General features: G+C 69.7%; 50 protein-coding genes. 46 read left to right on the top strand and 4 right to left on the bottom strand.

From position 1 onward, the window contains the following. The 7 genes from FVA95_RS17660 to rplL all read left to right on the top strand — a co-directional run. On the top strand, window positions 1-392 hold a 392-nt coding region (locus FVA95_RS17660; RefSeq protein WP_193564307.1), incomplete at its 5' end, for a transposase. 88 nt (window positions 393-480) lie between these two features. Further along, a complete protein-coding gene (locus FVA95_RS17655) occupies window positions 481-1,800 on the top strand; it encodes an MCE family protein (RefSeq protein WP_149665177.1) in 1,320 nt (439 codons plus the stop codon). Further along, a complete protein-coding gene (locus FVA95_RS17650) occupies window positions 1,797-3,092 on the top strand; it encodes an MCE family protein (RefSeq protein WP_149665176.1) in 1,296 nt (431 codons plus the stop codon). The genes FVA95_RS17655 and FVA95_RS17650 overlap by 4 nt, the downstream gene beginning before the upstream one ends. A gap of 190 nt (window positions 3,093-3,282) precedes the next feature. Further along, window positions 3,283-3,906 carry a hypothetical protein gene (locus FVA95_RS17645; RefSeq protein WP_149665175.1) on the top strand — a complete coding sequence of 208 codons (624 nt, stop codon included), beginning with the start codon at window positions 3,283-3,285 and terminating at the stop codon, window positions 3,904-3,906. 79 nt (window positions 3,907-3,985) lie between these two features. Further along, window positions 3,986-4,798 (top strand): nuclear transport factor 2 family protein, encoded by an 813-nt coding sequence (locus FVA95_RS17640; RefSeq protein WP_149665174.1) that lies wholly within the window; start codon window positions 3,986-3,988, stop codon window positions 4,796-4,798. Between the two features lie 321 nt (window positions 4,799-5,119). Then, window positions 5,120-5,686, top strand: coding sequence for a 50S ribosomal protein L10 (gene rplJ / locus FVA95_RS17635; RefSeq protein ID WP_020622230.1), 567 nt, complete (start codon window positions 5,120-5,122; stop codon window positions 5,684-5,686). Window positions 5,687-5,726: 40 nt separating this feature from the next. Beyond that, window positions 5,727-6,116, top strand: coding sequence for a 50S ribosomal protein L7/L12 (rplL, locus tag FVA95_RS17630; RefSeq protein WP_020622231.1), 390 nt, complete (start codon window positions 5,727-5,729; stop codon window positions 6,114-6,116). Between the two features lie 66 nt (window positions 6,117-6,182). Here the strand turns inward: rplL and FVA95_RS17625 are convergent, their stop codons facing one another. Both FVA95_RS17625 and FVA95_RS17620 read right to left on the bottom strand, forming a co-directional pair. Further along, window positions 6,183-7,850, bottom strand: coding sequence for an AMP-binding protein (locus FVA95_RS17625; RefSeq protein ID WP_149665173.1), 1,668 nt, complete (start codon window positions 7,848-7,850; stop codon window positions 6,183-6,185). Next, on the bottom strand, window positions 7,850-8,800 hold the full coding sequence (locus FVA95_RS17620; protein WP_240051557.1) for a cyclase family protein: 951 nt from the start codon (window positions 8,798-8,800) through the stop codon (window positions 7,850-7,852). Before FVA95_RS17620 ends, FVA95_RS17625 begins: the two co-directional genes overlap by 1 nt. 536 nt (window positions 8,801-9,336) lie before the next feature. Between FVA95_RS17620 and FVA95_RS17615 the strand changes: the two genes are divergently transcribed. Beyond that, complete coding sequence (locus FVA95_RS17615) at window positions 9,337-12,846, top strand: DNA-directed RNA polymerase subunit beta (protein ID WP_149665171.1); 3,510 nt, start codon at window positions 9,337-9,339, stop codon at window positions 12,844-12,846. 47 nt (window positions 12,847-12,893) lie between these two features. After that, window positions 12,894-16,805: a DNA-directed RNA polymerase subunit beta' gene (locus tag FVA95_RS17610; protein WP_075333892.1), complete on the top strand. Its 3,912-nt coding sequence runs from the start codon at window positions 12,894-12,896 to the stop codon at window positions 16,803-16,805. 137 nt (window positions 16,806-16,942) lie between these two features. Here the strand turns inward: FVA95_RS17610 and FVA95_RS30875 are convergent, their stop codons facing one another. Next, the gene (locus tag FVA95_RS30875; protein WP_161992340.1) at window positions 16,943-17,674 is read right to left on the bottom strand and encodes an alpha/beta hydrolase; all 732 of its coding nucleotides are present in this window, start codon (window positions 17,672-17,674) and stop codon (window positions 16,943-16,945) included. Window positions 17,675-18,481: 807 nt separating this feature from the next. Between FVA95_RS30875 and rpsL the strand changes: the two genes are divergently transcribed. From rpsL to truA, 36 genes are all read left to right on the top strand, one after another. Next, on the top strand, window positions 18,482-18,856 hold the full coding sequence (rpsL, locus tag FVA95_RS17600; RefSeq protein WP_020622943.1) for a 30S ribosomal protein S12: 375 nt from the start codon (window positions 18,482-18,484) through the stop codon (window positions 18,854-18,856). Then, on the top strand, window positions 18,856-19,326 hold the full coding sequence (rpsG, locus tag FVA95_RS17595) for a 30S ribosomal protein S7 (RefSeq protein ID WP_020622942.1): 471 nt from the start codon (window positions 18,856-18,858) through the stop codon (window positions 19,324-19,326). The genes rpsL and rpsG overlap by 1 nt, the downstream gene beginning before the upstream one ends. A 48-nt stretch (window positions 19,327-19,374) precedes the next feature. Next, entirely contained in the window at window positions 19,375-21,477 is a 2,103-nt protein-coding gene (fusA, locus tag FVA95_RS17590) for an elongation factor G (protein WP_043277197.1), read from the top strand. Window positions 21,478-21,623: 146 nt separating this feature from the next. Then, the gene (tuf, locus tag FVA95_RS17585) at window positions 21,624-22,817 is read left to right on the top strand and encodes an elongation factor Tu (RefSeq protein ID WP_020622940.1); all 1,194 of its coding nucleotides are present in this window, start codon (window positions 21,624-21,626) and stop codon (window positions 22,815-22,817) included. 489 nt (window positions 22,818-23,306) lie between these two features. Further along, window positions 23,307-23,612, top strand: coding sequence for a 30S ribosomal protein S10 (rpsJ, locus tag FVA95_RS17580; RefSeq protein WP_003938093.1), 306 nt, complete (start codon window positions 23,307-23,309; stop codon window positions 23,610-23,612). Between the two features lie 16 nt (window positions 23,613-23,628). Continuing rightward, window positions 23,629-24,315 carry a 50S ribosomal protein L3 gene (rplC, locus tag FVA95_RS17575; RefSeq protein WP_051050086.1) on the top strand — a complete coding sequence of 229 codons (687 nt, stop codon included), beginning with the start codon at window positions 23,629-23,631 and terminating at the stop codon, window positions 24,313-24,315. After that, window positions 24,312-24,986 carry a 50S ribosomal protein L4 gene (gene rplD / locus FVA95_RS17570; protein WP_149665169.1) on the top strand — a complete coding sequence of 225 codons (675 nt, stop codon included), beginning with the start codon at window positions 24,312-24,314 and terminating at the stop codon, window positions 24,984-24,986. The genes rplC and rplD overlap by 4 nt, the downstream gene beginning before the upstream one ends. Then, entirely contained in the window at window positions 24,983-25,282 is a 300-nt protein-coding gene (rplW, locus tag FVA95_RS17565; protein ID WP_149665168.1) for a 50S ribosomal protein L23, read from the top strand. The genes rplD and rplW overlap by 4 nt, the downstream gene beginning before the upstream one ends. 16 nt (window positions 25,283-25,298) lie before the next feature. Beyond that, window positions 25,299-26,132, top strand: coding sequence for a 50S ribosomal protein L2 (gene rplB / locus FVA95_RS17560; protein WP_043277193.1), 834 nt, complete (start codon window positions 25,299-25,301; stop codon window positions 26,130-26,132). A 15-nt stretch (window positions 26,133-26,147) separates the two neighbouring features. Continuing rightward, a complete protein-coding gene (rpsS, locus tag FVA95_RS17555) occupies window positions 26,148-26,429 on the top strand; it encodes a 30S ribosomal protein S19 (protein ID WP_020622935.1) in 282 nt (93 codons plus the stop codon). Window positions 26,430-26,466: 37 nt separating this feature from the next. Then, a complete protein-coding gene (rplV, locus tag FVA95_RS17550; protein ID WP_043277206.1) occupies window positions 26,467-26,883 on the top strand; it encodes a 50S ribosomal protein L22 in 417 nt (138 codons plus the stop codon). Next, window positions 26,883-27,728 carry a 30S ribosomal protein S3 gene (rpsC, locus tag FVA95_RS17545; protein WP_020622933.1) on the top strand — a complete coding sequence of 282 codons (846 nt, stop codon included), beginning with the start codon at window positions 26,883-26,885 and terminating at the stop codon, window positions 27,726-27,728. Before rplV ends, rpsC begins: the two co-directional genes overlap by 1 nt. Before the next feature lie 3 nt (window positions 27,729-27,731). Next, a complete protein-coding gene (rplP, locus tag FVA95_RS17540; RefSeq protein WP_020622932.1) occupies window positions 27,732-28,151 on the top strand; it encodes a 50S ribosomal protein L16 in 420 nt (139 codons plus the stop codon). After that, window positions 28,151-28,396, top strand: coding sequence for a 50S ribosomal protein L29 (rpmC, locus tag FVA95_RS17535; protein WP_020622931.1), 246 nt, complete (start codon window positions 28,151-28,153; stop codon window positions 28,394-28,396). Before rplP ends, rpmC begins: the two co-directional genes overlap by 1 nt. After that, a complete protein-coding gene (gene rpsQ, locus FVA95_RS17530) occupies window positions 28,393-28,680 on the top strand; it encodes a 30S ribosomal protein S17 (RefSeq protein ID WP_020622930.1) in 288 nt (95 codons plus the stop codon). The genes rpmC and rpsQ overlap by 4 nt, the downstream gene beginning before the upstream one ends. Before the next feature lie 8 nt (window positions 28,681-28,688). Beyond that, window positions 28,689-29,057 (top strand): 50S ribosomal protein L14, encoded by a 369-nt coding sequence (gene rplN, locus FVA95_RS17525; protein ID WP_010228481.1) that lies wholly within the window; start codon window positions 28,689-28,691, stop codon window positions 29,055-29,057. A gap of 13 nt (window positions 29,058-29,070) precedes the next feature. Then, the gene (gene rplX / locus FVA95_RS17520; RefSeq protein ID WP_043277204.1) at window positions 29,071-29,397 is read left to right on the top strand and encodes a 50S ribosomal protein L24; all 327 of its coding nucleotides are present in this window, start codon (window positions 29,071-29,073) and stop codon (window positions 29,395-29,397) included. A 1-nt stretch (window position 29,398) separates the two neighbouring features. Further along, window positions 29,399-29,962, top strand: a complete 564-nt coding sequence (gene rplE, locus FVA95_RS17515; protein WP_020622928.1) for a 50S ribosomal protein L5 — start codon at window positions 29,399-29,401, stop codon at window positions 29,960-29,962. Window positions 29,963-29,966: 4 nt separating this feature from the next. Continuing rightward, entirely contained in the window at window positions 29,967-30,152 is a 186-nt protein-coding gene (locus FVA95_RS17510) for a type Z 30S ribosomal protein S14 (protein WP_020622927.1), read from the top strand. A gap of 121 nt (window positions 30,153-30,273) precedes the next feature. Then, window positions 30,274-30,672, top strand: a complete 399-nt coding sequence (gene rpsH, locus FVA95_RS17505; protein WP_020622926.1) for a 30S ribosomal protein S8 — start codon at window positions 30,274-30,276, stop codon at window positions 30,670-30,672. A 17-nt stretch (window positions 30,673-30,689) separates the two neighbouring features. Beyond that, window positions 30,690-31,229 carry a 50S ribosomal protein L6 gene (gene rplF / locus FVA95_RS17500; protein ID WP_020622925.1) on the top strand — a complete coding sequence of 180 codons (540 nt, stop codon included), beginning with the start codon at window positions 30,690-30,692 and terminating at the stop codon, window positions 31,227-31,229. A gap of 44 nt (window positions 31,230-31,273) precedes the next feature. Next, entirely contained in the window at window positions 31,274-31,642 is a 369-nt protein-coding gene (rplR, locus tag FVA95_RS17495; protein WP_164514875.1) for a 50S ribosomal protein L18, read from the top strand. Window positions 31,643-31,676: 34 nt separating this feature from the next. Next, window positions 31,677-32,312, top strand: a complete 636-nt coding sequence (rpsE, locus tag FVA95_RS17490; RefSeq protein ID WP_020622923.1) for a 30S ribosomal protein S5 — start codon at window positions 31,677-31,679, stop codon at window positions 32,310-32,312. Between the two features lie 5 nt (window positions 32,313-32,317). Then, window positions 32,318-32,503 (top strand): 50S ribosomal protein L30, encoded by a 186-nt coding sequence (gene rpmD / locus FVA95_RS17485; RefSeq protein ID WP_020622922.1) that lies wholly within the window; start codon window positions 32,318-32,320, stop codon window positions 32,501-32,503. Between the two features lie 17 nt (window positions 32,504-32,520). Continuing rightward, window positions 32,521-32,961 carry a 50S ribosomal protein L15 gene (gene rplO / locus FVA95_RS17480; RefSeq protein ID WP_060714324.1) on the top strand — a complete coding sequence of 147 codons (441 nt, stop codon included), beginning with the start codon at window positions 32,521-32,523 and terminating at the stop codon, window positions 32,959-32,961. A 280-nt stretch (window positions 32,962-33,241) separates the two neighbouring features. Then, on the top strand, window positions 33,242-34,552 hold the full coding sequence (secY, locus tag FVA95_RS17475; protein ID WP_020622920.1) for a preprotein translocase subunit SecY: 1,311 nt from the start codon (window positions 33,242-33,244) through the stop codon (window positions 34,550-34,552). Between the two features lie 129 nt (window positions 34,553-34,681). Further along, window positions 34,682-35,239: an adenylate kinase gene (locus tag FVA95_RS17470; protein ID WP_149665167.1), complete on the top strand. Its 558-nt coding sequence runs from the start codon at window positions 34,682-34,684 to the stop codon at window positions 35,237-35,239. 53 nt (window positions 35,240-35,292) lie between these two features. Beyond that, entirely contained in the window at window positions 35,293-36,138 is an 846-nt protein-coding gene (map, locus tag FVA95_RS17465; RefSeq protein ID WP_149665166.1) for a type I methionyl aminopeptidase, read from the top strand. A 286-nt stretch (window positions 36,139-36,424) separates the two neighbouring features. Next, the gene (gene infA, locus FVA95_RS17460) at window positions 36,425-36,646 is read left to right on the top strand and encodes a translation initiation factor IF-1 (protein ID WP_010228514.1); all 222 of its coding nucleotides are present in this window, start codon (window positions 36,425-36,427) and stop codon (window positions 36,644-36,646) included. Between the two features lie 61 nt (window positions 36,647-36,707). Next, entirely contained in the window at window positions 36,708-36,821 is a 114-nt protein-coding gene (gene rpmJ / locus FVA95_RS17455) for a 50S ribosomal protein L36 (protein ID WP_020622917.1), read from the top strand. 175 nt (window positions 36,822-36,996) lie between these two features. Beyond that, on the top strand, window positions 36,997-37,377 hold the full coding sequence (gene rpsM, locus FVA95_RS17450) for a 30S ribosomal protein S13 (RefSeq protein WP_020622916.1): 381 nt from the start codon (window positions 36,997-36,999) through the stop codon (window positions 37,375-37,377). Continuing rightward, the gene (gene rpsK, locus FVA95_RS17445) at window positions 37,377-37,784 is read left to right on the top strand and encodes a 30S ribosomal protein S11 (protein WP_020622915.1); all 408 of its coding nucleotides are present in this window, start codon (window positions 37,377-37,379) and stop codon (window positions 37,782-37,784) included. Before rpsM ends, rpsK begins: the two co-directional genes overlap by 1 nt. A 17-nt stretch (window positions 37,785-37,801) precedes the next feature. After that, entirely contained in the window at window positions 37,802-38,407 is a 606-nt protein-coding gene (gene rpsD, locus FVA95_RS17440) for a 30S ribosomal protein S4 (protein ID WP_043277188.1), read from the top strand. Between the two features lie 90 nt (window positions 38,408-38,497). Further along, entirely contained in the window at window positions 38,498-39,550 is a 1,053-nt protein-coding gene (locus FVA95_RS17435; protein WP_020622913.1) for a DNA-directed RNA polymerase subunit alpha, read from the top strand. Window positions 39,551-39,552: 2 nt separating this feature from the next. After that, the gene (gene rplQ, locus FVA95_RS17430; protein WP_020622912.1) at window positions 39,553-40,275 is read left to right on the top strand and encodes a 50S ribosomal protein L17; all 723 of its coding nucleotides are present in this window, start codon (window positions 39,553-39,555) and stop codon (window positions 40,273-40,275) included. Between the two features lie 98 nt (window positions 40,276-40,373). Then, window positions 40,374-41,180: a tRNA pseudouridine(38-40) synthase TruA gene (gene truA / locus FVA95_RS17425; protein WP_205015889.1), complete on the top strand. Its 807-nt coding sequence runs from the start codon at window positions 40,374-40,376 to the stop codon at window positions 41,178-41,180. Window positions 41,181-41,229: 49 nt separating this feature from the next. On the opposite strand, the gene FVA95_RS17420 is transcribed toward truA, so the two are convergent. Continuing rightward, a complete protein-coding gene (locus tag FVA95_RS17420; RefSeq protein WP_149665165.1) occupies window positions 41,230-41,649 on the bottom strand; it encodes a hypothetical protein in 420 nt (139 codons plus the stop codon). Between the two features lie 82 nt (window positions 41,650-41,731). Between FVA95_RS17420 and FVA95_RS17415 the strand changes: the two genes are divergently transcribed. Next, on the top strand, window positions 41,732-41,948 hold a 217-nt coding region (locus tag FVA95_RS17415), incomplete at its 3' end, for a sigma factor-like helix-turn-helix DNA-binding protein (protein WP_193564260.1).

The raw sequence follows: 41,948 nt of genomic DNA, 5'->3' as shown, positions 1-41,948 counted from the left end.
GAGCTATTTACACCGCGTCCACCGCCGATGCCGCTGCAGCCGCGCTGGATGATCTCGATGACGAGTGGGGGCGAGCCTATCCGGCGATGATACGTTTGTGGCGTAACGCCTGGACCGAGTTCATGCCGTTCCTCGACTACGACATCGAGGTCCGGAGGGTGATCTGTACGACGAACGCGATCGAATCGTTGAACGCCCGCTACCGGCGAGCGGTCCGAGCGCGAGGGCATTTCCCCAGCGAGCAGGCCGCGATGAAATGTCTGTACCTTGTCACCCGCAGCCTCGACCCGACCGGACGAGGCCACACCCGATGGATGATGCGCTGGAAGCCAGTCCTCAACGCCTTCGCCATCACTTTCGGTGACCGCTGGCCGGGCGCCGAGCACTACTGACAACATCGCCGGAACCACCGTTCTCGTTACAGACCCGAGACCAGGAGCGCGGGGGCGGCGGACTGTTCGGCCTGTTCGGAGGTGGATCGTGATCGGCTCCAGCGGTCGCGTCGGCCGGGTGTCGGCGCTGCTGACGGCCGTGGCGCTGTTCGCGGGTGGCTGCGGCGCGGTGGACGGCGGTCTCCGGGGCATCCCGCTGCCCGGTGGCGCGAACCTGGGCGACGACCCGTACTCGGTGCAGATCGAGTTCGCCGACGTCGTCGACCTCGTCCCGCAGTCGATCGTGCGCGTCGGTGACGTGCCGGTCGGGGCGGTCGAGAAGGTCGCCGTCGAGCCGGGGTCGTGGAACGCGCTGGTGACCGTGTCGGTGAACCGCGACGTCAAGCTCCCGGCCAACGCGACCGCGCGGGTCCGCACGACCTCGCTGCTCGGCGAGAAGTTCGTCGAGCTGTCCCCGCCGACCGTTCCCGCCGAGGGCGACCTCGCCCAGAGCGGGAAGATCGGGCTGCAGGCCAGCGGTCGCGCCGCCGAGGTCGAGGAGGTCCTCGGGGCGCTGTCGCTGCTGCTCAACGGCGGCGGCGTGGCCCAGATCCGGACCATCTCCACCGAACTCAACAACGCGCTGTCCGGGCGCGAGCCGCAGATCCGCGGTCTGCTGGACAACCTCGACCGGCTCGTCGGCTCGCTCGACAGCTCCAAGGACGACATCAACCGGGCACTCGACGGGCTCAACCGCCTGTCGGCCACGCTCGCCGAGCGTCGGCCGCAGATCGAGAACGCCCTGCAGAACATCAGCCCCGGCCTGCGCGAACTCGAGGCCCAGCGCACCCAGCTGGTCGGCATGCTGCAGGCGCTCGACCGGCTGTCCGGCGTCGCGACGAACGTCGTCAACCGGTCCCGCGACGACCTGCTCGCCGACCTGGAGGCGCTGCGCCCGGTGCTGCGGAACCTGGCCGACTCCGGCCAGAACCTGCCGGACTCGCTGCAGCTGCTGCTGTCGATCCCGTTCACCGACGCGGCCACCGACGCCGTCGCCGGCGACTACGCCAACCTGTACGCCAAGGTCGACCTGGACCTCGGGTCGATCCTGCGCAACATCCTCAACTCCAACCAGCTCGGGCTCCCGCTCGACCCGACGCAGCTGGCCCAGCTGCCGCCCACCGCGCAGCTGCTGACACCGCTGCTCGGCGCGACACCGCGGCAGCCGGACCCGGCCGTCCCGGGTGCGCCCGCGCTGCCGCTGATCGGGACCGAGCAGCCCACCACCGCGCCGGCGCCGCCCGCATCGGGCACCGCGCCGGCCACCCCGGCGCCGTCGGCGACCCCGACCCCGACGCCGAGCCCGACGCCGGAGCGGGGCTCCGGTGGCGGCGGCCTGCTCGGCGGACTCTTCGGAGGCGGATCGTGATCACCAAGACCGTCCGCTGGCAGCTGATCGCGCTGGTGCTCGTCACCGTCGTGGCGGTCGGCTACGCGGGCTTCCGCTATGCGGGTCTCGACCGCATCTTCGGTGCGACGACCTACCCGGTGACGGTGCAGCTCGCCGACTCCGGCGGGATCTTCACCGGTGCCGACGTCACCTACCGCGGCGTGAGCGTCGGCCGGGTCGGTCAGCTGTCGCTGACCGCCCGCGGCGTCGACGTCCAGCTGGACATCGAGAACTCCGCGCCGTCCATCCCGGCCGACGCCCGGGCCGTCGTCGGGAACCTCTCGCCGATCGGTGAGCAGTACGTCGACCTCCAGCCGGTCGCCGACGGCGGTGAGGCGCTCGCCGCCGGCTCGGTGATCCCGCAGGACCGCACCCGGACCCCGGTCCAGATCAACACCTTCCTGACCGAGCTGGACCAGCTCGTCTCGACGGTGCCGAAGGACTCGTTGCAGACCGTCGTCCGCGAGCTCGGCCAGGGCTTCGAGGGCACCGCGCAGCCGCTGCAGCAGCTGCTCGACACCACCGGGGAGTTCACCCGGGCCGCCACGGACGCGCTGCCGCAGACGGCCGCGCTGATCCGCGACTCCCGCCCGGTGCTCACCACGCAGAACGAGGTGGCGCCGCAGTTCCAGGAGTTCAGCCGGGGCCTGCGCGAGGTCACCGAGCAGCTCAAGCAGTCCGACCCGGACCTGCGTCGGATCATCGACGACGGCCCGCGCCTCGGCGACCAGGTCAGCGGCCTCCTCCGGGAGAGCGGCCCCGGGCTCGGCGAGTCGATCGCGAACCTGAGGACGGTGACCGAGCTGCTGGCCCCGCGCCAGGCGGGCCTGCGTCAGCTGCTCGTGACCTACCCGGGCCTGGTGTCCGTCGCGCCGAAGGTCGTGCCCGGCGACGGGACCGCGCACCTCGGCCTGGTCGTCAACATCGCCGACCCGCCGGTCTGCACCCGGGGCTACGAGGGCACGCCCAACCGCGGTGGCCTCGACGTCTCCGAGCGACCGGTGAACGAGGACGCCCGCTGCGCCGAGCCCCCCGGCAGCCCCACCAGCGTGCGCGGAATGCAGAATGTGCCCAGGCCCCAGCCGCTCGAGGTGCCGGACTACTCCGGCAACTCGGGGTTCGGCGGCCACGGTGACGGTCAGCACGGCGGCGGCGACCCCGTCGACGGGCCGGCCCCGCGGCCGAACGCCGGGTCGCTCGGCGACGACCGTGCCGAGCGGGTCGCGACTCCGGGCCTGGTGACGAGCTTCGCCCAGATCCTGGGCGGTTGAGCACGACGGTCGTGCCCCGTCCGGGGCGCGACCGGCACGACGGCCGGGCCACACCCGGGCCCGGCCGGCACGACGACCGCGGGGGACCGCCGTCCGCCGGACGACGCGGACCCCCACGGCCGGCCCACGGCCGCCCGGTGCGGTCGCCGAGCGGCTGTGCCCCCGCAGCCGGGAGGAGGAACGCTCCCCGATGAACACCGACGTTGCCGGCTCCGACGCCGACACGAAGGCCGACCCGACGGCCGACACCCCCGACGGTGCCGCGCCCGTGGAGCCTGCCACCGGCCGGGACGGTGGCCAGGCCCCGCCCGGACCGCCCGCCAGGGCGCTGCCCGTGGCCGCCGTCGTCGCGGCGGTGCTCGCGGTCGTGCTGGGCTGCCTGTGGCTGTTCGCGCTGAACAGCGACGCCACCCAGGTCGCGCAGGCCCGCGACGCGGCACTCCGTGACGCCCGCCAGGCGGTGATCAACCTGAACACCCTGGACCACAAGCACGCCCAGAAGGGACTGGACCTGTGGATCCAGTCCTCGGCCGGGTCGGTCCGCGACGAGTTCGTGTCCAACCGTGACGCCTACGCCAAGCTGGTCACCGACCAGAAGCGCACCACCACCGCGACCGTCACCGACGCCGCGGTGACCGAGGTCGACCCGCGCGCCGGGACCGCCCGGGTGCTCGCCGGCGTCGACGTGACCGTCACGCCCGAGGGCGGTCAGCCCACCGTGACCCGCCAGCGCATCGAGCTCGGCATGGTCCGTACCGACGACGGCTGGAAGGTCGACGCCCTGGAGCCGCTGGTCACCCCGGGCACGGGCTGACCCTCCGGCCCGACCCCCGGCCCCCGGCGATGCCCCGCACCGCCCCGCACCCAGGTCGACCACCCCAGGAGGTCACCGCATGTCCACCCCCCGCCGCCGCCCCGCGGGCGGCATCCGCAGGCCCCAGGTCGCGGGCCGCCCGCGCACCCGCACCGACGAGCCCGACGAGGAGGAGACCGGCACCGGCGGTGTCGCCCTCGACGAGCGCTCCGGTGACGCGGTCCCGTCCGCCGCCCCGGTCCGCTCCGGCAACGCCGGGCGCACCGACACCCCCGGCACGACCGACGCCTCCGACCCGGCCGACGCCGGCGACGCGGACGATGCCGGTGCGGCCGACGCCGACGGCACCCCGCGCCGCCGGTCGTTGCTGTCCGCCCCGACGACCCGGCGCGCGACCGGGCTGCTGCTCGCCGTCACGGTGCTGCTCGTCGCGGCCGCCGCGTTCTTCGGCGCCGAGTGGTACCGCACGACCTTCACCGGCTCGGCGGCCAACACCGCGCTGAGCGACGTCGGCACCACCACGCAGGTCAGCGAGCAGGTCGGCGAGGCGATCACGAAGGTCTACTCGTTCGACTACGCCCGCCTCCAGCAGGCCGAGGACGACGCCCGCGCCGTCATCACCCCGGGCTTCCAGCCGGAGTTCGACAAGATCTTCGGCAGCGTGAAGGACCTCGCGCCGCAGCAGAAGGCCGTGGTCACCGCCACGATCCCGAAGCTCGCCGTGGCCAGCATCGACGGGGACCGCGCGACCGTCTACGCCTTCGTCAACCAGGTCATCCGGCGCCAGGCCGACGGCGGTGCCCCGCAGGAGGGGGCCGCGGCGGCCCGGCTGCGGGTCGACGCCCAGTTCGTCGACGGCCGCTGGAAGATCTCCGCGATGACGCCGGCCTGACCCGGCCCACGCGCCCGCGACGGTGCCCCGCACCCCCGGTCGACGGGGGTGCGGGGCACCGGCGTATGGTGGTCCACGATCCACCGAAGACCGCAGGTCCGCGCCCGGGTTCCGGGTGCACGAAGGTTCCGGGAACAACCGGACGGCCCGCGCAGGAGGACGAGGCGACACCGGGCGCGAGAGTGCCCCACGAACTTCCGACGCCCCGTGCTGCTGCGCACGGGGCGTTCGTCGTCTCCGGGGTCGGAGTGGGAACTGCGTCGGTGGCACCCCCAAGCACGTTCCACGTGCACGAGACCGACCCCCGAGAGGAGGGCAGCGATGGCAGCACCTGAGAAGGTCGCAGCGGTCGAGGAGATCACCAACCGCTTCCGCGAGTCGGACGCCTCGGTCGTGACCGAGTACCGCGGGCTCAGCGTCGCCAAGCTGACCCAGCTGCGCCGGGACCTGGGTTCGGACGCGAACTTCCGCGTCGCGAAGAACACCCTGGTCAAGCGCGCGGCGGCGGAGGCCGGGGTCCAGGGCCTGGACGACCTGCTCGCCGGCCCGACGGCCATCACCTTCATCAAGGGTGAGCCCGTCGAGGCCGCGAAGGCGATCAAGCAGTTCGCGAAGGACAACCCCGGTCTGACGATCAAGGGCGGGTACATGGACGGGCGCGCCCTGTCCACCGCCGAGGTCGAGCAGCTGGCGGACCTCGAGACCCGTGAGGTCCTGCTGGCCAAGCTGGCCGGCGCGATGAAGGCCAACCTGTCCAAGGCCGCCGGGCTGTTCAACGCCCCGGCCTCGCAGGTCGCCCGCCTCGCGCAGGCGCTGGCCGACAAGAAGGCCGAGTCCGGCGAGTCCGCCGCTCCGGCCGAGGCCGACGGCGACTCCGCCGAGAGCTGACCACCACCCCCATCTGTCTTTCGTAGAAAGGACCGCCACCATGGCGAAGCTGTCCACCGACGAGCTGCTCGACGCCTTCAAGGAGCTCACCCTGCTGGAGCTCTCGGACTTCGTGAAGAAGTTCGAGGACACCTTCGAGGTCACCGCGGCCGCCCCGGTCGCCGTCGCCGCCGCGGGTGCCCCCGCCGCCGGTGCCGCCCCCGCCGAGGAGGAGAAGGACGAGTTCGACGTCGTCCTCGAGGCCGCCGGTGACAAGAAGATCCAGGTCATCAAGGTCGTCCGCGAGGTCGTCTCGGGCCTGGGCCTGAAGGAGGCGAAGGACCTCGTCGAGTCCGCGCCGAAGCCGCTGCTCGAGGGTGTCGCCAAGGAGGCCGCCGAGGCCGCCAAGACGAAGCTCGAGGAGGCCGGCGCCAAGGTCTCGCTCAAGTGACCTGAGCACCGCTCGCACGACGGGGCGCCGACCCACCGGGTCGGCGCCCCGTCGTCGTTCCGGCGGTCAGGTCCGTTCGCGGGCCCGCAGCTCGCGGCGCAGCACCTTGCCCGTGACGGTCTTGGGCACCTCGTCGAGCAGCTCCACCTGCCGCGGGTACTTGTAGGCCGCCATCCGCTCCCTGGTGAAGGAGATCAACTCCTCCGGGGTGACCGAGGCACCCGCCCGCAGGGACACGAAGGCCTTCACCGTCTCGCCCCGGTACTCGTCGGCGACGCCGACCACCGCGGCCTCCCGCACGGCGGGGTGCTCGTAGAGGACGTCCTCCACCTCGCGCGGCCAGACCTTGTAGCCGCCCGCATTGATCTGGTCCTTCTTCCGGTCGACGATGTAGAACCAGCCGTCGGCGTCCATGTAGCCGACGTCCCCGGTGTGCAGCTCCCCGTCGGGGATCGCCCCCGCCGCCTCCTCGGGCTTGTTCCAGTAGCCCGCGACGACCTGCGGCCCGGACGTGCAGATCTCCCCGATCTCGCCGGGCGGGAGCTCCGCGCCGTCGTCGTCGATGATGCGGACGACGGTGCCGTAGATCGGGACTCCGACCGACAGCGCCCCGGAGGCGGAGTCCACCGGCCCCTGGGTGCCGATCGGCGTGGCGTGCGACGGGGAGGTGGTCTCGGTCAGCCCGTAGATGTTGTGGATCCACAGCCCGAACGCTTCGTGGAAAGCGGTGACCGTCGACGGCGGGATCGGCGCCCCGCCCGAGCAGATCGTGCGCAGCGACGCGAGCGCCTCCCGGTCGGCGTTCGGGGCGTTCATCAGCGCGATGAACACCGTGATCGCCCCGACGGTGAAGGTCGGGCGCTGCTCGCGGATCACGTCGACGCCGAGCGAGGGCTCGAACCGGTGGAACAGCACCAGCGGTGCTGCGAGGTACTGGGCCACCGTGACGTGCGCGATCAGCCCGGTGATGTGGAACAGCGGGGCGATGCCGAGGACGACCTCGTCGTCGCCGAGGCCGCACCAGGTGGCGTAGGCCTGGCTGGTGAAGACGACGTTGCCGTGGGTGTTCATCGCGCCCTTGGGCGGCCCGGTGGTCCCCGAGGTGTAGGTGAGGAACGCGGTGTCCCCGGCGCTGAACGACACCGGCGGGGGAGCGGTGCCCCGGTGCGCGCCCAGGAACGCGCCGAGGTCGGTGACGTCGTCGCCGGACAGGTCCGGACGCGCGGCGGCGGGCAGTGCGCGTGGGTCGTCGCGGGTCTGGAACTCGCGCTCGGAGGTGGTGAGCACGGTGCGCACGCCGGACGGCCCGGCCAGCACGGTCCGCGCGACGCCGTCGTAGAGCGACTCCAGGCAGACCAGCACCGACGACCCGGAGTCGCGCAGCAGCAGCTCCAGCTCGCGTTCGCGGTTCATCGGGTTGATCGACACCGCGATCCCGCCCGCCTTCCAGGTGCCGACCAGGCCGAGGACGAACTGAGGCACGTTCTGCAGGTACATCGCCACCCGCTCGCCCGCGGTGAACCCGCCGGCGAGCAGCCCGGCGGCGAAGGCGTCGCTGAGCTCGTCGAGCTCGCGGTAGGTGAGCGCACCGTCGAAGTAGCGGAGCGCGTCGCCGTCGGGGTGGCGCGCCACCGCGGCCCGGAACATCGACAGCGCGTCGGTGTGGTCCGGGGTGATGTCGTACGGCATGCCCTCGGCGTAGCGGGACAGCCAGGGGCGGTCGGCGTAGGACATCAGCGGATCACGATCGGGTTGACCGGTGCCCCCGTGCCGTTGACGACCTTCAGCGGGGCGGCGGCGTAGAGGAAGCTCCACCGGCCGTCGGCGGCGCAGGCGTCGGCGAGGTCGTCGAGCCAGGCGATCTCGGTGAGGGCGACGCCGAGGTTGCGCATCAGCGCGCAGTGCAGCGGGAGCGCGACGCCGGTGTGCGGCTCGCTGGTCACCTCGTTGGCGATGGTGTCGGTGACGAGGTTCGGGATCTCCTTGCGCTGGAACCACTCCACGAGCTCGCGCGAGTAGGTGAGCCCCGGCTCGGTGAAGTCGGTGTAGAAGGTGGCCGGGTCGTTCAGCTCGTACCAGTACTTCATCCATCCGGTGCGGATGACGAGCACGTCGTGCGGTTCGATCGTGACGCCCTGCGCCCGTGCTGCGGCCTCGAGGTCGGTGTGGTCGAAGGTCTCGCCCTTGTCCAGCCACTCCTTGCCGCGGTGCCGGGCCATGTCGATGAGCACCCCCCTCCCGACGACGCCCTTCTCCGCGATGGGCAGCACCGACGCCCGGTCCATCGCCTCGACGGTGGAGCGCGCGTCGTAGCCGTTCCAGAGCTTGCCGTCGTACCAGACGTGGCCGAGCGCGTCGTACTGCGTGGAGCCCTGCAGGAAGATGAGCGCGGTGTCGTCGGCGTAGTGCAGCCCACCGGGGAACTGCGGCGCGTCGGCCGAGTCCCAGGTGGCCTCGTCCATGACGTTCTGCCGCTTGATGCCCTCGCGGCCCGGCCACAGCGGGTCGCCCGGTGACTCGGTGCGTCCCATGTGGATCTGCAGGGTGAACACCTCGCCCGAGCGGACGTGCCGCACGCCGCGGAGGACCTCGCCCGCGTCCAGGTAGTTCAGGCAGCCGAGCTCGTCGTCGGGACCCCACTTGCCCCAGTTGCTGGGGGCGTCGTCGCCGAGGAGCTCGCGCATGGGAGGAGTGCTGTCGGACATCGTCGTCCTTTCGTCGCCGTCGGCCGTCACCGACCTGTGACCGATCGTTGGCGCCCCGACGACACCGTGTCAACCGTCACGCGGATCGACCTGAACGGTCGTCGATGGACCGGTCGTCCCGGCAGGATGACCGCTCGTCGACGAAGTGGGACTTGACTCGGTGCGGCGCGCAGGTCACTCTTGGGCAACGGTGGTTGCCTGCATGCTGGAATCGGCGACCTGTCTCGACAGCTGCGCTCGCAGCGTCTATAGTCATTCTTTGCGCTGTCTGCGTCCAGGCTCACGCGCTCATGACCGGGGAAGACTTCCGGACCGATCCGTCGGCCGCCGGAGAGGGTTCGGCGGACATGGGTACGGGGGTTCGGTCGTCCGTCAGTGCCCGACAACAGACGGCGTGCGACGTGGCCGGCTACCGGCTCGCGATCCGGGGGGCACCCCGATCGGATCGAGGGAGACGGTAGCGCCCGCCACCGGCGCACGCCAGACGAGAAGCGCAGTTCTCGGAAGGACGCATCTTGGCTGTCTCCCGCGCCGCCGCGACCACCTCGACCCTCTCCGCTTCGGCGAACCCGAACTACCCGGGCGCACCCACCCGGGTCACCTTCGCGAAGATCGCCCAGCCGTTGGAGGTCCCCGACCTTCTCGACCTGCAGATCCAGTCCTACGAGTGGCTGGTCGGCAGCGAGGCCTGGTTCCAGCGCCGGATCGAGGCCGGTGACGAGCTTCCGGTGAGCGGTCTGGAGGAGATCCTCACCGAGATCTCGCCGATCGAGGACTTCTCCGGGTCGATGTCGCTGTCCTTCTCCGACCCTCGCTTCGACGAGGTCAAGGCCTCCGTCGAGGAGTGCCGGGACAAGGACATGACCTACGGTGCCCCGCTGTTCGTGACGGCGGAGTTCACCAACAACACCACCGGTGAGATCAAGTCCCAGACGGTCTTCATGGGCGAGTTCCCCGTGATGACCGACAAGGGCACGTTCATCATCAACGGCACCGAGCGCGTCGTCGTGTCGCAGCTCGTCCGTTCGCCGGGTGTCTACTTCGACCACGCGATCGACAAGACGACCGAGAAGGACGTCTACTCGGTCAAGATCATCCCGAGCCGGGGTGCGTGGCTGGAGTTCGACGTCGACAAGCGCGACACCGTCGGTGTCCGCATCGACCGCAAGCGCCGCCAGCCGGTCACCGTGCTGCTGAAGGCCCTGGGCTGGACCGCCGAGCAGATCGGTGAGCGTTTCGGGTTCTCCGAGACGATCATGACGACGCTCGAGAAGGACAACACCGCGGGCCAGGACGAGGCGCTGCTCGACATCTACCGCAAGCTGCGCCCCGGCGAGCCGCCGACGCGCGAGTCGGCCCAGGCGCTCCTGGAGAACCTGTTCTTCAAGGACAAGCGCTACGACATGGCCAAGGTCGGTCGCTACAAGGCCAACAAGAAGCTCGGTCTCGACATCGACAACTCGGTCGGCACGCTGACCGAGGAGGATGTCGCCACCACCATCGAGTACCTCGTCCGGCTGCACGCCGGCGAGACCACGATGACCGTGGGTTCCGGTGACTCCGCGCGGGAGATCCCGGTGGAGACCGACGACATCGACCACTTCGGCAACCGGCGCCTGCGCACCGTCGGCGAGCTGATCCAGAACCAGGTCCGGGTCGGTCTGTCCCGCACCGAGCGGGTCGTCCGCGAGCGGATGACCACCCAGGACGTCGAGGCCATCACGCCGCAGACCCTGATCAACACCCGGCCGATCACGGCCGCGATCCGGGAGTTCTTCGGCACCTCGCAGCTGTCGCAGTTCATGGACCAGCACAACCCGCTGGCCGGACTGACCCACAAGCGTCGTCTGTCGGCGCTCGGCCCGGGTGGTCTGTCCCGTGAGCGCGCCGGCATGGAGGTCCGCGACGTCCACCCGTCGCACTACGGCCGCATGTGCCCGATCGAGACCCCCGAGGGTCCGAACATCGGTCTGATCGGCTCGCTGGCCTCCTTCGCGCGGGTCAACCCGTTCGGCTTCATCGAGACGCCGTACCGCAAGGTCGTCGACGGTGTCGTCACCTCGCAGATCGACTACCTGACCGCCGACGAGGAGGACCGCTTCGTCGTCGCCCAGGCGAACGCCCAGCTCAACGAGGACGGTTCCTTCGCCGACGAGCGCGTGCTGGTCCGCCGCAAGGGCGGCGAGGTCGACCTGATCTCGCCCTCGGGTGTCGAGTACATCGACGTCTCGCCGCGCCAGATGGTGTCGGTCGCGACGGCGATGATCCCGTTCCTCGAGCACGACGACGCGAACCGCGCGCTGATGGGCGCGAACATGCAGCGTCAGTCCGTGCCGCTGCTGCGCTCGGAGTCGCCGCTGGTCGGTACCGGCATGGAGCTGCGTGCCGCCGTCGACGCCGGTGACGTCGTCACCGCCGAGTCCGCCGGTGTCGTCGAGGAGCTGTGCGCCGACTACATCACCGTCATGGACGACGAGGGCCAGCGTCAGACCTACCGTCTGAACAAGTTCCGCCGCTCGAACCAGGGCACCTGCAACAACCAGAAGCCCATCGTCGACGAGGGGCAGCGGGTCGAGGTGGGCCAGGTGCTCGCCGACGGTCCCTGCACCGAGAACGCTGAGATGGCGCTGGGCAAGAACCTGCTCGTGGCGATCATGCCGTGGGAGGGCCACAACTACGAGGACGCGATCATCCTGTCGCAGCGCCTCGTGCAGGACGACGTGCTCACCTCGATCCACATCGAGGAGCACGAGATCGACGCGCGCGACACGAAGCTGGGCGCCGAGGAGATCACCCGGGACATCCCGAACGTCTCCGAGGACGTGCTGGCCGACCTCGACGAGCGCGGCATCATCCGGATCGGCGCCGAGGTCCAGCCCGGCGACATCCTGGTCGGCAAGGTCACGCCCAAGGGCGAGACCGAGCTGACCCCGGAGGAGCGCCTGCTCCGCGCGATCTTCGGTGAGAAGGCGCGCGAGGTCCGCGACACCTCGCTGAAGGTCCCGCACGGCGAGAACGGCAAGGTCATCGGCATCCGGGTCTTCTCCCGCGACGACGACGACGAGCTGGCCCCGGGCGTCAACGAGCTGGTCCGCGTCTACGTGGCCCAGAAGCGCAAGATCTCCGACGGCGACAAGCTCGCCGGCCGGCACGGCAACAAGGGCGTCATCGGCAAGATCCTCCCGCAGGAGGACATGCCGTTCCTCCCGGACGGCACGCCGGTCGACATCATCCTGAACACCCACGGTGTGCCGCGTCGTATGAACATCGGCCAGATCCTGGAGACCCACCTCGGGTGGATCGCCAAGTCCGGCTGGGAGATCGAGGGCAAGCCCGAGTGGGCGGCGCAGATGCCAGAGGAGCTCTACTCGGTGCCCGCCGACACGAACACCGCGACGCCGGTGTTCGACGGTGCGCGCGAGCACGAGATCACGGGTCTGCTCGGCTCGACCCGCCCCAACCGGGACGGCGAGCGGATGGTCGGTCCGGACGGCAAGGCGCAGCTGCTCGACGGCCGCTCCGGTGAGCCGTACCCGTTCCCGGTCGCGGTCGGCTACATGTACATCCTGAAGCTGGCCCACCTGGTGGACGACAAGATCCACGCCCGGTCGACCGGCCCCTACTCGATGATCACCCAGCAGCCGCTGGGCGGTAAGGCGCAGTTCGGTGGTCAGCGCTTCGGTGAGATGGAGTGCTGGGCGATGCAGGCGTACGGCGCGGCCTACACCCTGCAGGAGCTGCTGACGATCAAGTCCGACGACGTCGTGGGCCGCGTGAAGGTCTACGAGGCGATCGTCAAGGGCGAGAACATCCCGGAGCCGGGGATCCCCGAGTCGTTCAAGGTGCTCCTCAAGGAGCTGCAGTCGCTCTGCCTGAACGTCGAGGTGCTCTCCAGCGACGGTGCGGCGATCGAGATGCGGGACGCCGACGACGAAGACCTCGAGCGTGCCGCGGCGAACCTGGGCATCAACCTGTCCAGCCGCCCGGGCTCGGAGTCGATGACCGTCGACGACGTCGTCAACTGACCCCCGTCCGACCAGCCGCCCTTTAAACGAAGAAACAGAGGACATACGTGCTCGACGTCAACTTCTTCGACGAACTGCGCATCGGCCTGGCCACCGCCGAGGGCATCCGCCAGTGGTCGCACGGTGAGGTCAAGAAGCCCGAGACCATCAACTACCGCACCCTGAAGCCGGAGAAGGACGGGCTCTTCTGCGAGAAGATCTTCGGTCCGACCCGGGACTGGGAGTGCTACTGCGGCAAGTACAAGCGCGTCCGGTTCAAGGGCATCATCTGCGAGCGCTGCGGCGTGGAGGTCACGCGCGCCAAGGTGCGTCGTGAGCGGATGGGCCACATCGAGCTGGCCGCCCCGGTCACGCACATCTGGTACTTCAAGGGCGTCCCGAGCCGGCTGGGCTACCTGCTCGACCTGGCTCCCAAGGACCTCGAGAAGATCATCTACTTCGCGGCGTACGTGATCACCTCGGTGAACACCGAGCTGCGGCACAACGACATGTCCACGCTCGAGAACGAGATGAGCGTGGAGCGCCGCCGGGTCGAGCAGACCCGCGACGCCGACCTCGAGGCCCGCGCCCAGAAGCTCGAGCAGGACCTCGCCGAGCTCGAGGCCGAGGGTGCCAAGGGCGACGTCCGCCGCAAGGTCAAGGACGGCGGCGAGCGCGAGATGCGCCAGCTGCGCGACCGCGCCCAGCGCGAGCTGGACCGGCTCGACGAGATCTGGACGACGTTCACGAAGCTCGACGTCCAGCAGCTCATCGCGGACGAGTCCATCTACCGCGAGCTCTACGACCGCTACGGCGACTACTTCACCGGTGCCATGGGTGCCGAGGCGATCCAGAAGCTGCTGGAGAACTTCGACATCCCGGCCGAGGCCGAGAAGCTGCGCGAGATCATCCGGTCCGGCAAGGGCCAGAAGAAGCTGCGTGCGCTCAAGCGTCTCAAGGTCGTCGCGGCGTTCCAGACCACCGGCAACTCGCCGATGGGCATGGTGCTCGACTGCGTCCCGGTCATCCCGCCGGACCTGCGCCCGATGGTGCAGCTCGACGGTGGCCGCTTCGCGACCTCGGACCTGAACGACCTGTACCGCCGGGTCATCAACCGGAACAACCGCCTCAAGCGACTGATCGACCTCGGCGCGCCCGAGATCATCGTCAACAACGAGAAGCGGATGCTCCAGGAGTCCGTCGACGCGCTGTTCGACAACGGCCGTCGCGGCCGGCCGGTGACCGGGCCGGGCAACCGCCCGCTCAAGTCGCTGTCCGACCTGCTGAAGGGCAAGCAGGGCCGGTTCCGCCAGAACCTGCTCGGCAAGCGCGTCGACTACTCGGGCCGTTCGGTCATCGTCGTCGGCCCGCAGCTGAAGCTGCACCAGTGCGGTCTGCCCAAGCAGATGGCGCTGGAGCTGTTCAAGCCGTTCGTGATGAAGCGCCTGGTGGACCTCAACCACGCGCAGAACATCAAGTCGGCCAAGCGGATGGTCGAGCGCGGCCGCTCGCAGGTGTGGGACGTGCTCGAGGAGGTCATCTCCGAGCACCCCGTGCTGCTGAACCGTGCGCCCACGCTGCACCGTCTCGGCATCCAGGCCTTCGAGCCGCAGCTGGTGGAGGGCAAGGCCATCCAGCTGCACCCGCTGGTCTGCGAGGCGTTCAACGCGGACTTCGACGGTGACCAGATGGCGGTGCACCTGCCGCTGTCGGCCGAGGCGCAGTCCGAGGCCCGGGTCCTGATGCTGTCGTCGAACAACATCCTGTCCCCGGCATCGGGTCGCCCGCTGGCGATGCCGCGTCTGGACATGGTCACGGGTCTGTACCACCTGACCCGTCTCCGCGAGGACGCCCACGGCGCCGGGAACCACTACGGCTCCGCGGCCGAGGCGATCATGGCCTACGACCGCAAGGTCCTCCACCTGCAGGCGCCGATCAAGATCCGGCTCCCCAACGTCACGCCGACCCCGGGCGCCGCGGCCGAGACCGTGACCGAGGACGGCGTCTGGACCGCGGAGACCACGCTCGGGCGGGTGCTGTTCAACGAGCTCCTGCCGGCGGACTACCCGTTCGTCAACGAGCCGCTGCCGAAGAAGCGTCAGGCCACGATCGTCAACGAGCTGGCCGAGCGCTACTCGATGACCGAGGTCGCGCAGGTCCTGGACCGGCTGAAGGACGCGGGCTTCTACTGGGCCACGCGCTCCGGCGTCACGATCTCGATCGCCGACGTGCTGGTCCCGCCGGCCAAGGCGGGCATCCTCGAGGAGTACGAGGCGAAGGCCGACCAGATCAACAAGCGCTACCAGCGTGGTGCCCTGTCGCACCAGGAGCGCAACGACGAGATGGTCAAGATCTGGAGCCGGGCGACCGAGGAGGTCGCCAAGGCGATGGAGCAGAACTTCCCCGAGGACAACCCGATCCCGACGATCGTGCAGTCCGGGGCCGCGGGCAACATGACCCAGATCCGCCAGCTGGCGGGTATGAAGGGTCTGGTCGCGAACCCCAAGGGCGAGTTCATCCCGCGTCCGATCAAGGCCTCGTACCGCGAGGGTCTGTCGGTGCTGGAGTACTTCATCTCCACGCACGGCACCCGTAAGGGTCTGGCGGACACCGCGCTGCGGACCGCGGACTCCGGGTACCTGACCCGTCGTCTGGTCGACGTGTCGCAGGACGTCATCGTCCGCGAGGTCGACTGCGGCACCGAGCGCGCCATCCCGATGGCGGTCACCGAGGAGACGAGCGACGGTCGGTTTATCCCGCACCGTTACCTGCGCACCTCGGTGTACGCCCGGACCTCCGGCGAGGAGATCACCGGGCCGGACGGCACGGTGCTGGTCCGCAAGGGCGACGACCTCGGCGACACCGTGCTCGACGCGCTCGTCGCCGCCGGTGTCAAGACGGTCCGGGTCCGGTCCGCGCTGACCTGCGCCTCGGCCACCGGTATCTGCGCGATGTGCTACGGCCGCTCGATGGCCACCGGCAAGCTGGTGGACGTCGGCGAGGCCGTCGGCATCGTCGCCGCGCAGTCCATCGGTGAGCCGGGCACCCAGCTGACGATGCGTACGTTCAAGCAGGGTGGCGTCGCGGGCGACGACATCACGACCGGTCTGCCGCGTGTCACCGAGCTGTTCGAGGCCCGGGTCCCGCGTGGCAAGGCGCCGATCGCCGACGTCGACGGCCGCATCCGTATCGAGGACGGCGACCGGTTCTGGAAGATCACGCTGATCCCGGACGACGGCGGCGAGGAGATCGTCTACGAGAAGCTGTCCAAGCGGCAGTGGCTCGGGATGACCACCGTCGACGGCACCGAGCGTCCGCTCGCGGACGGCGACCACGTGACGGTCGGCCAGCTGCTCCTCGAGGGCATGGCGGACCCGCACGAGGTGCTGCGTGTCATGGGCCCGCGTGAGGTGCAGCTGCACCTCGTGCGTGAGGTGCAGAAGGTGTACCGCACGCAGAGCGTGGACATCCACGACAAGCACATCGAGGTCATCGTCCGGCAGATGCTGCGCCGGGTCACGATCATCGACTCGGGTGCGACCGAGTTCCTGCCCGGCGCACTGGCCGAGCGGGGCGAGTTCGAGTCCGAGAACCGCCGGGTCGTCGCCGAGGGGCTGGAGCCGGCGTCGGGCCGTCCGGTCCTGATGGGGATCACCAAGGCCTCGCTGGCGACGGAGTCGTGGCTGTCCGCGGCGTCGTTCCAGGAGACCACCCGCATCCTCACCGATGCCGCGATCAACGGAAAGCGCGACAAGCTCGTCGGGCTCAAGGAGAACGTGATCATCGGTAAGCTGATCCCGGCCGGTACCGGCATCAACCGGTACCGCAACATCCAGGTCCAGCCGACCGAGGAGGCCCGCGCGGCCGCCTACGCGCTGCCGAGCTACGACGACGGCTACTACAGCCCGGACGTCTTCGGCACGGGCACCGGTGCCGCGGTGCCGCTGGACGACTACGACTTCGGTCGCGACTACCGCTGAGGTAGCCGCTCGGTCCGGACCCGCGACGGTGGGTCCGGACCGTGACCGAGGAGGTCCCGGACGGGGCCGGACATCGCTCTCCCGTGGCGGTGACCGGCCCCGTTCGTGCGTCCGGGGCCTGTGCCCCGGTGCGGGTCTCAGCGCAGGCAGTCCGCGCGCAGGGCCGAGCCCAGCGCGCGCAGCGAGGCGTCGGCCTCGGCGAGCAGCCCGGCCAGGGTCGGGAAGGCGTGCCACATGCCGGGTGCGCGCTCGTAGGTGACCGGGGTCCCGGCCGCGCGGGCACGCTCGACGAGGGTGTCGGCGTCGTCGACGAGGATCTCGTCGGCGCCGGCGACGACGTGCAGCGGCGGCAGCCCCGCCAGGTCGGCGTCCAGCGGCAGGAGCTCGGGGGCCCCGGTGTGCGGGCCCGCGTAGTCGGCGACGGCGTCGGGCAGCCACGACGGGTCCAGCATCGCATCGGAGGCGACGTTGCGGGTGAGCGCGTCGGCGGTGCAGGACAGGTCCAGCCACGGCGAGATCAGCCCGATCGAGCCCGGGAGGTCCTCACCGGCGGCGCGCAGCCGCAGCAGCAGCGACATCGTCAGCCCGCCGCCCGCCGAGTCGCCGGCCACCGCGATGTGCCGGGCCGGGATCCCCGCGGCGCGCAGGGCGGTCCAGACGGCGTACGCGTCGTCGAGGGCGGCCGGGAACGGGTGCTCCGGCGCGAGCCGGTAGTGCGGTGCGAGGACGGCGCTCCCGGTGGCGTGCGCGAGCCCCGCGAGCAGCGGCCGGTGCGAGGCCGACGACCCCACGAGGTATCCGCCGCCGTGCAGGTAGAGCACCCGGTGCGGGGCGACTGGCCCGGGCGGTGCGACGACCGCGGTGGGCACCCCGCCGAGCGTCCCGAGGCTCCGGCGGGTGCCGCGGGGGAGCGGGAGGGACGCCCCGACCAGGTCGAGTCCACGCCGTCGGAGGGCGACGGGTAGTGTGGGACCGAGCAAGGGTGCGATGAGTGCTCGCGTGGCGAGGCGGTTGACGGCCGTCGGCAGGTGCATACCGGACCGTAACCGTCCCTCCGTCGCCGTCGTCCACAGGGTGATCCACACCGTGACCGACACGGCGGGATCCCGCTGGGACACAGTCATCGCCCACCACCGATCCGACCGCGACGAGCGGCCGTCGATCTGCGACGAGCGGGTGAGTCCGCTTGCCAGAGGCGGCGTCGTGCGGCATCGTCGGGTCACCACAGGTCTCCTCCGGAGTGTCATCCCGGGGGATCCGAGGTCCATCGAAGCCCCCGATGGACCCGAAGGCAGGTCCGAGGCGAACGCCCGGAACGGACCCGCTTTGACCGCCTTGAAGAGGGCCGGGTACTCTCGTGTTCTGTGCTCGGCTCCGGTCGGGCAGGTCCGCGTGTCCCGTGGTGTGCACCGATCCGATGGTTCCGACCCTCAGGTCTGTGGTTGCGCCCCGGAGCAGGGCACGCCGGACGTCCCGACAGCCTCCGCGGGGCCCTTCCGGCCCCGAGCGTGCCCGGGACGACACGCCCGACCTCGGGGTCCGGCGCGACGGTGGCGGAGTCCGGTGAGAGCCGGCAGCCACGCCGGCGCCCGGAGTCCGGGACACCGAACCACGATCACCAGTGTCACGGCGAGCAAGACAGTCGAGCCACGTCGACGGGAAGAAGTAGACGGTTCATGCCCACGATCCAGCAGCTGGTCCGCAAGGGCCGCGAGGACAAGGTCTCCAAGACCAAGACCGCCGCGCTGAAGGGAAGCCCCCAGCGCCGCGGGGTCTGCACCCGCGTGTACACCACCACGCCCAAGAAGCCGAACTCGGCCCTGCGCAAGGTCGCCCGTGTGCGCCTGTCCAGCGGCATCGAGGTCACCGCGTACATCCCCGGTGAGGGCCACAACCTGCAGGAGCACAGCATCGTGCTCGTGCGCGGTGGTCGTGTGAAGGACCTCCCCGGCGTGCGCTACAAGGTCATCCGGGGGTCGCTGGACACCCAGGGCGTGAAGAACCGCAAGCAGTCCCGCAGCCGCTACGGCGCGAAGAAGGAGAAGAGCTGATGCCCCGCAAGGGCCCCGCCCCGAAGCGTCCGCTGGTCTCGGACCCGGTCTACGGCTCGCCGCTGGTCACCCAGCTGGTGAACAAGGTCCTCAAGGACGGAAAGCGGTCGCTCGCCGAGCGCATCGTCTACGCCGCCCTCGAGGGCACCCGTGACAAGACCGGCACCGACCCGGTCGTCACGCTGAAGCGCGCTCTCGACAACGTGAAGCCGGCCCTCGAGGTCCGCAGCCGCCGCGTCGGTGGCGCGACCTACCAGGTCCCCGTCGAGGTCCGTGCCGTCCGGCAGACCACCCTGGGGCTGCGTTGGCTGGTCACCTACTCCGGTCAGCGCCGCGAGAAGACCATGGTCGAGCGCCTCATGAACGAGCTGCTCGACGCCAGCAACGGCCTCGGCGCCAGCGTCAAGCGGCGCGAGGACATGCACAAGATGGCGGAGTCGAACCGCGCCTTCGCCCACTACCGCTGGTGACCGGCCGACCGTCGGGCGCCATCTCGCGATCGAGGGAGAGCTGAGCTAGTGGCAGCACAGGACGTGCTGACGGACCTGACCAAGGTCCGCAACATCGGCATCATGGCCCACATCGACGCCGGTAAGACGACCACCACCGAGCGGATCCTGTTCTACACCGGGATCAACTACAAGATCGGTGAGGTCCACGACGGCGGCGCCACGATGGACTGGATGGAGGAGGAGCAGAAGCGCGGCATCACGATCACGTCCGCCGCGACGACCTGCTTCTGGAAGAACCACCAGATCAACATCATCGACACCCCCGGGCACGTCGACTTCACCGTCGAGGTGGAGCGGTCGCTGCGGGTGCTCGACGGTGCGGTCGCGGTCTTCGACGGCAAGGAGGGGGTCGAGCCGCAGTCCGAGCAGGTCTGGCGGCAGGCCACCAAGTACGACGTCCCCCGCATCTGCTTCGTCAACAAGATGGACAAGCTGGGTGCGGACTTCTACTTCACCATCCAGACCATCAAGGACCGGCTGAACGCGACGCCGCTCCCGCTGCAGATCCCGATCGGCTCCGAGAACGACTTCATCGGTGTCGTCGACCTGGTCGAGATGCGTGCCCTCACCTGGCGCGGCGAGGTCGCCAAGGGTGAGGACTACACCGTCGAGGAGATCCCGGCGGAGCTCCAGGCCAAGGCCGAGGAGTACCGCACCCAGCTCATCGAGGCGGTCGCCGAGACCGACGACGAGCTCATGGAGCTCTACCTCGGTGGCGAGGACCTGACCGTCGAGCAGATCAAGAACGGCGTGCGCCGGCTGGTCAACGACCGCGCCGCGTACCCGGTCCTCTGCGGCTCGGCGTTCAAGAACAAGGGTGTCCAGCCGATGCTGGACGCGGTGATCGACTACCTGCCGTCGCCGTACGACGTGCCGCCGGTCGAGGGTTTCCTCACCGACGGTGAGACGCCGGCGAGCCGCAAGCCGTCGAAGGACGAGCCGTTCTCGGCGCTGGCCTTCAAGATCGCCGCGCACCCGTTCTTCGGCAAGCTCACCTACATCCGGGTCTACTCGGGTCAGGTCGCCGCCGGCGCCCAGGTCATCAACTCGACCAAGGACCGGAAGGAGCGCATCGGGAAGCTCTTCCAGATGCACTCCAACAAGGAGAACCCGGTCGACGAGGCCGTGGCCGGCCACATCTACGCGGTCATCGGCCTGAAGGACACGACCACCGGCGACACGCTCTGCGACCCGCAGAACCCGATCGTCCTCGAGTCGATGACCTTCCCGGACCCGGTCATCCAGGTCGCCGTCGAGCCCAAGTCGAAGGCGGACCAGGAGAAGCTCTCCCTGGCGATCCAGAAGCTGGCCGAGGAGGACCCGACGTTCCAGGTCTCCCTGGACGACGAGACCGGTCAGACCATCATCGCCGGCATGGGCGAGCTGCACCTCGAGGTGCTGGTCAACCGGATGAAGTCCGACTACAAGGTCGAGGCCAACATCGGCAAGCCGCAGGTGGCCTACCGGGAGACCATCAAGAAGGCCGTCGAGAAGTTCGAGTACACGCACAAGAAGCAGACCGGTGGTTCGGGCCAGTTCGCCCGCGTCATCATCAAGCTCGAGCCGCTCACCAGCGGCGACGGTGCGCTGTACGAGTTCGAGAACAAGGTCACCGGTGGCCGTGTCCCGCGGGAGTACATCCCGTCGGTCGACGCCGGTGCCCAGGACGCCATGCAGTACGGCATCCAGGCCGGCTACCCCGTGGTCGGTGTGAAGCTCACGCTGCTGGACGGTCAGTACCACGAGGTCGACTCCTCGGAGATGGCCTTTAAGGTCGCCGGTTCCATGGCGTTCAAGGAGGCGGCCCGCAAGGCGAGCCCCGCCATCCTCGAGCCGATGATGGCCGTCGAGGTGATGACGCCCGAGGACTACATGGGCGACGTCATCGGTGACCTGAACTCCCGCCGCGGCCAGATCCAGGCCATGGAGGAGCGGGCCGGTGCCCGTGTCGTCAAGGCGACCGTGCCGCTGTCCGAGATGTTCGGCTACGTCGGCGACCTGCGGTCGCGGACCCAGGGCCGGGCGAACTACACGATGGTCTTCGACTCCTACGCCGAGGTTCCGGCGAACGTGGCGAAGGAGATCATCGCGAAGGCCACGGGCGAGTAAGAGCTCCCCGGGGCGGGCCCCAGTGCCCGACCTGCTCGGAGGGTGCGGTCCGCGGATCGGTAAGGTCCGCGGCCCGCACCACCCGACACCGACAGACCTGCCGTCAGCACGGCGGAGTACAGACACGAGTCCAGGAGGACCCAGCAGTGGCGAAGGCGAAGTTCGAGCGGACCAAGCCGCACGTCAACATCGGCACCATCGGTCACATCGACCACGGCAAGACCACGCTGACGGCGGCCATCACCAAGGTTCTGCACGACAAGTTCCCGACCCTCAACGAGGCGTCGGCGTTCGACATGATCGACAAGGCGCCCGAAGAGCGCCAGCGCGGTATCACGATCTCGATCGCGCACGTCGAGTACCAGACCGAGAAGCGGCACTACGCGCACGTCGACTGCCCCGGGCACGCCGACTACGTGAAGAACATGATCACCGGTGCCGCCCAGATGGACGGCGCGATCCTGGTGGTCGCCGCGACCGACGGCCCGATGCCCCAGACCCGTGAGCACGTGCTGCTCGCGCGTCAGGTCGGCGTGCCGTACATCGTCGTCGCCCTGAACAAGGCGGACATGGTCGACGACGAGGAGATCATGGAGCTCGTCGAGATGGAGGTCCGCGAGCTGCTGTCGGCTCAGGACTACCCGGGCGACGACCTCCCGATCGTGCGCGTCTCGGCGCTGAAGGCGCTCGAGGGCGACGACAAGTGGGCCGAGGCCATCGTCGAGCTCATGGACGCGGTCGACGAGGCCATCCCGGAGCCCGAGCGCGACGTCGAGAAGCCGTTCCTCATGCCCGTCGAGGACGTCTTCACGATCACCGGTCGCGGCACGGTCGTCACCGGCCGTATCGAGCGCGGCATCGTCAAGGTCAACGAGACCGTCGACATCGTCGGGATCCGGCCGAACAAGACCTCGACCACCGTCACCGGTGTCGAGATGTTCCGCAAGATCCTCGACGAGGGTCGCGCCGGCGAGAACGTCGGTCTGCTCCTGCGCGGTATCAAGCGTGAGGACGTGGAGCGCGGCCAGGTCGTCGTGAAGCCGGGTTCGATCACCCCGCACACCGAGTTCGAGGGCCAGGTGTACATCCTGGGCAAGGACGAGGGCGGCCGTCACACCCCGTTCTTCAACAACTACCGTCCGCAGTTCTACTTCCGGACGACCGACGTGACCGGTGTCGTGACCCTCCCGCAGGGCACCGAGATGGTCATGCCGGGTGACAACACCACCATGAGCGTTCAGCTGATCCAGCCGATCGCCATGGAGGAGGGCCTGCAGTTCGCCATCCGTGAGGGTGGTCGCACCGTGGGCGCCGGCCAGGTCACCAAGATCAACGCGTGACGTGACGGGGTCGTCCCACCAGGGGCGGCCCCGTTACCCACCCCCCGGTCGAGGGTGCCGCACAGCGGTGTGTCATCCTTGACGGGTTGCACGATGAGCATGGCGCGTGGGAGCGCCGCCCCTGTTCCCGGTTCCCGGTAGTTCAGAGGTCGCGAACCACGCGCCATGCTCGTTGTCAGCCCCGGTACTGCGGTCCGCCGTGAGGCCGGGGAGATTCCGAGCGACATGCCCGCCCCAGATGGGGGTGGGACGCGGTGACCCGGGCAGAACCATGCGGGTAGGGCGCGACACGCCCGACCTCGTGGACCGGAGAGCCCCGGCAGGACGAGTGCTCCAGGGAACTGGACGCGCGACTCCGGGCCGACAGAGACCTGAACAGAGCACGGGCCGCAGCCGGCCCGCCGGACATCCGGTGGCAGCACGGCGCGAGTTCTTACGGGGCCGAACCGCGACACCCCCGCGGCAGGAAGAAGAGGACGACCGACGACCATGGCGGGACAGAAGATCCGCATCAGGCTCAAGGCCTATGACCACGAGGCAATCGACGCGTCTGCTCGCAAGATCGTGGAGACCGTGACGCGTACCGGTGCCCGGGTCGTCGGCCCCGTGCCGCTGCCTACCGAGAAGAACGTGTACTGCGTCATCCGCTCGCCGCACAAGTACAAGGACTCGCGCGAGCACTTCGAGATGCGCACGCACAAGCGACTCATCGACATCCTCGACCCGACGCCCAAGACGGTCGACGCGCTCATGCGCATCGACCTGCCGGCGAGCGTCGACGTCAACATTCAGTGACGGCGGGGTGGAGACGATGACTGCTGCATTCAAGAAGACGACTGCCACCAAGCAGACGAAGAAGGTCACCGGCCTCCTGGGCACCAAGCTCGGGATGACCCAGTTGTTCGACGAGAACAACCGCATCGTGCCGGTCACCGTGGTCCAGCTCGGACCGAACGTCGTGACGCAGGTGCGCTCGCAGGAGACCGACGGCTACACCGCCGTCCAGCTGGCCTACGGGGCCATCGACCCGCGCAAGGTGAACAAGCCGGAGTCCGGCCACTTCGCCAAGGCCGGCGTCACCCCCCGTCGCCACGTCCTGGAGCTCCGCACCTCCGACGCCGCCGAGTACACCACCGGCCAGGAGGTCACCGTCGAGGCGTTCGCCGAGGTGGCCGAGGTCGACGTGGTGGGCGTGACCAAGGGCAAGGGCTTCGCCGGTGTCATGAAGCGCCACGGGTTCAAGGGCCTGGGCGCCTCGCACGGCACGCAGCGCAAGCACCGTTCGCCGGGCTCCATCGGCGGCTGCGCCACCCCGGGCCGCGTGTTCAAGGGTGTGCGGATGGCCGGCCGGATGGGTTCCGACCGCCAGACCACGCAGAACCTGAAGGTCCACCGGGTGGACGCCGAGCGCGGGCTGCTGCTCGTCAAGGGCGCCGTCCCCGGTCCGCGCGGTGGCCTCGTCGTGGTGAAGACCCCCGCGAAGGGCGATGGCAAGTGAGCACCGTGCAGATCAAGACCCCCGAGGGTTCCGCCTCCGGCAGCGTCGAGCTCCCGGACCACGTCTTCGACGTGACGGCGAACATCGCCCTCATGCACCAGGTGGTGACCGCGCAGCTCAACGCCGCGCGTCAGGGCACGCACGACGTGAAGGGCCGCGGCGAGGTCCGCGGCGGTGGCAAGAAGCCGTACCGGCAGAAGGGCACCGGTCGCGCCCGTCAGGGCTCGATCCGCGCGCCGCAGTTCGCCGGTGGTGGCATCGTCCACGGCCCGACGCCGCGCGACTACTCGCAGCGGACCCCGAAGAAGATGAAGGCCGCCGCCCTGCGTGGCGCCCTCTCCGACCGGGCCCGCGCCGGAGCCGTGCACGTCGTGTCCGCCTTCGCCGAGGGTGACGCGCCGTCGACCAAGGCCGCCCGCAAGGTGATCGAGGCCGTCGTGCCCGACGCCCGCCGGGTGCTCGCGGTCGTCGAGCGTTCCGACGAGAACGCCCTGCTGAGCCTGCGCAACCTGCCGCAGGTCCACCTGATCGCGCCCGACCAGCTGAACACCCACGACGTGCTCGTCAACGACGTCGTGCTGTTCACGCAGGCGGCGCTGGACGAGTTCCTGGCCGGCCCGATCGCGAAGCCGAAGGCTGCCGGCCGCCGCGCTGAGGAGGCCGACAAGTGATCACGGACCCGCGGGACGTGCTGCTCGCGCCGGTCGTCTCGGAGAAGAGCTACGGGCTGCTCGACGAGCGCCAGTACACCTTCGTCGTGGCACCGGCCGCGAACAAGACCCAGATCAAGATCGCCGTGGAGAAGGTGTTCGGGGTCAAGGTGACCAGCGTGAACACGCTGAACCGCCCGGGCAAGCGCAAGCGCTCCCGCACCGGCTACGGCAAGCGCAAGGACACCAAGCGCGCGATCGTCACGCTCTCCGAGGAGAGCAAGGCGATCGACGTCTTCGGTGGCCCGGCGAGCTGAGGGAGCGAGCTGACCCATGGCCATTCGTAAGTACAAGCCGACCACCCCGGGCCGTCGTGGCTCGAGCGTGTCGGACTTCGCCGAGATCACCCGCGACACCCCCGAGAAGTCGCTGCTGCGTCCGCTGCACAACAAGGGCGGCCGCAACGCGCACGGGCGGATCACCACCCGTCACCAGGGTGGCGGGCACAAGCGCGCCTACCGTCTGATCGACTTCCGTCGTCACGACAAGGACGGCGTGCCGGCGAAGGTCGCGCACATCGAGTACGACCCGAACCGCACCTCGCGGATCGCACTGCTGCACTACGCCGACGGCGAGAAGCGCTACATCATCGCGCCGGCGAAGCTCAAGCAGGGCGACAAGATCGAGAACGGTCCCCGGGCCGACATCAAGGTGGGTAACAACCTGCCGCTGCGCAACATCCCGACGGGCACCGTGGTGCACGCGATCGAGCTCCGCCCCGGTGGCGGCGCGAAGATCGCGCGCTCGGCCGGTGTCGGCGTCCAGCTGGTCGCCAAGGACGGGCCCTACGCGCAGCTGCGGATGCCCTCCGGCGAGATCCGCTACGTCGACGTGCGCTGCCGCGCCACCGTCGGCGAGGTGGGCAACTCGGAGCACGCCAACATCAACTGGGGCAAGGCCGGCCGTATGCGGTGGAAGGGCAAGCGCCCGACCGTCCGTGGTGTCGTCATGAACCCGGTGGACCACCCGCACGGTGGTGGTGAGGGCAAGACCTCCGGTGGCCGCCACCCGGTGAACCCGGCGGGCACGCCCGAGGGCCGTACCCGCAAGAACAAGCCGTCCGACAAGTTGATCGTCCGCCGGCGCCGCACCGGCAAGAAGCGCTGAGCAGGGAGGTAAGACATGCCGCGCAGCCTGAAGAAGGGCCCCTTCGTGGACGACCACCTGCTCAAGAAGGTGGACGCCCTCAACGAGTCCGGCAAGAAGACCGTGATCCGCACGTGGTCCCGTCGGTCCACGATCATCCCGGACATGATCGGTCACACCATTGCGGTGCACGACGGCCGCAAGCACGTCCCGGTCTTCGTGTCCGACTCGATGGTCGGGCACAAGCTGGGCGAGTTCGCCCCGACCCGCACGTTCCGGGGTCACATCAAGGACGACCGCAAGGCGCGTCGGCGCTAGAAGCCGGCCCGAGTAGCGACAAGGAGAGGTGGAGAAGATGGCAGACACTGCCGAGACCACCGGCGCTGCGCTCGAGCCGACTCGTGCGCGCGCCGTGGCACGGTTCGTCCGTAGCTCGCCGATGAAGACCCGCCGCGTCGTGGACCTGGTCCGCGGTCTGCCGGTCGACGAGGCGTTGGCGATCCTGCGGTTCTCGCCGCAGGCCGCGGCGGAGCCCGTCGCGAAGGTCGTGGCGAGCGCCGCGGCCAACGCCGAGAACAACCTGGACCTGGACCCGGAGACCCTCGTGGTCGCCGTGGCGATGGTCGACGAGGGCCCGACGCTGAAGCGGATCCGGCCGCGCGCCCAGGGGCGTGCGTACCGCATCCGCAAGCGGACGAGCCACATCACCATCGAGGTCGAGTCGGTTCCGCAGAAGGCCGGCCGTCGTGGTGCGAAGGGGAGGGCCCGCTGATGGGGCAGAAGATCAACCCGCACGGCTTCCGCCTGGGCATCACCACGGACTGGAAGTCGCGCTGGTACGCCGACAAGCAGTACTCCGAGTACGTCAAGGAGGACGTCGAGATCCGCCGCATGCTCTCCAAGGGCATGGAGCGGGCCGGCATCTCCAAGGTCGAGATCGAGCGGACCCGGGACCGCGTGCGGGTGGACATCCACACCGCGCGTCCGGGCATCGTGATCGGCCGCCGTGGCGCGGAGGCCGACCGGATCCGGGGCAACCTCGAGAAGCTGACCAAGAAGCAGGTCCAGCTGAACATCCTCGAGGTCAAGAACTCCGAGTCCGACGCGCAGCTCGTCGCCCAGGGCGTCGCCGAGCAGCTGTCGAACCGGGTCGCCTTCCGGCGTGCGATGCGCAAGGCCATCCAGTCGGCCATGCGCAGCCCGCAGGTCAAGGGCATCCGGGTCCAGTGCTCGGGCCGCCTCGGCGGTGCCGAGATGTCGCGGTCGGAGTTCTACCGCGAGGGTCGGGTCCCGCTGCACACGCTGCGTGCCGACATCGACTACGGCCTGTTCGAGGCCCGGACCTCCTTCGGCCGCATCGGCGTGAAGGTCTGGATCTACAAGGGCGACGTCGTCGGCGGCCGCCGCGAGGGCGTTCCGGCCGCTGCCGAGGCCCCGGGCCGCGGTCCGCGCCGCGAGCGTCCGGCCCGGCGCCGTTCCGGTGCCTCGGGCACCACTGCGACCAGCACCGAGGCCGGGCGTGCCGCGCAGAGCGCGGGCCAGGCCGGCGGCGCCGCGACGGCGACCGCCGAGGCCCCGGCCTCCGGTGAGAACCAGAGCAACGGTGGGGAGAGCTGACCGATGCTGATCCCACGCAAGGTCAAGCACCGCAAGCAGCACCGGCCCAAGCGCAAGGGCATGGCCAGCGGTGGTACCGCGGTCACCTTCGGCGACTGGGGCATCCAGGCGCTGGAGCCGGCCTACGTGTCGAACCGACAGATCGAGTCGGCGCGTATCGCGATCAACCGGCACATCCGTCGTGGCGGGAAGATCTGGATCAACGTCTTCCCGGACATCCCGATGACCAAGAAGCCGGCCGAGGTCCGCATGGGTTCCGGTAAGGGTTCGCCCGAGAAGTGGGTCACGAACGTCAAGCCGGGCCGGGTGCTCTTCGAGATGAGCTTCCCGAACCGCGAGGTGGCGCACGAGGCTCTGACCCGTGCGATCCACAAGCTGCCCATGAAGTGCCGGATCGTGTCCCGTGAGGGTGGTGACATCTGATGGCGAGCAGTGGCAACACCAAGGCCGCCGAGCTGCGCGAGCTCTCCGACGAGGAGCTGGTCGTGCGTGTCCGGGAGGCCAAGGAGGAGCTGTTCAACCTCCGCTTCCAGATGGCCACCGGGCAGCTGGACAACAACCGGCGGCTGCGGGCCGTCCGTCACGACATCGCGCGGTGCTACACCGTCATGCGCGAGCGTGAGCTCGGCCTTTCCGCCGCACCGACCGAGAGTGAGGGCGCGGCGTGAGCAGCGATAACTCGGCTGAGACGAAGAACGAGGAGCGCGGGGAGCGCAAGGTCCGCGAGGGCCTGGTCGTGTCCGACAAGATGGAGAAGACGATCGTCGTCTCCCTCGAGGACCGGGTGAAGCACCCCCTGTACGGCAAGGTCATCCGCCGGACCAGCAAGGTCAAGGCGCACGACGAGGGGAACACCGCCGGTATCGGCGACCGTGTCCGCCTCATGGAGACCCGCCCGCTGTCGGCGACCAAGCGCTGGCGGCTGGTGGAGATCCTCGAGAAGGCCAAGTAGGAGTCGAAGTGATCCAGCAGGAGTCGCGGCTGCGCGTCGCCGACAACACCGGCGCCAAGGAGATCCTGTGCATCCGGGTGCTGGGCGGCTCCGCGCGGCGCTACGCCGGGATCGGCGACGTCATCGTCGCCACGGTCAAGGAGGCCATCCCCGGCGCCGGCGTGAAGCGTGGTGACGTCGTCAAGGCGGTCATCGTGCGCACCAAGAAGGAGAAGCGCCGTCCCGACGGCAGCTACATCCGTTTCGACGAGAACGCCGCCGTCCTGATCAAGGCGGACAACGGACCTCGGGGGACCCGTATCTTCGGCCCGGTCGGGCGCGAGCTGCGCGACCGCAAGTTCATGAGGATCATCTCCCTGGCCCCGGAGGTGCTCTGACATGAAGGCGAAGATGAAGGTCAAGAAGGGCGACACCGTTCTGGTGATCGCCGGCAAGGACAAGGGTGCACGGGGCAAGGTCATCGCGGCCTACCCGGAGCGCCAGCGCGTGCTGGTCGAGGGCGTGAACCGGATCAAGAAGCACACCCGGATCAGCCAGAACCAGCGCGGGGCCGAGAGCGGCGGGATCGTCACCCAGGAGGCCGCCATCCACGTCTCGAACGTGATGGTGTGCGACTCCGACGGCAAGCCGACCCGCATCGGCAAGAAGACCGTCGAGGGCGAGGACGGCACCACCCGCCGCGTCCGGATCTCCAGGCGCAACGGGAAGGAGATCTGAGATGACCACGGCTGAGAAGACCCTGCCGAGGCTCAAGCAGCGTTACCGCGACGAGATCCTCGACAAGCTCCGCGAGGAGTTCGGCTACACCAACGTCATGCAGATCCCCGGCCTGACCAAGGTCGTGGTGAACATGGGTGTCGGTGACGCCGCCCGCGACTCGAAGCTGATCGACGGTGCGCTGCGCGACCTGGCCACCATCACCGGCCAGAAGCCGCAGCTGCGTCGCGCCACCAAGTCCATCGCGCAGTTCAAGCTGCGTGAGGGCATGCCGATCGGCGCGAAGGTGACCCTCCGCAACGACCGGATGTGGGAGTTCCTCGACCGGCTGCTGACCATCGCGCTGCCCCGTATCCGCGACTTCCGCGGCCTCGAGAGCAACCAGTTCGACGGGCGTGGCAACTACACGTTCGGCCTGAACGAGCAGTCGATGTTCCACGAGATCGACCCGGACTCCATCGACCGGCCGCGGGGCATGGACATCACGGTCGTGACCACCGCGACCACGAACGCCGAGGGCCGGGCGCTGCTGCGCCACCTGGGCTTCCCGTTCAAGGAGAGCTGAGCGAATGGCGAAGAAGGCGCTCATCAACAAGGCGAACGCGAAGCCGAAGTTCGCCGTGCGGGGTTACACCCGTTGCAACAAGTGCGGTCGGCCGCGTGCCGTGTTCCGCAAGTTCGGCCTCTGCCGCGTGTGCCTGCGAGACATGGCGCACGCCGGCGAGCTGCCGGGTGTGAGCAAGTCCAGCTGGTGATCCGACCGCCCCGCGTCCGCGGGGCAGCGGATCCGATCGCCGCAGGCCCGCATCGGCGCGGTGCCCCGCACAGGGGCGCCGCGCCGGTACGAGGAACCACGGCGGGAAAGAGACATACACCATGACGATGACCGATCCGATCGCAGACATGTTGACCCGTCTGCGGAACGCGAACTCGGCCTACCACGACCGCGTCGTGATGCCCCACTCGAAGCTGAAGGTCGCCATTGCGGAGATCCTTCAGAAGGAGGGCTACATCGCGGCACACCACACCGAGGACGCCGAGGTCGGCAAGTCCCTGGTCGTCGAGCTGAAGTACGGCCGCAACCGTGAGCGCAGCATCGCCGGTCTGCGCCGGGTGTCCAAGCCCGGTCTGCGTGTGTACGCGAAGTCGACGAATCTGCCGCGGGTCCTGGGTGGCCTCGGCATCGCGATCATCTCGACCTCTCGGGGTCTGATGACCGACCAGCAGGCCTACCGGAGCGGCGTGGGTGGGGAAGTCCTCGCCTACGTCTGGTGAGAGAGGGGTAACGAACGATGTCGCGCATCGGAAAGCTGCCCATCACCGTCCCGTCGGGCGTGGAGATCACCATCGACGGCCGCACGGTCACCGCGAAGGGCCCCAAGGGCACCCTCTCGCACACCGCTGTCGAGCCGATCACGATCGAGCGTGACGACGACGGCACGGTGCTGGTGAAGCGCCCGAACGAGGAGCGTGAGGTGCGGGCCTACCACGGCCTGACCCGCTCTCTCGTCAACAACATCGTGGTCGGCGTCAGCGCCGGCTACGAGAAGAAGCTGGAGATCCACGGCGTGGGTTACCGCGTGCAGCTGAAGGGCAAGAACCTCGAGTTCGCCCTGGGCTACTCGCACCCGGTCGTCATCGAGCCGGCGGAGGGCATCACCTTCGCGGTCGAGTCGCCGACCCGGTTCTCGGTCTCCGGCATCGACAAGCAGCTGGTCGGCGAGACCGCTGCCAACATCCGGAAGCTGCGCCGCCCCGACCCGTACAAGGGCAAGGGTGTGCGGTACGCCGGCGAGCAGGTCCGCCGCAAGGTCGGAAAGACGGGTAAGTGATGGCCGAGACGAACGAGACGGTGTCGGGTGCCGCCCGCCGCCGGATGGCGTCCCAGGTGGCGCGCAAGCGCCGCGACTCGCGCATCCGCCGGCACGCCCGGCTCCGGAAGAAGATCTCCGGGACGCCGGTGCGTCCGCGGCTGGCGGTCAACCGCTCCTCGCGGCACATCACCGTCCAGCTGATCGACGACCTGGCGGGCCACACGCTGGCCTTCGCGTCCTCCCTGGACGCCGAGGTGCGTGGCGTCGAGGGCGACAAGAAGGCCAAGGCTGCCAAGGTCGGCGAGCTCATCGCCGCTCGGGCCAAGGAAGCGGGCATCTCCGCGGTCGTGTTCGACCGCGGCGGGCTGGCCTACCACGGCCGGATCGCGGCCCTGGCCGACGCCGCCCGCGAGGGAGGCCTGGAGTTCTGATGAACCAGACCGAGAAGATCGAAGGGACTGTCTGATGCCGGGACGTACGCGGCGTGACGGCGGAGCCCCGGGTGGCAGCGGTGGGAACGACAACCGCAACAACCGGGACCGCCGGGACGGTGGCCGTGGCGGGGCGGCCCAGGACAAGACCCCGTACATCGAGCGGCTGGTCACGATCAACCGCGTGGCCAAGGTCGTCAAGGGCGGCCGCCGGTTCAGCTTCACCGCGCTGATGATCGTCGGCGACGGTGACGGCCTGGTGGGCGTCGGCTACGGCAAGGCCAAGGAGGTGCCGGCCGCGATCGCCAAGGGCGTGGAGGAGGCGAAGAAGAACTTCTTCCGCGTCCCCCGCATCGGCGGCACGATCGTGCACCGTGTGCAGGGTGAGGCCGCCGCCGGCGTCGTCATGCTGCGCCCGGCCTCCCCGGGTACCGGTGTCATCGCCGGCGGCCCGGTCCGCGCGGTGCTGGAGTGCGCGGGGATCTCGGACATCCTGTCCAAGTCCCTCGGCTCCGACAACGCCATCAACATCGTGCACGCCACGGTGGCGGCGCTTCAGTCGGTGCAGCGTCCGGAGGAGGTCGCGGCCCGCCGCGGTCTGCCGCTGGAGGACGTCGCCCCGGCGAGCATGATGCGCCAGCGCGCCGAGGCCGACGCGGCGAAAGTGTGAGCGACATGGCCACGTGGAAGATCACCCAGGTGAAGAGCCGGATCGGGACCAAGCAGAACCAGCGCGACACGCTGCGTTCGCTCGGTCTACGCAAGATCCGGCAGTCGGTGGTGCGCGAGGCGGACCCGCAGACCCGCGGTTACGTCCACACCGTGCGCCACCTCGTGACGGTGGAGGAGGTGCAGCCGTGAGCGAGAACGAGAACTCCGTGATCAAGCTGCACGACCTGCGGCCGGCCCCGGGCTCGAAGAAGGCGCGGACCCGTGTGGGTCGCGGTGAGGGCTCCAAGGGCAAGACCGCCGGTCGCGGTACCAAGGGCACCAAGGCCCGCAAGACGGTGTCCCCGCGCTTCGAGGGCGGGCAGATGCCGCTGCACATGCGGCTCCCGAAGCTCAAGGGCTTCAAGAACCGCTTCAAGGTCGAGTACCAGGTCGTGAACGTCGGCGAGCTGGCCGTCCTGTTCCCGCAGGGTGGCGAGATCGGCCCGGCCGAGCTGGTCGAGGCGGGCGCGGTTCGCAAGAACCAGCTCGTGAAGGTCCTCGGCGAGGGCGAGCTCTCGGGCGTCGCCCTGACCGTGAAGGCCCACAAGTTCTCCGCCTCCGCGCGCGAGAAGATCTCGGCGGCGGGCGGCTCCGTCTCCGAGCTGTAGGCCCCACCGCACGTCCCCCGGCGCCGTCCGTGGCGCCGGGTCCACCCCAGGTGGACCCGGCCCGTGGGCGGCGCCGAGGCGTTTCCGGGCCGCTGTTACAGTCACGTCCGGACCGAGTGTCCACCGATTACCTGGCGCGCCTCGAGGCGCGCAGCCCCCGCCGGTACACACCGGCCCGGGTGTCCCGCGAGGCGCGGAACGCGCGTCGACCAACCCGGCCGACCCCTCAGGGGCCGGCGCAGGCGGTGTCGGGCCGCCGACGTCGTAGGAGGATCACCGAGTGCTCAGCGCAGTCCGGGCGGCCCTGACCACGCCGGATCTCCGCAAGAAGATCCTCTTCACGCTGGCGATCGTGGCGGTGTACCGGCTCGGGGCGAACATCCCCTCGCCGGGGGTGTCCTACCCCAACATCCAGGAATGTGTCCGTCAGGTCGAGGGCGGCGACAACGCCAGCGTCTACTCCCTGATCAACCTGTTCTCCGGCGGGGCACTGCTCCAGCTGTCGATCTTCGCGCTGGGCATCATGCCCTACATCACCGCGAGCATCATCGTGCAGCTGCTGCAGGTCGTCATCCCGCGGTTCGAGCAGCTCAAGAAGGAAGGCCAGTCCGGCCAGGCCAAGCTCACGCAGTACACGCGGTACCTGACGATCGGCATCGCCGTGCTGCAGGCCACCGGCTTCGTGGCGTTGGCCGAGCGCGGTCAGCTGTTCCAGGGCTGTGCGCTGCCGATCATCCCGGACTCGTCGGTCTTCACCCTGATCGTGATCGTGATCGTGATGGTCGCCGGGACGACGGTGGTGATGTGGCTGGGCGAGCAGGTCACCGAGCGCGGCATCGGCAACGGCATGTCGCTGCTCATCTTCGCCTCGATCGCGCACCGCATCCCCGCCGAGGGCCGGCTGATCCTGGAGAACTCCGGCGGTCTGGTCTTCGCCGGTGTCTGCGTCTTCGGCCTCGCGATCATCGCCAGCGTCGTGTTCGTGGAGAACGGCCAGCGGCGGATCCCGGTGCAGTACGCCAAGCGCATGGTCGGCAGGCGCATGTACGGCGGCACCTCGACCTATCTGCCGCTGAAGGTCAACCAGGCCGGCGTCGTGCCGGTGATCTTCGGTAGCTCGCTGCTCTACCTGCCCGACCTGGTCGCCCGGCTCGCCGGGAACGACGGCGGCTGGTTCCAGCAGTTCGTGCAGACCTATCTCGTCGATCAGTCCAATCCCGTGCACATCGTGTTGTACGTAGCACTGATCATCTTCTTCACGTACTTCTACGTCGGCATCACGTTCAACCCCGACGAGCGCGCCGAGGACATGAAGAAGTACGGCGGGTTCATCCCGGGCATCCGCCCGGGCCGGCCCACCGCGGAGTACCTGAACTTCGTGCTCAGCCGCATCACGCTGCCGGGATCGCTGTACCTGGGTCTCATCGCGGTGCTCCCGAACTTCTTCCTCGGGATCACCGGCAGCGGCCAGAACCAGAACTTCCCGTTCGGCGGCACGGCTGTGCTGATCATGGTCACCGTGGGCCTCGACACCCTGAAGCAGATCGAGAGCCAGCTCATGCAGCGTAACTACGAAGGTTTCCTGCGTTAGGCTCGCCGCAACGTGGCCGAGCGGGAACCCCGGTGCGGGGCCCCGGCCCCGATCGTGGTGCCTCGGGCATCGTGTGCCGGCGAGGACGCCGGCGCCATGGACGACAAGACTTCAGGAGGTCGGGTTCTCGTGCGACTCGTTCTGGTGGGACCGCCCGGTGCCGGCAAGGGGACCCAGGCTGAGCAGATGGCCAAGCGGCTCGACGTCCCGCACATCTCGACCGGGGACCTGTTCCGGGCGAACCTGCGGGACGAGACCGAGCTCGGCCGTGAGGCGAAGCGCTACATGGACGCCGGGGACCTCGTCCCCGACGAGGTGACCGTCGGGATGGTGCGCGACCGGCTCGGCGACGCCGACACCGCGAACGGCTTCATCCTCGACGGCTTCCCGCGCAACGTGGCGCAGGCGGACTCCCTGGAGAAGATCCTGTCCGACAAGGGGCTGGAGCTCGACGCCGTCGTCCAGTTCGACGTCGACGACGAGGTCGTGGTCCAGCGGCTGCTCGGCCGCGGCCGCAGCGACGACAACGAGGACACCATCCGCAACCGGCAGCGGGTCTACCGCGAGGAGACCGCTCCGCTGCTGGACCACTACCGTGACCGGCTGGTCACGATCGACGCCGTCGGCGAGATCGACGAGATCACCGACCGGGTCTTCTCGGCGCTGCAGAACCGCAACGACGGCTGAGGACCCGGAGGGGTGCCGGACGGGCACCACGGCGGGAACCGAGGGAAGAGCACATGAACGGTCGCGGCGGCATCCGAGGGGCGATCGCCCGTTACCGGGGTCGGGACATCGAGCTCAAGACCCACGGGCAGCTCGAGGCGATGCGGGTGGCGGGCGCGCTGGTCGCGGCCACGCTGGCCGCGGTCACCGAGCACGCGAAGCCCGGGGTGAGCACGGCGGAGCTCGACGCGCTGGCCGAGCAGACGATCCGCGACGGCAACGGCGTCCCCTCGTTCCTCGGCTACCACGGCTTCCCGGCGAGCATCTGCGCCTCGGTGAACGAGCAGATCGTGCACGGGATCCCGTCGCCGAAGCAGGTGCTCGCCGACGGTGACCTCATCTCGGTGGACTGCGGCGCGATCGTCGACGGCTGGCACGGCGACTCCGCCGTGACCATCGCCGTCGGCGACGTCGCACCCGCCGACCTGGCGCTGTCGGCCGCCTGCCGCGGCGCCATGGACGCCGGCATCCTCGCCGTCCGCGACGGGGCCCGGCTGACCGACGTCTCCTACGCCATCCAGGAAGCATGCCGGGCCGCCGCCGCGGCCGACCGCGCCGACTACGGGATCGTCGCCGAGTACGGCGGCCACGGCATCGGGACCTCGATGCACATGGACCCGTTCCTGCCCAACCACGGCGAGCCGGGCAAGGGCCCGCGGCTGCGCCCTGGCATGGCCCTGGCCGTCGAGCCGATGCTCGTCGCGGGGGATCCGGACACCCTGGAGCTGGAGGACGGCTGGACGGTCGTCACCGCGGCCGGCGGCCGCGCCGTGCACTGGGAGCACACCGTCGCCGTCACCGAGGACGGGCCGTGGCTGCTGACCGCGCCCGCCGGCGCACCGGACCGCCCCGGCGCCTGAGCGCCGCCCCACCGGTGCCCGACGCGCTCCGCGCGGGTGCTGGTCCGTGACCGGGCCGGTCCGTTACCGTCGGCGACCCGGACGTCTACCACGCCGGTCACCCCCGCCTGCGCCGGCCTCGCACGGCCTCCGTACACTGGACCTTCGGCGCGTCGTGTGACGTCCGCTCCGTGTGCTCCGTGTACCCCACAGTGTTCCCGGTCCGGCTCCGTCCGCGCGCGCCGAACCGGTCGTCGGCACCGCTGTCGATCGGGGCAACCGACACCTGTCACGGATAGCGGAGGACATGGCCAAGAAGGACGGGGCGATCGAGGTCGAGGGCCGGGTCGTCGAACCCCTGCCGAACGCGATGTTCCGGGTGGAGCTGGAGAACGGCCACCGGGTGCTCGCACACATCAGCGGGAAGATGCGCCAGCACTACATCCGGATCCTTCCGGAGGACCGGGTGGTCGTCGAGCTGTCGCCCTACGACCTGAGCCGCGGCCGCATCGTCTACCGCTACAAGTGACGACCAGCTCCACCACGGTCGGTCGCGAGACCCACAAGAACGACACACAGAGGCAGACGACGTGAAGGTCAAGCCGAGCGTCAAGAAGATCTGCGACAAGTGCCAGGTGATCCGCCGTCACGGCCGGATCATCGTGATCTGCTCGAACCTGCGCCACAAGCAGCGCCAGGGCTGAGCAGAGCGGTACCGGTCGCGATCCTCTGATCGCGCAGCAGAAGCCCCCGATGCACCTGCCGGGCCACACGGGCCCGGTAGCACCCCCGGAACCAGGCCGGGGCCCGTTCAGCTCAGCGGCGGAACGGGACGGGCATCGGGAAGACCTGGGACGACAAACAAGGAGACAACGCCGCATGGCACGTGTTGCCGGCGTCGACCTCCCCCGCGAAAAGCGGTTGGAGATCGCGCTCACCTACATCTTCGGGGTCGGACGGACCCGGTCCAAGGAGATCCTCGAGGCCACGGCGCTGAGCCCCGACCTCCGGTCGAAGGACCTGACCGACGAGGACGTCAGCAAGCTCCGCGAGTACATCGAGGCGAACCTGCAGGTCGAGGGTGACCTGCGCCGTGAGATCCAGGCGGACATCCGCCGGAAGATCGAGATCGGTTCGTACCAGGGCATCCGTCACCGTCGCGGCCTTCCGGTCCGCGGCCAGCGCACGAAGACCAACGCGCGCGGCCGCAAGGGCCCGAAGAAGACCGTCGCCGGTAAGAAGAAGGCAGGTAAGAAGTAATGCCGCCCCGCGCACGTCAGGGTGCCGGACCCAAGAAGGTCCGCCGTCGCGAGAAGAAGAACGTCGCGCACGGTCACGCCCACATCAAGTCCACGTTCAACAACACGATCGTGTCGATCACCGACCCGACCGGTGCCGTCATCGCCTGGGCCTCGTCCGGGCACGTCGGCCTCAAGGGGTCGCGCAAGTCGACGCCGTTCGCCGCGCAGCTGGCCGCCGAGAACGCCGCCCGCAAGGCGATGGACCACGGCATGAAGAAGTGCGACGTCTTCGTCAAGGGCCCGGGCTCGGGCCGTGAGACGGCGATCCGCTCGCTGCAGGCAGCCGGCCTCGAGGTCGGCACCATTTCCGACGTGACCCCGCAGCCGCACAACGGCTGCCGCCCGCCCAAGCGGCGCCGGGTCTAGGGGAAGGGAGAACCACCATGGCTCGTTACACCGGCCCCATGACCCGCAAGTCCCGCCGACTGAAGACCGACCTCGTCGGCGGCGACCAGGCGTTCGAGCGTCGTCCTTACCCGCCCGGCCAGCACGGCCGGATCCGGATCAAGGAGACCGAGTACCTCCTGCAGCTGCAGGAGAAGCAGAAGGCCCGCTTCGGCTACGGCCTGCAGGAGAAGCAGCTCCGCGCCTACTACGAGGAGGCGCACCGCCGGGAGGGCAAGACCGGCGACGAGCTGCTGCAGATCCTCGAGTCGCGCCTCGACAACGTCGTGTACCGCGCGGGCCTCGCCCGCACCCGGCGCATGGCCCGTCAGCTGGTGAACCACGGCCACTTCCTGGTCAACGGGAAGAAGGTCGACATCCCCAGCTACCGGGTGTCGCGCTACGACATCATCGATGTCAGGGACAAGTCGCGGAACACCGACCCGTTCGTCATCGCCAAGGAGACCCAGGGCGACCGCCCGGTCCCGGCGTGGCTGCAGGTCGTCCCGTCGACCCTGCGGATCCTCGTCCACCAGCTGCCCGAGCGCGCTCAGATCGACACCCAGGTCACCGAGCAGCTCATCGTCGAGTTCTACTCGAAGTAGCTCGACACGCCGCCGCCCCGCAGGGAGGGGCGGCGGTTCCTCTGCGACATCAAATAGCGGTTGTCGCAGGTGCGAAGGAGGCACACACCCATGCTGATCTCTCAGCGACCCTCACTGTCCGAGGACGTCGTCACCGAGACCCGGTCGCGGTTCGTCATCGAGCCGCTGGAGCCGGGCTTCGGCTACACCCTCGGTAACTCCCTGCGCCGGACGCTGCTGTCGTCGATCCCCGGCGCCGCCGTCACGTCCATCCGGATCGACGGCGTCCTGCACGAGTTCACCACCGTGCCGGGGGTCAAGGAGGACGTCACCGACATCATCCTCAACCTCAAGGAGCTCGTCGTGAGCTCCGAGGAGGACGAGCCGGTGACGATGTACCTGCGCAAGCAGGGCCCGGGTGCGGTCACCGCGGGGGACATCGTCCCGCCCGCCGGTGTCACCGTGCACAACCCGGACCTGCACATCGCCTCGCTCAACGACAAGGGCCGGCTCGAGGTCGAGCTCGTCGTCGAGCGCGGCCGCGGGTACGTCCCGGCGATGCAGAACAAGGCCACCGGTGCCGAGATCGGCCGGATCCCGGTCGACTCGATCTACTCGCCGGTGCTGAAGGTGACCTACAAGGTCGAGGCCACGCGAGTCGAGCAGCGCACCGACTTCGACAAGCTCATCCTCGACGTCGAGTCGAAGCCGTCCATCACCCCGCGGGACGCGCTGGCCTCGGCCGGCAAGACCCTGGTCGAGCTGTTCGGCCTGGCCCGCGAGCTGAACGTGGACGCCGAAGGCATCGAGATCGGCCCCTCCCCGCAGGAGGCGGACACCATCGCGGCGTTCGCGATGCCGATCGAGGAGCTGGACCTCACGGTCCGGTCCTACAACTGCCTCAAGCGCGAGGGCATCCACACGGTCGGCGAGCTCGTCGGCCGCAGCGAGGCGGACCTGCTCGACATCCGCAACTTCGGCGCCAAGTCGATCGACGAGGTCAAGATGAAGCTCGTCGGCCTCGGCCTGGCCCTCAAGGACAGCCCGCCCGGGTTCGACCCGTCGGCGGCGGCGAGCGACTACGGCGTCGACGGTGGGAGCGGGTTCGACCCGGACACCTTCGGTGACGACGGTCAGGACTACGCAGAAACGGAGCAGTTGTAGCCATGCCCCAGCCCACCAAGGGTGCCCGCCTCGGCGGGTCACCCGCGCACCAGCGGCTGATCCTGGCCAACCTGGCGACCTCGCTGTTCGAACACGGCCGGATCACCACCACCGAGGCCAAGGCCCGGCGGCTGCGTCCGTACGCGGAGCGGCTGATCACCAAGGCCAAGGCCGGCGACCTGCACAACCGGCGCGAGATCATGAAGGTGATCCGCGACAAGTCGGTCGTGCACCGCCTCGTCACCGAGATCGGCCCGTTCTTCGCGGACCGCAACGGTGGCTACACCCGGATCACCAAGACGATGCCGCGCAAGGGCGACAACGCCCCGATGGCGGTCATCGAGCTGGTCCAGCAGAAGACGGTCACCGACGAGGCCAACCGCGCCCGTCGCGCGGCCGCCTCGCAGGAAGCCCCGGCTGCGGCCGAGGTGACCGAGGAGAAGATCGAGCAGGCGCAGGCCGACTCGACCGCGGCCGCCGAGGAGCTGAAGGCGTCCGAGACGTCCGAGGCGCCCTACGGCGAGGGCTCGCACGCCCCGCTGGAGGACCCGGCCGAGGCCCCCGAGGGCTTCGAGATCAAGGGCAACGAGGACTCGAAGCTCTACCACGTCCCCGGCTCGGCGTTCTACGACCGCACCGTGGCCGAGGTCTGGTTCGCCACCGAGGAGGCCGCCGAGGCGGCCGGCTTCGCGAAGCCGGCGTCCCAGCAGGGTTCCGACTCCTGATCGGTCCGCACCACTCCGATGAGCCCGCCGTCACCGACGGCGGGCTCATCGGCGTTTCCGGTGTTCCGGGTCCGGGTCCGGGTCCGGGCACGGTGCGGCTGCGACTCGACGTCGCCTACGACGGCACCGACTTCTCCGGGTGGGCGCAGCAGCCGACCCGGCGCACCGTGCAGGGCGTGCTCACCGAGGCACTGTCGACCGTGCTGCGCACCCCGCCGCGGCTCACCGTCGCCGGACGTACCGACGCCGGGGTGCACGCGTCAGGACAGGTCTGTCACGTCGACCTCCCGGAGACCCTCGCACCGCAGATCGACGGTCTGCTCCGGCGGCTGAACCGGCTGCTGCCGCCGGACGTGCGGGTGCACGACCTCGGGCAGATGCCCGACACCTTCGACGCCCGCTTCTCCGCGCTGCGCCGCCACTACCGCTACCGGGTCACCACGGCCCCGTTCGGTGCCGAGCCGCTGCGGGCGCGGGAGACCGTCGCCTGGCCGTACCCCCTGGACCCGGAGCCGATGAACGCCGCCTCGGCGCTGCTGCTGGGCGAGCACGACTTCGCCGCGTTCTGCAAGCGCCGCGAGGGCGCGACGACCGTGCGCGCGCTGCAGCGCTTCGACTGGTCGCCCGCGCCGGGTGAGCCGGATGTGCTCGTCGCGGCGGTCTCGGCGGACGCGTTCTGCCACTCGATGGTCCGCAGCCTGGTCGGCGCGGTGTTCGAGGTCGGCCGTGGCCGCAGGCCCGTCGACTGGCCCGCGGGGCTGCTGCGCCGCGAGGTGCGCGCCTCCGAGGTGACCGTCGCGCCGCCGCACGGCCTGTCGCTGACCGGCGTCGACTACCCCGCCGACGACGAGCTCGCCGCCCGCGCCGAGCGGACCCGGCGGATCCGGGTGCCCGGCGAGGGCTGAGCAGGCACCGTCGCGACCGGCCCGGATGCGCGAACGGGGGCGGGCGGCCTCAGTCGATCGGCCGCACCCACGCCGGGTGCGGCGGCCCGGCGACACGGTGCGCCCGGCGGGTGTCGAGCGCCAGGGCCACGCCCAGCCACACCAGCGACACCGACCAGCCGAGCAGGGCCACCGAGCCGAGGACGTACAGCGGCTCGGTCGGCCCGGCGGACAGCCCGGCGGACTCGAGCAGCACCGACAGCGGGGCGCGCACGGAGTCCTCGCTGTCGCCGAAGTCGGGCATCAGCAGCCCGCCGGCGAGCAGGAATCCGGCGCAGGCGAGGAACGGGGCGGTCACCGCCGGGGTGAGCACGCGGCGTCGCAGCACGGTCAGCGACAGGACTGCCGGCACCATCAGCAGAACCGGACCCACCAGGGTCATGATCAGGATGATCAGGAACCAGCCCGGCGCGGTGAACCGCAGGGCCACGAAGGCCAGGTGTCGACGACGGCCTGAGACTGACCCCCTGACGTCGGATTGGGATTGACCCCTTCTGGGCGACGCTGAGGGGGTGTTGTCGGTGGAGGACTGGTCCGAGATCCGTCGTCTGCATCGGGCGGAGGGTGTCCCGATCAAGGAGATCTCCCGCCGGCTGGGAGTCGCGCGGAACACGGTGCGTTCGGCGCTGCGGGCGCCGGGCCCACCGCGGCGGGAACGGGGCCCGCGGGGTTCGCTGGCTGATGCGGTCGAGCCGCAGGTGCGGGCTCTGTTGGCGCAGTTCCCGCGGA

This window comes from Pseudonocardia sp. EV170527-09, from assembly GCF_008369905.1.
Classification (GTDB): Bacteria; Actinomycetota; Actinomycetes; order Mycobacteriales; family Pseudonocardiaceae; genus Pseudonocardia.
The sequence above is the reverse complement of the archived record's forward strand: the minus strand, read 5'-3'. Positions and strand labels throughout refer to the sequence as shown.

Bases quoted from the DNA above. Each gene is read 5' to 3' on its own strand.
- FVA95_RS17645 (WP_149665175.1), top strand. From the start codon at position 3,283: ATGAACACCGACGTTGCCGGCTCCGACGCCGACACGAAGGCCGACCCG.
- FVA95_RS17640 (WP_149665174.1), top strand. From the start codon at position 3,986: ATGTCCACCCCCCGCCGCCGCCCCGCGGGCGGCATCCGCAGGCCCCAG.
- rplJ (WP_020622230.1), top strand. From the start codon at position 5,120: ATGGCAGCACCTGAGAAGGTCGCAGCGGTCGAGGAGATCACCAACCGC.
- rplL (WP_020622231.1), top strand. From the start codon at position 5,727: ATGGCGAAGCTGTCCACCGACGAGCTGCTCGACGCCTTCAAGGAGCTC.
- FVA95_RS17625 (WP_149665173.1), bottom strand. From the start codon at position 7,850: ATGTCCTACGCCGACCGCCCCTGGCTGTCCCGCTACGCCGAGGGCATG.
- FVA95_RS17620 (WP_240051557.1), bottom strand. From the start codon at position 8,800: ATGCGCGAGCTCCTCGGCGACGACGCCCCCAGCAACTGGGGCAAGTGG.
- rpsL (WP_020622943.1), top strand. From the start codon at position 18,482: ATGCCCACGATCCAGCAGCTGGTCCGCAAGGGCCGCGAGGACAAGGTC.
- rpsG (WP_020622942.1), top strand. From the start codon at position 18,856: ATGCCCCGCAAGGGCCCCGCCCCGAAGCGTCCGCTGGTCTCGGACCCG.
- rpsJ (WP_003938093.1), top strand. From the start codon at position 23,307: ATGGCGGGACAGAAGATCCGCATCAGGCTCAAGGCCTATGACCACGAG.
- rplC (WP_051050086.1), top strand. From the start codon at position 23,629: ATGACTGCTGCATTCAAGAAGACGACTGCCACCAAGCAGACGAAGAAG.
- rplB (WP_043277193.1), top strand. From the start codon at position 25,299: ATGGCCATTCGTAAGTACAAGCCGACCACCCCGGGCCGTCGTGGCTCG.
- rpsS (WP_020622935.1), top strand. From the start codon at position 26,148: ATGCCGCGCAGCCTGAAGAAGGGCCCCTTCGTGGACGACCACCTGCTC.
- rplV (WP_043277206.1), top strand. From the start codon at position 26,467: ATGGCAGACACTGCCGAGACCACCGGCGCTGCGCTCGAGCCGACTCGT.
- rpsC (WP_020622933.1), top strand. From the start codon at position 26,883: ATGGGGCAGAAGATCAACCCGCACGGCTTCCGCCTGGGCATCACCACG.
- rplP (WP_020622932.1), top strand. From the start codon at position 27,732: ATGCTGATCCCACGCAAGGTCAAGCACCGCAAGCAGCACCGGCCCAAG.
- rpmC (WP_020622931.1), top strand. From the start codon at position 28,151: ATGGCGAGCAGTGGCAACACCAAGGCCGCCGAGCTGCGCGAGCTCTCC.
- rplX (WP_043277204.1), top strand. From the start codon at position 29,071: ATGAAGGTCAAGAAGGGCGACACCGTTCTGGTGATCGCCGGCAAGGAC.
- rplE (WP_020622928.1), top strand. From the start codon at position 29,399: ATGACCACGGCTGAGAAGACCCTGCCGAGGCTCAAGCAGCGTTACCGC.
- FVA95_RS17510 (WP_020622927.1), top strand. From the start codon at position 29,967: ATGGCGAAGAAGGCGCTCATCAACAAGGCGAACGCGAAGCCGAAGTTC.
- rpsH (WP_020622926.1), top strand. From the start codon at position 30,274: ATGACGATGACCGATCCGATCGCAGACATGTTGACCCGTCTGCGGAAC.
- rplF (WP_020622925.1), top strand. From the start codon at position 30,690: ATGTCGCGCATCGGAAAGCTGCCCATCACCGTCCCGTCGGGCGTGGAG.
- rplR (WP_164514875.1), top strand. From the start codon at position 31,274: ATGGCGTCCCAGGTGGCGCGCAAGCGCCGCGACTCGCGCATCCGCCGG.
- rpsE (WP_020622923.1), top strand. From the start codon at position 31,677: ATGCCGGGACGTACGCGGCGTGACGGCGGAGCCCCGGGTGGCAGCGGT.
- rpmD (WP_020622922.1), top strand. From the start codon at position 32,318: ATGGCCACGTGGAAGATCACCCAGGTGAAGAGCCGGATCGGGACCAAG.
- map (WP_149665166.1), top strand. From the start codon at position 35,293: ATGAACGGTCGCGGCGGCATCCGAGGGGCGATCGCCCGTTACCGGGGT.
- infA (WP_010228514.1), top strand. From the start codon at position 36,425: ATGGCCAAGAAGGACGGGGCGATCGAGGTCGAGGGCCGGGTCGTCGAA.
- rpsM (WP_020622916.1), top strand. From the start codon at position 36,997: ATGGCACGTGTTGCCGGCGTCGACCTCCCCCGCGAAAAGCGGTTGGAG.
- rpsK (WP_020622915.1), top strand. From the start codon at position 37,377: ATGCCGCCCCGCGCACGTCAGGGTGCCGGACCCAAGAAGGTCCGCCGT.
- rpsD (WP_043277188.1), top strand. From the start codon at position 37,802: ATGGCTCGTTACACCGGCCCCATGACCCGCAAGTCCCGCCGACTGAAG.
- FVA95_RS17435 (WP_020622913.1), top strand. From the start codon at position 38,498: ATGCTGATCTCTCAGCGACCCTCACTGTCCGAGGACGTCGTCACCGAG.
- rplQ (WP_020622912.1), top strand. From the start codon at position 39,553: ATGCCCCAGCCCACCAAGGGTGCCCGCCTCGGCGGGTCACCCGCGCAC.